Annotated in this window: 54 protein-coding genes (1 of these 54 cut by a window edge); 27 read left to right on the forward strand and 27 right to left on the reverse strand. The window is 66.2% G+C overall.

The window, feature by feature from the left end; translation table 11 throughout:
- Positions 1 to 532: ComF family protein (locus WBB14_RS34120; RefSeq protein WP_424243667.1), on the reverse strand; the 532-nt coding region annotated here is incomplete at its 3' end.
- Positions 533 to 621: 89 nt separating this feature from the next.
- Here WBB14_RS34120 and WBB14_RS34125 point away from each other — a divergent pair.
- Positions 622 to 1,554, forward strand: a complete 933-nt coding sequence (locus tag WBB14_RS34125; RefSeq protein WP_424243668.1) for a methyltransferase domain-containing protein — start codon at positions 622 to 624, stop codon at positions 1,552 to 1,554.
- Positions 1,555 to 1,617: 63 nt separating this feature from the next.
- Here WBB14_RS34125 and WBB14_RS34130 read toward each other — a convergent pair whose 3' ends face one another.
- From WBB14_RS34130 to rsmB, 7 genes are all read right to left on the reverse strand, one after another.
- On the reverse strand, positions 1,618 to 2,862 hold the full coding sequence (locus WBB14_RS34130; protein WP_424243669.1) for a YbdK family carboxylate-amine ligase: 1,245 nt from the start codon (positions 2,860 to 2,862) through the stop codon (positions 1,618 to 1,620).
- 375 nt (positions 2,863 to 3,237) lie between these two features.
- Positions 3,238 to 4,707, reverse strand: a complete 1,470-nt coding sequence (locus WBB14_RS34135; protein ID WP_424243670.1) for a TrkH family potassium uptake protein — start codon at positions 4,705 to 4,707, stop codon at positions 3,238 to 3,240.
- A 51-nt stretch (positions 4,708 to 4,758) separates the two neighbouring features.
- Positions 4,759 to 6,138: a Trk system potassium transporter TrkA gene (gene trkA / locus WBB14_RS34140; RefSeq protein WP_013396667.1), complete on the reverse strand. Its 1,380-nt coding sequence runs from the start codon at positions 6,136 to 6,138 to the stop codon at positions 4,759 to 4,761.
- Positions 6,135 to 6,827 (reverse strand): response regulator, encoded by a 693-nt coding sequence (locus WBB14_RS34145; protein WP_424243671.1) that lies wholly within the window; start codon positions 6,825 to 6,827, stop codon positions 6,135 to 6,137. The genes trkA and WBB14_RS34145 overlap by 4 nt, the downstream gene beginning before the upstream one ends.
- A gap of 11 nt (positions 6,828 to 6,838) precedes the next feature.
- Positions 6,839 to 9,154: an ATP-binding protein gene (locus WBB14_RS34150; protein ID WP_424243672.1), complete on the reverse strand. Its 2,316-nt coding sequence runs from the start codon at positions 9,152 to 9,154 to the stop codon at positions 6,839 to 6,841.
- Positions 9,151 to 9,741, reverse strand: coding sequence for a DUF4390 domain-containing protein (locus tag WBB14_RS34155; protein WP_424243673.1), 591 nt, complete (start codon positions 9,739 to 9,741; stop codon positions 9,151 to 9,153). The genes WBB14_RS34150 and WBB14_RS34155 overlap by 4 nt, the downstream gene beginning before the upstream one ends.
- 40 nt (positions 9,742 to 9,781) lie before the next feature.
- Positions 9,782 to 11,119, reverse strand: a complete 1,338-nt coding sequence (rsmB, locus tag WBB14_RS34160; RefSeq protein ID WP_424243674.1) for a 16S rRNA (cytosine(967)-C(5))-methyltransferase RsmB — start codon at positions 11,117 to 11,119, stop codon at positions 9,782 to 9,784.
- Positions 11,120 to 11,211: 92 nt separating this feature from the next.
- Here rsmB and WBB14_RS34165 point away from each other — a divergent pair, with 92 nt between their 5' ends.
- From WBB14_RS34165 to rimO, 5 genes are all read left to right on the forward strand, one after another.
- Positions 11,212 to 11,844, forward strand: coding sequence for a LysE family translocator (locus WBB14_RS34165; protein ID WP_424243675.1), 633 nt, complete (start codon positions 11,212 to 11,214; stop codon positions 11,842 to 11,844).
- Between the two features lie 96 nt (positions 11,845 to 11,940).
- Positions 11,941 to 12,630, forward strand: coding sequence for a HEAT repeat domain-containing protein (locus WBB14_RS34170; RefSeq protein WP_424243676.1), 690 nt, complete (start codon positions 11,941 to 11,943; stop codon positions 12,628 to 12,630).
- A gap of 77 nt (positions 12,631 to 12,707) precedes the next feature.
- A complete protein-coding gene (locus WBB14_RS34175; protein WP_424243677.1) occupies positions 12,708 to 13,724 on the forward strand; it encodes a HEAT repeat domain-containing protein in 1,017 nt (338 codons plus the stop codon).
- Between the two features lie 274 nt (positions 13,725 to 13,998).
- Positions 13,999 to 14,256 (forward strand): helix-turn-helix domain-containing protein, encoded by a 258-nt coding sequence (locus WBB14_RS34180; RefSeq protein WP_424243678.1) that lies wholly within the window; start codon positions 13,999 to 14,001, stop codon positions 14,254 to 14,256.
- A gap of 180 nt (positions 14,257 to 14,436) precedes the next feature.
- Positions 14,437 to 15,774, forward strand: coding sequence for a 30S ribosomal protein S12 methylthiotransferase RimO (rimO, locus tag WBB14_RS34185; RefSeq protein WP_424243715.1), 1,338 nt, complete (start codon positions 14,437 to 14,439; stop codon positions 15,772 to 15,774).
- 21 nt (positions 15,775 to 15,795) lie between these two features.
- On the opposite strand, the gene WBB14_RS34190 is transcribed toward rimO, so the two are convergent.
- Positions 15,796 to 16,113 carry a DMT family transporter gene (locus WBB14_RS34190; protein ID WP_013396691.1) on the reverse strand — a complete coding sequence of 106 codons (318 nt, stop codon included), beginning with the start codon at positions 16,111 to 16,113 and terminating at the stop codon, positions 15,796 to 15,798.
- Positions 16,114 to 16,194: 81 nt separating this feature from the next.
- Here WBB14_RS34190 and WBB14_RS34195 point away from each other — a divergent pair, with 81 nt between their 5' ends.
- Positions 16,195 to 16,596, forward strand: a complete 402-nt coding sequence (locus WBB14_RS34195) for a winged helix-turn-helix transcriptional regulator (RefSeq protein ID WP_424243679.1) — start codon at positions 16,195 to 16,197, stop codon at positions 16,594 to 16,596.
- Here WBB14_RS34195 and WBB14_RS34200 read toward each other — a convergent pair.
- The gene (locus WBB14_RS34200) at positions 16,593 to 17,153 is read right to left on the reverse strand and encodes a ferritin-like domain-containing protein (RefSeq protein WP_424243680.1); all 561 of its coding nucleotides are present in this window, start codon (positions 17,151 to 17,153) and stop codon (positions 16,593 to 16,595) included. The two genes, WBB14_RS34195 and WBB14_RS34200, sit on opposite strands and share 4 nt — an antisense overlap.
- A 222-nt stretch (positions 17,154 to 17,375) precedes the next feature.
- Here WBB14_RS34200 and WBB14_RS34205 point away from each other — a divergent pair, with 222 nt between their 5' ends.
- From WBB14_RS34205 to WBB14_RS34220, 4 genes are read left to right on the forward strand one after another with little or no spacing between them, the layout of a single operon-like run.
- Positions 17,376 to 17,963, forward strand: a complete 588-nt coding sequence (locus WBB14_RS34205) for a TIGR00730 family Rossman fold protein (RefSeq protein ID WP_424243681.1) — start codon at positions 17,376 to 17,378, stop codon at positions 17,961 to 17,963.
- A 37-nt stretch (positions 17,964 to 18,000) separates the two neighbouring features.
- Positions 18,001 to 18,567 carry a hypothetical protein gene (locus WBB14_RS34210; RefSeq protein WP_424243682.1) on the forward strand — a complete coding sequence of 189 codons (567 nt, stop codon included), beginning with the start codon at positions 18,001 to 18,003 and terminating at the stop codon, positions 18,565 to 18,567.
- A 52-nt stretch (positions 18,568 to 18,619) separates the two neighbouring features.
- Positions 18,620 to 19,246, forward strand: coding sequence for an HAD hydrolase-like protein (locus WBB14_RS34215; RefSeq protein ID WP_424243683.1), 627 nt, complete (start codon positions 18,620 to 18,622; stop codon positions 19,244 to 19,246).
- Between the two features lie 17 nt (positions 19,247 to 19,263).
- Positions 19,264 to 19,890, forward strand: coding sequence for a pyridoxamine 5'-phosphate oxidase family protein (locus WBB14_RS34220; RefSeq protein ID WP_424243684.1), 627 nt, complete (start codon positions 19,264 to 19,266; stop codon positions 19,888 to 19,890).
- Positions 19,891 to 19,924: 34 nt separating this feature from the next.
- On the opposite strand, the gene fmt is transcribed toward WBB14_RS34220, so the two are convergent.
- Together fmt and def are read right to left on the reverse strand one after the other, a co-directional pair.
- Positions 19,925 to 20,866 (reverse strand): methionyl-tRNA formyltransferase, encoded by a 942-nt coding sequence (fmt, locus tag WBB14_RS34225; RefSeq protein ID WP_424243685.1) that lies wholly within the window; start codon positions 20,864 to 20,866, stop codon positions 19,925 to 19,927.
- Positions 20,867 to 20,883: 17 nt separating this feature from the next.
- On the reverse strand, positions 20,884 to 21,396 hold the full coding sequence (gene def, locus WBB14_RS34230) for a peptide deformylase (protein WP_424243686.1): 513 nt from the start codon (positions 21,394 to 21,396) through the stop codon (positions 20,884 to 20,886).
- Positions 21,397 to 21,610: 214 nt separating this feature from the next.
- Between def and dprA the strand changes: the two genes are divergently transcribed.
- The 3 genes from dprA (at position 21,611) to WBB14_RS34245 (ending at position 24,236) form a co-directional block, all read left to right on the forward strand.
- Positions 21,611 to 22,717, forward strand: a complete 1,107-nt coding sequence (gene dprA, locus WBB14_RS34235; RefSeq protein WP_424243687.1) for a DNA-processing protein DprA — start codon at positions 21,611 to 21,613, stop codon at positions 22,715 to 22,717.
- A 128-nt stretch (positions 22,718 to 22,845) separates the two neighbouring features.
- The gene (locus WBB14_RS34240) at positions 22,846 to 23,754 is read left to right on the forward strand and encodes a hydroxymethylglutaryl-CoA lyase (protein ID WP_424243688.1); all 909 of its coding nucleotides are present in this window, start codon (positions 22,846 to 22,848) and stop codon (positions 23,752 to 23,754) included.
- An 8-nt stretch (positions 23,755 to 23,762) separates the two neighbouring features.
- The gene (locus WBB14_RS34245) at positions 23,763 to 24,236 is read left to right on the forward strand and encodes a hypothetical protein (protein WP_424243689.1); all 474 of its coding nucleotides are present in this window, start codon (positions 23,763 to 23,765) and stop codon (positions 24,234 to 24,236) included.
- Between the two features lie 57 nt (positions 24,237 to 24,293).
- On the opposite strand, the gene WBB14_RS34250 is transcribed toward WBB14_RS34245, so the two are convergent.
- Together WBB14_RS34250 and WBB14_RS34255 are read right to left on the reverse strand one after the other, a co-directional pair.
- Positions 24,294 to 25,310 carry an amino acid ABC transporter substrate-binding protein gene (locus WBB14_RS34250; RefSeq protein ID WP_424243690.1) on the reverse strand — a complete coding sequence of 339 codons (1,017 nt, stop codon included), beginning with the start codon at positions 25,308 to 25,310 and terminating at the stop codon, positions 24,294 to 24,296.
- A gap of 193 nt (positions 25,311 to 25,503) precedes the next feature.
- Entirely contained in the window at positions 25,504 to 26,745 is a 1,242-nt protein-coding gene (locus WBB14_RS34255) for a PLP-dependent aminotransferase family protein (protein ID WP_424243691.1), read from the reverse strand.
- Positions 26,746 to 26,944: 199 nt separating this feature from the next.
- Here WBB14_RS34255 and WBB14_RS34260 point away from each other — a divergent pair, with 199 nt between their 5' ends.
- Both WBB14_RS34260 and WBB14_RS34265 read left to right on the forward strand, forming a co-directional pair.
- Positions 26,945 to 27,664, forward strand: coding sequence for a YggS family pyridoxal phosphate-dependent enzyme (locus tag WBB14_RS34260; RefSeq protein ID WP_424243692.1), 720 nt, complete (start codon positions 26,945 to 26,947; stop codon positions 27,662 to 27,664).
- A gap of 128 nt (positions 27,665 to 27,792) precedes the next feature.
- Positions 27,793 to 28,761 carry a Bug family tripartite tricarboxylate transporter substrate binding protein gene (locus tag WBB14_RS34265; RefSeq protein WP_424243693.1) on the forward strand — a complete coding sequence of 323 codons (969 nt, stop codon included), beginning with the start codon at positions 27,793 to 27,795 and terminating at the stop codon, positions 28,759 to 28,761.
- A gap of 93 nt (positions 28,762 to 28,854) precedes the next feature.
- Here the strand turns inward: WBB14_RS34265 and WBB14_RS34270 are convergent, their stop codons facing one another.
- Positions 28,855 to 32,814, reverse strand: coding sequence for a DUF3683 domain-containing protein (locus WBB14_RS34270; protein WP_424243694.1), 3,960 nt, complete (start codon positions 32,812 to 32,814; stop codon positions 28,855 to 28,857).
- Positions 32,815 to 32,947: 133 nt separating this feature from the next.
- Positions 32,948 to 33,484: a YqaA family protein gene (locus tag WBB14_RS34275; protein WP_332010776.1), complete on the reverse strand. Its 537-nt coding sequence runs from the start codon at positions 33,482 to 33,484 to the stop codon at positions 32,948 to 32,950.
- A 34-nt stretch (positions 33,485 to 33,518) separates the two neighbouring features.
- Here WBB14_RS34275 and ilvA point away from each other — a divergent pair, with 34 nt between their 5' ends.
- Positions 33,519 to 35,066 (forward strand): threonine ammonia-lyase, biosynthetic, encoded by a 1,548-nt coding sequence (gene ilvA, locus WBB14_RS34280; RefSeq protein WP_424243716.1) that lies wholly within the window; start codon positions 33,519 to 33,521, stop codon positions 35,064 to 35,066.
- A 168-nt stretch (positions 35,067 to 35,234) separates the two neighbouring features.
- Here the strand turns inward: ilvA and WBB14_RS34285 are convergent, their stop codons facing one another.
- Both WBB14_RS34285 and WBB14_RS34290 read right to left on the reverse strand, forming a co-directional pair.
- A complete protein-coding gene (locus tag WBB14_RS34285) occupies positions 35,235 to 36,347 on the reverse strand; it encodes a porin (RefSeq protein WP_424243695.1) in 1,113 nt (370 codons plus the stop codon).
- 436 nt (positions 36,348 to 36,783) lie between these two features.
- Positions 36,784 to 37,167, reverse strand: a complete 384-nt coding sequence (locus WBB14_RS34290) for a DUF4148 domain-containing protein (RefSeq protein WP_424243696.1) — start codon at positions 37,165 to 37,167, stop codon at positions 36,784 to 36,786.
- Between the two features lie 383 nt (positions 37,168 to 37,550).
- Between WBB14_RS34290 and WBB14_RS34295 the strand changes: the two genes are divergently transcribed.
- On the forward strand, positions 37,551 to 38,441 hold the full coding sequence (locus WBB14_RS34295; protein ID WP_013396712.1) for a LysR family transcriptional regulator: 891 nt from the start codon (positions 37,551 to 37,553) through the stop codon (positions 38,439 to 38,441).
- A 3-nt stretch (positions 38,442 to 38,444) separates the two neighbouring features.
- Here WBB14_RS34295 and WBB14_RS34300 read toward each other — a convergent pair whose 3' ends face one another.
- The 8 genes from WBB14_RS34300 to purT all read right to left on the reverse strand — a co-directional run bounded on the left by WBB14_RS34300 (position 38,445) and on the right by purT (position 47,574).
- A complete protein-coding gene (locus WBB14_RS34300) occupies positions 38,445 to 38,999 on the reverse strand; it encodes an adenine phosphoribosyltransferase (protein WP_332013335.1) in 555 nt (184 codons plus the stop codon).
- A 54-nt stretch (positions 39,000 to 39,053) separates the two neighbouring features.
- Positions 39,054 to 40,757: a thiol reductant ABC exporter subunit CydC gene (cydC, locus tag WBB14_RS34305; protein WP_424243697.1), complete on the reverse strand. Its 1,704-nt coding sequence runs from the start codon at positions 40,755 to 40,757 to the stop codon at positions 39,054 to 39,056.
- The gene (gene cydD / locus WBB14_RS34310; RefSeq protein ID WP_424243698.1) at positions 40,754 to 42,556 is read right to left on the reverse strand and encodes a thiol reductant ABC exporter subunit CydD; all 1,803 of its coding nucleotides are present in this window, start codon (positions 42,554 to 42,556) and stop codon (positions 40,754 to 40,756) included. Before cydD ends, cydC begins: the two co-directional genes overlap by 4 nt.
- A complete protein-coding gene (gene cydX, locus WBB14_RS34315; RefSeq protein WP_424243699.1) occupies positions 42,553 to 42,678 on the reverse strand; it encodes a cytochrome bd-I oxidase subunit CydX in 126 nt (41 codons plus the stop codon). Before cydX ends, cydD begins: the two co-directional genes overlap by 4 nt.
- A 16-nt stretch (positions 42,679 to 42,694) precedes the next feature.
- Positions 42,695 to 43,849, reverse strand: a complete 1,155-nt coding sequence (gene cydB, locus WBB14_RS34320; protein ID WP_424243700.1) for a cytochrome d ubiquinol oxidase subunit II — start codon at positions 43,847 to 43,849, stop codon at positions 42,695 to 42,697.
- Between the two features lie 13 nt (positions 43,850 to 43,862).
- Positions 43,863 to 45,437, reverse strand: a complete 1,575-nt coding sequence (locus WBB14_RS34325) for a cytochrome ubiquinol oxidase subunit I (RefSeq protein ID WP_424243701.1) — start codon at positions 45,435 to 45,437, stop codon at positions 43,863 to 43,865.
- A gap of 127 nt (positions 45,438 to 45,564) precedes the next feature.
- Positions 45,565 to 46,110: a GbsR/MarR family transcriptional regulator gene (locus WBB14_RS34330; protein WP_424243702.1), complete on the reverse strand. Its 546-nt coding sequence runs from the start codon at positions 46,108 to 46,110 to the stop codon at positions 45,565 to 45,567.
- Positions 46,111 to 46,356: 246 nt separating this feature from the next.
- Entirely contained in the window at positions 46,357 to 47,574 is a 1,218-nt protein-coding gene (gene purT, locus WBB14_RS34335; RefSeq protein WP_424243703.1) for a formate-dependent phosphoribosylglycinamide formyltransferase, read from the reverse strand.
- Positions 47,575 to 47,677: 103 nt separating this feature from the next.
- Between purT and WBB14_RS34340 the strand changes: the two genes are divergently transcribed.
- The 9 genes from WBB14_RS34340 (at position 47,678) to WBB14_RS34380 (ending at position 55,165) form a co-directional block, all read left to right on the forward strand.
- A complete protein-coding gene (locus WBB14_RS34340; protein ID WP_424243704.1) occupies positions 47,678 to 48,667 on the forward strand; it encodes a KpsF/GutQ family sugar-phosphate isomerase in 990 nt (329 codons plus the stop codon).
- Positions 48,664 to 49,272 carry a KdsC family phosphatase gene (locus WBB14_RS34345; RefSeq protein WP_424243705.1) on the forward strand — a complete coding sequence of 203 codons (609 nt, stop codon included), beginning with the start codon at positions 48,664 to 48,666 and terminating at the stop codon, positions 49,270 to 49,272. The genes WBB14_RS34340 and WBB14_RS34345 overlap by 4 nt, the downstream gene beginning before the upstream one ends.
- Positions 49,273 to 49,309: 37 nt before the next feature.
- Positions 49,310 to 49,942, forward strand: a complete 633-nt coding sequence (gene lptC, locus WBB14_RS34350) for an LPS export ABC transporter periplasmic protein LptC (protein ID WP_424243706.1) — start codon at positions 49,310 to 49,312, stop codon at positions 49,940 to 49,942.
- A complete protein-coding gene (gene lptA / locus WBB14_RS34355; protein ID WP_424243707.1) occupies positions 49,939 to 50,568 on the forward strand; it encodes a lipopolysaccharide transport periplasmic protein LptA in 630 nt (209 codons plus the stop codon). Before lptC ends, lptA begins: the two co-directional genes overlap by 4 nt.
- Before the next feature lie 32 nt (positions 50,569 to 50,600).
- Positions 50,601 to 51,395 (forward strand): LPS export ABC transporter ATP-binding protein, encoded by a 795-nt coding sequence (gene lptB / locus WBB14_RS34360; protein WP_424243708.1) that lies wholly within the window; start codon positions 50,601 to 50,603, stop codon positions 51,393 to 51,395.
- Positions 51,396 to 51,617: 222 nt separating this feature from the next.
- Positions 51,618 to 51,956 (forward strand): ribosome hibernation-promoting factor, HPF/YfiA family, encoded by a 339-nt coding sequence (gene hpf / locus WBB14_RS34365; protein WP_013396726.1) that lies wholly within the window; start codon positions 51,618 to 51,620, stop codon positions 51,954 to 51,956.
- A gap of 349 nt (positions 51,957 to 52,305) precedes the next feature.
- Entirely contained in the window at positions 52,306 to 52,761 is a 456-nt protein-coding gene (locus WBB14_RS34370) for a PTS sugar transporter subunit IIA (protein ID WP_006389881.1), read from the forward strand.
- A 21-nt stretch (positions 52,762 to 52,782) separates the two neighbouring features.
- Positions 52,783 to 53,709 (forward strand): HPr(Ser) kinase/phosphatase, encoded by a 927-nt coding sequence (gene hprK, locus WBB14_RS34375; RefSeq protein ID WP_013396727.1) that lies wholly within the window; start codon positions 52,783 to 52,785, stop codon positions 53,707 to 53,709.
- Between the two features lie 22 nt (positions 53,710 to 53,731).
- The gene (locus WBB14_RS34380) at positions 53,732 to 55,165 is read left to right on the forward strand and encodes a PLP-dependent aminotransferase family protein (protein ID WP_424243709.1); all 1,434 of its coding nucleotides are present in this window, start codon (positions 53,732 to 53,734) and stop codon (positions 55,163 to 55,165) included.
- 36 nt (positions 55,166 to 55,201) lie between these two features.
- On the opposite strand, the gene WBB14_RS34385 is transcribed toward WBB14_RS34380, so the two are convergent.
- Positions 55,202 to 56,257: the 3' portion of a c-type cytochrome gene (locus WBB14_RS34385; RefSeq protein WP_424243710.1), read on the reverse strand. Its footprint extends 228 nt past the window's final position; the window shows 1,056 of its 1,284 coding nt (coding positions 229-1,284); its start codon lies beyond the right edge, outside the window; its stop codon occupies positions 55,202 to 55,204.

The raw sequence follows: 56,257 nt of genomic DNA on the forward strand, positions 1-56,257 counted from the left end.
GGCTGCGGGCGATCTCGGCGGCCGGGTTCATGCCGCGCTGGCGCAGCGATGCGCGGCTGGCCGGAATGGCCACCAGCAAGGCGCCATCAGCCAGGGGGCCATCGCGGCCCACGGCGGCCGCGATCAGCCGCGCCAACACCGGCGCCATGCTGAGCCGCAGCCGGGTCTTCAACATCAGGATCAAGGTATCGGCGGGCGGCGAGTAGTCGAACGCGGCGACCGTGCGCGAGAAAGCCCGGGGTGTGCCCAGGCAGCTGGCGCAGTGCGGCGCGCCCGGGTGCAGACGTAGCGCGCAACGGGGGCAGCGCGACGAGGCTTGCTGGCGCGCCGTGGAAGGAGCGCCGACGGCCGCCCCCAGGATGCCTGCATCGTGCATGCCGGTCTCATGGCTGCCGTGCTCCCGGCTGTCGGTCTCGCAGATGTCGGCTTCGCATCCCGCGCAGAGCCGCGCCCCCGCCACCCGGGCGCCACACAGGGGACACTCGCAGCCGACCCGCGACAGCAGCCACCGCCCCATGGCCCGTAGGGACAATCGGAAGCCACGGCCGGGATGGGCAATAATGGATGCCATCCCTCATGAAACCATGATCCGCCCGCGGCGTAGACGCGGGCGCGACCGAAATGTCCCTGCCAGAATCCGCAACACTCCCCTCCCTGCCCATCGTCAGCGCCGACGTGCCCAGGCAATTCGCCCGCCGCGGCGACCTGTCCGATGCCCAATTCCTGTACGGGGAAGTCGCCCGCCGCATGCTGGGGCGCCTGCAATACATCCGTGTGCAGCCCCAGGCGATGCTGGACGCCGGCTGCGGCGCGGGCGACAACCTGCCGCTGCTGCGCGAGCGCTACGCCGACGCCGCCTATACCGGCCTGGACAACTGCGAGCCGCTGCTGGAGCAGGCGCGCAAGCGCCACGCGCCCGCCGGCCTGTCGGCCTGGATCGGCAAGCTGGCGCGCCGCGGCCCGGCGGCCCCGGCCTTCGTCAAAGGCGACCTGGCAGCGACCGGCCTCGCGCCCGAATCGCTGGAACTGGTGTGGTCCAACCTGGCCATGCACTGGCACCGCGCCCCGCACGCCGTGCTGGCGGAATGGCGGCGCATCCTGAAAGTGGGCGGACTGGCGATGTTTTCCTGTCTGGGGCCCGCTACGCTGCGCGAGCTGCGCCAAGCCCTGGACGACGCGGGCCTGCGCACGGCCACGCCTTCCTTCGTCGACATGCATGACTTCGGCGACCTGCTGGTGGAAAACGGCTTCGCGGACCCGGTCATGGACCAGGAGATCCTGACCCTGACCTACCGCAGCCCGGAAAAGCTGCTGCAGGACGTCCGTGCGCTGGGCGGCAACCCCGCCGAAGGCCGGCGTGGCGGGCTGGTGGGTCGGGATTGGCGCGACCGCCTCTGCGCCGCGCTGGAAGCGCAGCGCCGGCCCGACGGCCTGATCGTCCTGAGTATTGAAGTCGCCTACGGCCACGCCTGGCGCGCCGCCGCGCATCGCACCATGGCCGGCGAAACCCGGCTGTCGGTCAGCGCGATCGGCGGCCGGCACCGCACGCCCTGAAATCGGGCCAGACGCGGCTGGCGGCACGGCCTGCACTCCTCTAGGAGCGCCCGGCCGTCCTGCCTAGTGCAAGCGTTCCGGCAACGGCACGCTGACGCCGGGCTCCGAAGCCGGCAACGCCGACATGGGCTCGGAGGTGGCGCGGATGCGGCGCCTCAGGACCGCGGTGGGTTCGGCCGGCGCAACGCCGGGCGCCGCAACACCGCGCCATGCGTTCGACATGGCCTCCACCACCAGCGGCAGGTCGCGCAGGCGATGGAACTGGCTGCGCAGCCAACGGGAATCGTTGCCGCTGCGCATGGATTCGTCGCGCAAGGCGGCGATCATGTCGCCCGTGCCCAGCTCTTCGGCCACCGGCATCAGGCGCTGGAACAGATTACGCAGGTGGTCCATCAGCCGCAGGCGCTGGCCGTCAGGCGTCACATAGCTGCCCTGCAGGCCGAAGCGGCAAGCCTGGAAGTGGTTGCTGCGGTAAGACAGCCAGGCGCCGTCGCCGGGATCGCCCTCGCGCATCAGCAGCACCGCCAGCGCCTGGGCGAAGGCCGCCAGCTGGCAAGCCCGCTCAACCGTCAGCGGCGTGTCGCAGACGCGGATTTCGACCGTGCCGAATTCCGGCTTGGGGCGGATGTCCCAATACAGGTCCTTGATGCTTTCGGCCAGGCCGTAGGCGCGCAGCTGTGCCAGATGCGCCTCGAACTGGTACCAGTCCTTCACTTCTGGCGGCATGTGGCCGGCCAGCGGGAAGCTGTTGACCGCATTCAGGCGCGAGCACGAGAACAGCGTATCCACACCCTCGCAATAGGGCGAGGAGGCCGACAGCGCGATGAAATGCGGCACGTAGGGCGACAGGCGGCGCAACAGTTTGATGGAATCGTCGCCACTTTTGACGCCCAGGTGGATGTGCTGGCCGAAAACCGTAAATTGACGCGCCAGGTAACCGTACATTTCGGCCAGGTACTGGAAGCGCGGGGTATCCGAAATGGAACGTTCCTGCCAGCGCATGAAGGGATGGGCGCCGCCGCCGGCCACCGACACGCCCACGGCGTCCGCCGCTTCGATCAGGGCGTCGCGCATTTCGCGCATCTCGGCCAAGAGGCCCATGGGGTGCTCGTGCACCGAGGAATTCAGTTCGATCATGGACCGCGTGATTTCCGGTTTAACGCGGTCGGCGATGGGGTGGTTGGCCATTTGGGCCAGCAGCTCGTCCGAGGCTGCGGTCAGGTCAAAACTGCGCGGGTCTATCAGTTGCAGCTCGAGCTCGATGCCCAGGGTGTTGGGGGCCGACGAAATGAACGGGATCTGTTCCATCTCGGACTCCTTTCTGAATGTTTGATGAGGGTGTGCGCCGTTCGACCTTGAAGCCCGGCAACATCCCGGGGGGCACTAGACGGCAGCTTGTGCACGCATGATAGCCGCTGTTTTGTGGCAAGAAGATGGAAAATCGTGACATTTATGTGCAACATCACGAAGCAATCGGTTTTCCCCTGTGAAGAAAAGTGAGCGAGCGCTCACGGCATAGAAACGGCGCGGGCTCCCGGCACGCGACGGCCGGATAGCAAGTCTGGAAGGGGCTTGCGAGAGGGGGTGGGACAACCCTTATTAGGGTTATCACCTAAAAATCGGCTGCTGAATTGGCCATGGAGGGCAGCAGGCGCGGGCAGAGCGCGCGCGGCGTAAGGCCTGCTACTTTCGCCAGAAAATAGGCGTGAACAGCACCAGCACCGTCAGCAGTTCCAGGCGCCCGATCAGCATCGCGAAGGTGCAGACCCAGATCTGGAAATCGGACAAGACGGCGAAGTTGCCCATGGGACCGACCGGGCCCAGGCCAGGCCCGGTGTTGTTGACGCTGGCGAAAACAGCCGAGAAGGCCGTGATCGGGTCCAGGCCTGACAGCAGCAGCAGGCTGGTGAACACGGCGATGGAAAGGCCATAGAACAGCATGAAGGCCAATACCGACGACATGGTGCGGGTCTCGACCGCCCGGCCATTGATGCGCACCGGGCTGACGGCGTGCGGGTGCAACATTGTGACCAACTCGTTGCGGGCCTGCTTGACCAGCAGGATCGCCCGGATCATCTTGATCCCGCCCCCGGTGGACCCGGCGGACGTGGCGAAACCCGACAGCAGCAGCATGGTCAGCGGGGCGAACAGCGGCCACTGCGCGAAGTCGGTATTGGCGTAGCCCGTGGTGGTGGCCATGGAAATCGTGTTGAACATGCCGTAGCGCAAGGCCTGCAGCGGATCGTCATAGACCCCTTTCAGGAACAGGAACACCGATATGACCAACCCGACTCCCAGCACCACCACCAGGTAGGGAATCGCTTCCGGACAGCGCAGATAGGCGCGCCCGCTGCGCTGGCGGAAGGCGTTGAAGTGGGTGGCGAAGTTGATGCCGGCGATCAGCATGAACACCATCGCCACCATTTCCACCGCCACGGAATCGAAGTGGGCAAAGCCGTCGTCCCAGGTCGAAAAACCGCCCAGGCCCATGGTGGTGGCCATGTGGCACCAGGCCTCGAACCACGACAGTCCGACCGCCCGGTAGGCCAGGAAACACAGGATGGAGAACACGAAATAGACCGCGTACAGCGCCTTGGCAGTGCTGGCGATGCGCGGCGTGAGCCGCTCGTCCTTCATCGGTCCGGGGGTTTCCGCCCGCACCACCTGGTGCCCGCCCACCCCGAGCAAGGGCAGGATGGCCACGGCCAGGACCAGGATGCCCATGCCGCCGATCCAGATCAGCGTGGCGCGCCACAGGTTGATCGACGCGGGCAGCGTGTCCAGGTTGGTCAGGACCGTGGCGCCGGTGGTGGTCAGGCCCGACATGGCCTCAAAGTACGCACCGGTAAAGGACAGCGGCAAGCCGGCGCCGTGGAAGTAGAGCAGCAGCGGAATGGCCGCCAGCAGGGGCAGCCCCGCCCACACGGCCGACACCAGCACAAAGCCGTCGCGCGCGCGCAGTTCGCAGCGGGCGCGGCGCGTCACCGCCGCCAGGCCCCCGCCTATGCCCACCGAAATCAGGAACCCGTCCAGGAAGGCCTCGCGCGCCGCATCGCCGCCCACGTAGGCGACGACCAGCGGGATCAACATGGTGAGCGCAAACATCACCATCGTCAGACCCAGGATGTAGAGGGTGCCCAGGACGCGCTTCATGGAGCTATCCGGCCGCGCGCGGCCCGCGGAAGAGGAAGGAAGCGGCGCCCATCAGAAGAAGGACGCCGAAACTTGGAACAGCTTTTCCACGCGCGGCATCTGCCGGCGCGACGGCACGAAGACGATGACGTGGTCGTCGGATTCGATCACGGTATCGGCGTCCGGCAGGATGATTTCGTCTTCCCGCACCAGGGCGCCAATGCTGGCGCCCTTGGGCAGGCTGATCTGCCCGACCGCGCGCCCCACCACTTTGGACGTCGAGCGGTCGCCATGGGCGATGGCCTCCAGCGCTTCCGCCACGCCCTGGCGCAGCCGGTGCACGGCGGCCACGTCGCCGCGGCGCACGTGGCGCAGCAGTTCGCTCATGGTGGCCTGGGACGGGGACACGGCGATGTCGATATGGCTGCCCTGCATCAGCTCGCCATAAGCCTGGCGGTTGATCAGGGCGATCACCTTGCGCGCCCCCAGGCGCTTGGCCAGCAACGAGGACATGATGTTGTCTTCGTCGTCGCTGGTCAGCGCCAGCCAGGTGTCCATGTCCTCGATGTTCTCGCGTTCCAGCAGCGCTTCGTCGGTGCCGCTGCCGTGCAGGACCAGCACGCTGTCGGGCAGCTGGGTCGCCAGGTATTCGCAGCGCTTCTGGTCGCGCTCGATGATGCGGACGCTGTATTTTTCCTCGGCCAGCTGGCGCGCCAGGCGCAGGCCGATATTGCCGCCGCCGGCGATCATCACCCGGCGCACGGCGCGCTCGGCCTCGCGCAACTGCCGCACCGCGCGGCGCGCATCGCGCGAATCGACCACCAGCACCACTTCGTCGCCCGGGGCGATGACGGTGCCGCTGCCGGCGCGCAGCGGCCGGCCGCCGCGCAGCACATCGATCACGCGCGCCTTCACGTCGGGCCAGACATCGCGCAGCTTGTCGACGGGGGAATGGGCCATCGGGCTGCCGGCCCCGACCCGCACGGTCACGACGCTGACCCGGCCTTCGGCGAACTCCACCACCTGCAGGGCCTCGGGAAATTCGATCAGGCTGTGCAGATAGGTGGTGACGCTGCGCTCGGGGCTGATCAGCGCGTCGATGCAAAAGCCCTCTTCGCTCATGAGTTCGGGATGTTCAGCGAACTCGACCGAACGGATGCGGGCGATGCGGCGGGGAATGTTGAATAGCTGGCGCGCGATCTTGCAGGCCACCATATTGGCCGAATCCGAGGCCGCGCAGGCGATCAGCAGGTCGGTGTCGGCGGCGCCGGCGGCCTCCAGCACCGACACCTGCGAGCCGTCGCCAAGGACGACGCGCAGGTCGAAGTGTTCTTGCAGGTATTGAAGCTGGACAGGATCCGAATCGATCACCGTGATGTCGTTCTCTTCCGACACCAGGTTCTCGGCCACGCTGGTGCCTACGCGACCAGCGCCCATGATCAGGATCTTCATGAGCTCCGCTTGCGGGCGGACTCGATGCCCAATTGCTTGAGCTTGCGGTACAGGTGGGTGCGTTCCAGCCCCGTGCGTTCCGATACCCGGGTCATGCTGTGGCTTTCGCGGACCAGGTGGTATTCGAAATAGATGCGCTCGAATTCGTCGCGCGCCTCGCGCAGCGGCTGGTCCAGCGAAATGCTGCCAAGCTGGCCGTTGGACGTGACCGGGACTTCGTTGGCTGGCGCGGCGGCCAGGACCGGGGGATCCAGCTCGTCTTCCAGCGCCACGGCGGCGCTGGCCGCGGCCGGATTCGACGCGGCAGGCGCCGGGTGCGGCGCACGGCCGCGGGCCAGGCCGGCGGCGACGGTCTTCAGCAGGCGCTGCAGCGTGATCGGCTTTTCGAGGAAGTCCATGGCGCCGATGCGCGTGGCTTCGACCGCCGTGTCGATGGTGGCATGGCCGCTCATCATGATCACCGGCATGTCCAGCAAGCCTTGCGAGCCCCATTCCTTGAGCAGGCTGACGCCGTCCGTGTCGGGCATCCAGATGTCCAGCAACACCAGATCAGGACGCATGCGCAAGCGTGCGGCGCGCGCTTGCGCCGCGTTTTCGGCCAGCTCGACCGTGTGTCCTTCGTCGTAAAGGATTTCCGACAAAAGCTCGCGTATACCGACTTCGTCGTCAACCACCAGAATTCTGGCCATAAAGCATCCACCTATTGCGTAGCCGCATTATCCTTTTCTTGCGCGGTCGCGTCCATTGTATCGGCCTCGGAAGCCAGCCGGGTCAACAAGATCGAGATCCGCGCGCCTCCTTCCTTGCGGTTGGCAAGGTCGATACGCCCACCGTGCTCTTCCACGATCTTGCGTACGATTGCCAATCCTAACCCAGTCCCGTGGGACTTGGTGGTTACGTAGGGCTCGAACGCGCGCTGCATGACCTGGGGCGGAAAGCCCGGCCCGGTATCGGCGACGGTAAACCTGAGGGCTTGCTGGTCCGCGCGGTCGGGCTGCTCGCTGCGCATGAGCTGCGTGGTCACGCTGACCCGCCCTTGCCCGCCCTGCTCGGCGATGGCGTCGCGAGCATTGGACATCAGGTTATGGATTACCTGGCGCAACTGGGTGGGGTCGCCTTCTATGGGAGGCAGGTCCGGCGCCAGCGTCACGTCCAGGTTCAGGGCCTTTTCCGCCAGACGCGACGAGCCGCCTTCGGGCTCCCAGCCGTACAGCGACAGTACGTCCGCCACCAGGGCGTTGAAGTCGATGCGCTGCATCACCGCCGGCGGCGTGCGGGCGTATTCGCGGAAGTCGTCCACCATCTGCTTGAGCGACGCCACCTGATTGACGATGGTGTTGGTGGAGCGCTCGACGATCTGGGCCTCGGCGGGGGGCAGCTTGCCCTCCAGCTTCATGGCCAGGCGCTCGGCGGACAGCTGGATCGGCGTCAGCGGATTCTTGATCTCGTGCGCCAGGCGGCGGGCGACCTCGCCCCAGGCCACGGTCCGGTTGGCCGAGATCACTTCGGTGATGTCGTCGAACACCACCAGATAGCCGTTGCCGCGCCCGTCCACGCGCAGATGCGTGCCGCGCGCCAGCAGGGTCAAGGGCTGCGCCCCGCCGGGCGCCTCGCCCTGGCCCGGGGCGATCTCGAATTGCTGCTGCCAGTGCTGGCGCTCGGACCCCACCGCGGCATGGGCGGAAAACGCCTGCCGGACGATGTTGGCGAACTCCAGCATGCCGGCCACCGTTTCCAGCGGACGGCCGATCACCGAGCGCAGATCCGCGCCAAGAATGGTCTGAGCGCCCTGGTTGACCGTGGTGACGCGGAACGACTCGTCGAACACCAGCACCCCGGAAGACAGGTTCGACAGCACGCTTTCCAGATAGACATTGGAGCGTTCCAGCTGTTGCCGGTTGCTTTCGACCATGCGACGGGCCTCGTCGAGCTGGCGCGTCATGGCGTTGAACGAGCGCGTGAGCTGGCCGACTTCGTCGCGCTCCGGCGGTTCGGGCAGGGGCCGGTAGTCGCCCACACCCACGGCCTGCGTGCCGCCCGCCAGGCTGAGCAGCGGACGCACCAGCCGCTTGGACAGGGACAGCGCCACGGCGATGGCGCCGAAGGCCGCCAGCAGCAAGGCCAGGGTCAGGGTAATGCCGTACAGCTTGCGCAGGCCCAGCCGCGACAGCGCCAGTTCCTGGTAGTCGCGAAAGCCCTGCTGCACCAGGTTGGCGTTGTGGGCGATCTGCTCGGGCACCGGCTGCAATAGCTGCAGCCAGCGGGGTTCGGACGCCGCCCCCAGCAGATTGTCGTAGCGGTCCGGCCCCGTGAGCGGAATCACCACCCGCAGGTGCAGCCCGCCTTCGGCGCCGGGCGTGACCGGATCGTCGGCTTCGGCGGCCGAGTAGCCGCGCGCCAGCCGCAACTGATTGATGACCGTGGACGGCGGCGTCGCCGGCAGCAGCTGGCCGTACTGGCTGGTGGAAAACGCGATCATGCGCCCGCTGCCGGTGAACACCATGGCTTCCTGCACGCCGTTGGCCTCGCGCAGCCGAGTCAAGGCCAGCGTCACGCCGCTGTCCGAATTGCGGTTCAGCTCCACGGCCATGGAGCGCGCGCGGGCGTCCAGGTCGGCCAGCAGCGAGTCCAGCGCGGCGCGGCCCAGGTTCAGGCCCGCTTCCAGGGCCGTGTCCACGCGCACGTTGAACCAGGATTCGATCGAGCGCGACATGAACTGCACCGACACGGTGTAGATCAGGGCGCCAGGCACCACGCCGATCAGGGCAAAGGCCAGGGAAAAGCGGGCCGTCAGCCGGGCGCCGAACTGGCGCCTGCGGATCTGCCGCGCCAGCCGCACGGTCAGCGCCACCACCCAGATGAACAGCGCCAGCGCAAAAATGCCGTTCAACACCAACAGCGTGTCGTAGTAGCGCGCAAAGCGCGAGGCATTGCCGGTGGACCACGCCAGCAGGCCCAGCAACGCCAGGCCGCTCACGGCGCCAACCATCAGGGCCAGCCGAAGCACAAGCCTCATGATGGGTCTTTCTCCTTGTCGCTGAGCACGAACGTGAAGTCCATCCAGGGCGTCGCCTGTACCCAGGAACTGCTGTTCAGGGCGTTGACCTGGAAGGGCCGCGGCAAGAGCGACGTATCCAGGCGCAGGCGCAATTGCCCACCGTACAGCACGTCCGCGTCGAACTCGCCGGCGTCGGCCACCGGCCAGTTGCGGATGTGGCGGATGACGCCCATGGCGTCGTCCAGCGACGCGACCGGGAAGGTCAGCTCACCCACGCCCACGCGCCATTGCCGGGTCAGGGCGTTGTAGATGACGCGCCAGGTGCGGGAGGTGTCGACCAGGGACTTGTCGAACCACCACCAGCGTTCGCGCGTGATGGTGAGGTCGGCCGTAAAGTACAGCGGAACCCCGCGCTGGGCTGCGTCCCGCAACTGCTGGTTCAGTTCGAACTCGATGTCGGCGTCGATTTCGAGCTTGCCCTCGCGCACCGCCTGGCGGACCTCGGCGACCCTGGGCTCGGCCCCATGCGCCTCGCCGCCCGGCAAAAAGGAAAGCAAGGCAGATGCGAGCAACAACCCGAGAAATAAGCGCGGAATAATGGACATACGGCACCGGAACTACGTCATGCCCCCTATTCTTGGCGATTCAGGACTGCTTGGCAAACAAGGCGTAGAAAAATCCGTCGCGCTGCTCCGCGGGTGTTGCATCGACCGCAACTGGCAGCAATTGCCCGGGCGCCTCCAGCCGCGTCGCCTCGGGATGGCGCTGCATGAACTCCAGCGCCTGGCGCGCGCCCTCGATCGGGAAGATCGAGCAGGTTACATAAAGCAGCCGCCCGCCGGGCGCCACCGTGCGCCACAATGCATCCAGGATGCTGGCCTGCAGGGTGGCCGTACGGCGTACGTCGTTCTCGCGCCGCAGCCAGCGGATGTCGGGGTGACGGCGCACGATGCCCGAGGCCGTGCAGGGCACGTCGGCCAGCACGGCGTCGAATGGCTTGCCGTCCCACCAGGCGTCCAAGTCGGCCGCATCAGCCGCTTTCAACTGGACACGCTTGCTTGCCAGGCCCAACCGGTCCAGGTTCTGCTCGACGCGGGCCAGCCGGTCGGCGTCGGCATCCAGGGCCAGCAGGTCGATATCGGCCAGCTCCAGCAGATGGGCGGTCTTGCCGCCCGGCGCCGAGCAGGCGTCCAGCACCCGCATGCCGTCCGCGGGGGCCAGCAATTCGGCCGCCAATTGCGCGCCGGCGTCCTGCACCGACCACCAGCCTTCGGCAAACCCAGGCAATTGGGTCACCGGCTTGGGCGTAGCCAGCACCAGGCCAGACTGGCCCACGGGCTCGGCCGCCAGGCCGGCAGCCTGGAAAGCGGCCAACACCTGCTCGCGGCTGGCGCGGCGGCGGTTGACGCGCAGGGTCAGGGGCGCGGGCAGGTTGGCCGAAGCCAGGATCTCGCGCCATTCATGCGGATAGGCCACGGTCAGCTGCTTGACCCACCAGCCGGGATGGTTCCATTGGGCCTCGGGGCTGTCGGCGACCGCGGCTTCGAGGGCCGCGCGTTCGCGCAGGAAGCGGCGCAGGCAGGCGTTGAGCATGCCCTTGAAGGAAGCCAGGCCGCGGGTGCGGGACGCGGCGGTCACCGCCTGGTCCACTACCGTGTGCGCCCCGTAGACCGGCATTCCCGGCAGGGCCGAGGCCGCCTCGCCCTCTTCTTTCAGCAAGGTCAGCGAGACCAGCAGCAGGGACTCGAACAGCACGCTCGGATAGCGCTGGACCAGCTCGCGGCCCACGGCATCGGCCCAGCCCAGATAGCGCATGGCATGGAACGACACGGCTTGCGTGGCCGGCCGCAGGGACGATTCCACGTCAGCCAGCGCGTCCGTCAGAGAGCGGCCGTCCAGCACGCCCTCGACCACCTCCGCGCTGGAAAGCAGGACGGAGGACAGCGGAGGGGCCAGATTGGGGGAGTCGGAACGCGTGGACATGGTGCAAATTCAGGGGATAAGACCGCTATGGTAGCCGGACCTGGACGAACCGCGCCCGCCACGGCACACTGGCCCCAGCCACGGAGCCCCTCATGACCCTTGCCACCCTGCTGCTGTTCATCCTGGCCTCGGCCGTCACCATCGTCACCCCAGGCCCTACCGTGCTGCTCGCCATGAGCAACGGTTCGCGCCACGGCGTGCGCGCCGCCTGTTGGGGCATGGCCGGCGCGGTGCTGGCCGACCTGGTCCTGATCGGCGCGGTGGCCTCGGGCCTGGGCGTGGTGCTGGCGGCGTCCGAAGTCGCCTTCCAGTTCATCAAATGGGTGGGCGCGGCCTATCTGGCCTACCTGGGCTGGAAGATGCTGCGCTCGGACGCGGCGCTGGTCATGCCTGCCGCCCAGACGGACGCCCGGCGTCCGGCAGGCCTGACGCTGGGCCTGCGCAGCTTCGCGGTGGCGCTGACCAACCCCAAGGCGCTGCTGTTCATGTCCGCCTTCCTGCCCCAGTTCATCAATCCAGCCGCGCCCTTGCCCGCGCAGTACGCCGTGCTGGCCGGCGTCATGGCGCTGATGAACATCGCCGTGATGCTGGCCTACGCGGCGCTGGGCGCGCAGATGGTGCGCGCCTTCCAGGGCGCGGGCCTGCGCTGGCTGAACCGCGTCTGCGGTGGTTTGCTGATCGGGCTGGCGGGGACGCTGGCGCTGTACCGGCGCGGCGCGCCTTGATACGCCTCGGATTTCAAGCCACGCGCTGAGCCGGTTGCCGTCTCCTTGACCTTCTCATAATGTGAAGGTGTTCACTGCCGGGCAAGGAGGCATTCCATGGCCCAGCACGACCCCGGCAATTCCCACTTCCGTTTGGCGACGGCGCTCAACAATCCGGACGCGTCAGTCCGCCTCGCGGCGGCGCTCCGCGCGGGGATAACTCCCGACCGTAACCACATCGCGTTATTGGTGATCCGCTGCTGCACTGAACCGGATTTCTTCGTGCGCGACATGCTCACCTGGGCGCTGACGCGGCACTCGCAGACAGACACCCTGCCCTTGCTGTTGGCAGAACTGAACTCGCCACGCGCCCAAGCGCGGAGCCAGGCGCTGCACACGCTCTCGAAAATCGGCGATCCCGCAACTTGGCCTGCGATCACACTCGCACATCTGCACGATCCGGATGCGGAGGTCGCACGAACCGCGTGGCGTACCGCTGCCGGGCTGGCACCGGCTACGCAGCGTGACGGTCTGGCGGGGGAACTGATACGCGAACTGGGGCGCGGTGATGCGGATCTCAAGCGCAGCCTCAGCCGCGCCTTGGCGATGCTTGGAGACGCAGCAATCGCACTGCTCCAAACCGCCGCAGAGCGCCAGTGCCCAGAGGTGCGTGTCCATGCTCGCGCCACTCTCAGGCTGATCGCCGATCCGGAAGGCCCGTTCGTACTCGACCCCGCGGACGCCCGGCCCTCGGCGCCGCTATTTCCACATGCGATCGATCGCTCGCGGCCTTCCGGGCAGCGATAATGTCCGAGCAGCGGCTGCAACCGTCACCGCAAGCGCGGAGGTTGACGGCGCGGCTCGGACCACTGGAGACGGCATTCATGCGCATCAGCGAACTGGCCAGGCGTGCGGGGATAAGCGCGCGCATGCTGCGGCACTACGACGCGCTCGGACTCGTCAAACCCTCGGGACGCACCATGGCGGGATACCGCGAGTATGCGGAAGCCGATGTCTGGCGCCTCTTCCAGGTGGAGAGCCTGCGCACGCTTGGCCTGGGGCTTGCCGAGGTAGGACGGGCACTGGGCCAGCAAGCTCCCCGTCCCGACACGCTCATCGATGAACTGATTTCCCGCAGCCAGCTGCGATTGGCCGCGGAGCAGGAACTGCTTGCCCGGCTAGGCGCGGTGCGCGCGGCGCTTCCAGCCGACTGGCCCAAGGTGCTGGAAATCGTCCAGTTGCTGAACAAGCTGGATTCGGCGGATGCGCCGGTACGGCAGCGCGCGGCGCTCGATGTGGCAATCAGCGGCGCGCCCGTGGCCGCGCGGGTCGCCCAGGCTTTGCTGCAGGAACAGGACCCGAACGTTGCAGGCGCCCTGCGCTGGGCATTGGGCCGGGCCGAAGGCGCAAGTATCGGCGTGCTGGCGGCCGCCCTGCGCCTGCCCGATGCCGAGGTGCGCGAGCGCGCCGTGGTGGCGCTTGCCTACGTCGGCAGCGCTGAGGCGTTCGACCTCTTGCGAGGCGCGTTCGCAGACTCCAGCGCAGCAATACGGTACCGGGCTGCCCGCGTACTAGGTGCACAGGGCGCACAAGATGCCATTCCGCTGCTGGTCGAACAGATCGCGATCGGCGATCACGATGTCGAGGCGGCCGACACCCTGGCCGAACTCGCGGAGGATCCGGCAGTCGCCCGGCGGATCGTGTCGCGATTCGAAGCCGCAATGGCCGGCAGCCACAACCAAGCCCGCGTCCGCATCTCCCAGGCGCTTGCCGAGATCCCCGGTGCAGCGGCGACGGCGCTGCTTGCCCGGCTGGCGACGGATCGGGAGCCGGCGGTTGCGCGCAGCGCTGCTTATGTCATCGGTGTACGCAGCGGCATGGCGGACGAATCACTGCGCTAGCGGCCGAATCGAGGAAAAGGAAGACCAACCGGGCTGCTCTATCCAAATTGGGGGGAAGCCCAACACCCGCTCGACGGGGATGCCGGGGAAGCGCTCGACCCAGCACTGCAGCTCGCCCTCCCAGACGCGGCCGCGAGATTGATACGTGCAACCCCAGCTCCCAATTCACCTACGGCAATGCCGTATAATTAAAAATTCGCCTTTGCCGCCATCATGGCGCGACGGCATGAACCCCAGGGACGCCACGCAGGCGCCACCCGACTTTTGAAGAGCCATGAAGAATGCTGCCCCGACGGCGCGCAGCGCACCATGGCAGGCATCGCATATCAGCGAAGCACGCAGCCGCGTGGGCCTGCCGCAGACGGATTTCGCTGAACTGCTGGGCGTGAGCGTACGCACTCTGCAAGATTGGGAGCAAGGACGGCGCACCCCCTCGGGCGCGGCCAAGACCCTGCTGCAGGTAGCAATGTTGCACCCCGAGACCCTGCGAGAACTGCCCCCGTGGCGCGCCAACGAACACGCTGAATCTTGAGGCCCGCCGCCGCGGCCTCGCCCGACATGAACAACACATCCGCCGCGCGACACGCTCGCCGCGCGGTTTTTTTGGTGAACTAGATTGGAAATTCTCGAAACCTCCCGGCCTGGCAAGGGCCCCGGCAAGGCCGACAGCGCTGACGCGAACGCGTCGGCTGCCACAACCCTGGCCAACAGCATCGCCGCCGTCAACGCCGAAGGCCGAACCCCGCGCGTGGGCTTCGTTTCCCTGGGCTGTCCCAAAGCCCTGGTCGACTCCGAACGCATCCTGACCCAACTGCGCACCGAAGGGTACGAAGTCACGCCCGAATACAACGACGCGGACGTGGTCGTCGTCAACACCTGTGGTTTCATCGACAGCGCCAAGGCGGAATCGCTTGAGGCCATCGGCGAAGCCCTGGCCGAGAACGGCAAGGTCATCGTGACCGGCTGCATGGGCGTCGAGGAATCGGTAATCCGCGACGTGCACCCCAGCGTGCTGGCCGTGACCGGTCCGCAGCAATATGAAGAGGTGGTGCGCGCGGTGCACCAGGCCGCCCCGCCCAAGAAGGACCACAACCCTTATCTGGACCTGGTGCCGCCGCAAGGCATCAAGCTCACGCCGCGCCACTACGCCTACCTGAAGATCTCGGAAGGCTGTAATCACCGCTGCAGCTTCTGCATCATCCCGTCGATGCGCGGCAATCTGGTCAGCCGGCCGGTGGGCGACGTGCTGAGCGAGGCCGAGCGCCTGGTCAAGGCCGGCGTCAAGGAACTGCTGGTGATCTCGCAGGACACCAGCGCCTATGGCGTGGACGTGAAGTACCGCAGCGGCTTCTGGAACGGCCGGCCGGTAAAGACCCGCATGACCGAGCTCTGTATGGCCTTGTCCGAGATGGGAGTGTGGACGCGCCTGCACTACGTGTATCCGTATCCGCACGTGGACGAGGTGATCCCGCTAATGGCCGAGGGCAAGATCCTGCCCTACCTGGACATTCCGTTCCAGCACGCCAGCCCGCGCATCCTGAAAGCCATGAAGCGCCCGGCCTTCGAAGACAAGACCCTGGCCCGCATCAAGCGCTGGCGCGAGATCTGCCCGGACCTGACGATACGCTCGACCTTCATCGTCGGCTTCCCCGGTGAAACCGAGGAAGACTTCCAGTACCTGCTGAATTGGATGCAGGAAGCGCAGCTGGACCGCGTCGGCTGTTTCCAGTATTCGCCGGTGGAAGGCGCGCCCGCGAACCTGCTGGACAATCCGGTGCCGGACGAGGTCAAGCAAGAGCGCTGGGAGCGCTTCATGGAACTGCAGCAATCGATCTCGACCGCTCGCCTGGCAAAGAAGGTGGGCCGCGAGATCGACGTGCTGATCGACGAAGTGGACGAAGACGGCGCCGTGGGCCGCAGCAGCGCCGACGCGCCCGAGATCGACGGCTGCGTCTACGTCAGTTCGGACAAGCCCCTGAAGGCGGGCGACATGGTGCGCGCCCGCGTCACCGATTCCGACGAGTACGACCTCTGGGCCGACGCGATCTGAACGCGGCCCCGCGCGCGGGGTTCAGGCTTCCAGCAGCTTGAGCCCCGCCACGCCGCCCACGATCAGCGCGATGCACAACAGGCGCGCGGCGGACGGCGAGTCCCCGAACAGCATGATTCCCAGCACCGTAATGCCCACGGAACCGATCCCGGTCCAGATGGCGTAAGCCGTGCCCGCAGGCAGCTGTTTCATGGCCAGCGTCAACAGGAACACGCTGCCCAGCGCAGCGGCAATGCCGATCACACTGGGCCAGAAACGGGTCCAGCCGTCCGCATACTTCAAGGCCAGCGCCATCACGATTTCCACCGCGCTCGCGGCGACCAGAATCAACCAGGCCATCTCGGCCTCCTGCCAGGACCAGGGAAGCGCCAGCGTAGAGGCTATAGTTACCCAAGGACAAGTACGCACCTTTTGGTAACCATGAAAAAACCTGCCGCCCTGTCGCCTGCTGGCGACGTATTCGACGCTGCGTGCCCCTCGCGCCGCGCCCTGGAACTGATCGCCGGCAAATGGGTGCCGCTGATCCTGCCAGCGCTGGAGCATGGTCCCTTGCGCAACAACGAACTGCTGCGCAGGCTGGACGGGATTTCGCAAAAGGTCATGACGCAGACGCTCAGGGAACTGGAACGCCATGGCCTGGTACTGCGCGAGGACCTGGGCACCGTGCCGCCGCACGTAAGTTACCGGCTGAGCGAACTGGGCAGCTCGCTGAATGTCGCGCTGGTCGCGCTGGACCGCTGGGCCGAGCAGCACCATGCGGCGCTGGATGCGGCGGCGCGCCTGCACGACGCGCGCGCCGCTGCCTCGCTGCCGGTCCGCTAGCTGCGCGCCAGGAAGTCCGACATGTCGTCGGCGTGCTCTTCTTCCACGGCCAATATCTCTTCCAGCATGCGGCGCGTGGTGGAGTCCTGCTCGCCGATGTAGTCGATCATCTGGCGATAGCTGTCGATGGCGATGCGTTCGGCGATCAGGTTCTCCTTGATCATGTCCTCCAGCGACGCGCCTTCGACGTACTCGGAATGGCTGCGCTCCAGCAGGTCCTTGGGCGACAGGTCGGGCTCGCCGCCCAGTTGCACGATGCGTTCCGACAGACGGTCCGCGTGCTCCTGTTCCTGCGTGGCGTGTTCGGCGAATTCCGCGGCCACGGGCTCGGCGTTCAGCCCGCGCGCCATGAAGTAATGGCGCTTGTAGCGCAGCACACAGACGATCTCGGTGGCCAGCGCTTCATTCAACAGCTTCAGCACGGTCTGCCGGTCGGCGCGATAGGTGTCGGTCACCGCGCCGGACTCGATGTCCTTGCGGGCCTTCGCACGTATCGCCTTGACGTCCATCTTGAACGGGCGGCTTGCCTGCGTTTGGGTACGGGTTGCTTGTTCCATATCGTGGCTCCTCTTGGTTAAGTGAAAGCACTGCGACACTGGGCTTCCAGTCTCTCCGAACAACCCAGTCTACCGATCGTGGCGGAACATACTGTGTCCAAACATTGCCCCTGCCCCGAAAACAGCGGCTACCGGGGCCGTTTTCCAACCTTGCGTAAACTATGGGCTTCCCTGAATCCCGTGACGCAATCTGTAACGGGAGCAGGCATTACTCGACTCTCTATGACTCTGAAGAACATCTGCGTGTATTGCGGCTCGAATCCGGGCGCCCGGCCGGATTACATCGACCAGGCCCGCGTGCTGGCCCGCGAACTGGTGCAGCGCGATCTGGGACTGGTCTATGGCGGTTCGGTCGTGGGCATCATGGGCGTGGTGGCCAATGAGGTGCTGGCCGCCGGCGGCCGCGTGATCGGCGTGATCCCGGAACTGCTGATGAAGAAGGAACAGGCGCACCGCGGCCTGACCGAGCTGCACCTGGTGCAGAACATGCACGAACGCAAAGCCATGATGATGGAAAAGGCCGACGGCTTCATCGCGCTGCCCGGCGGCGCGGGTACGCTGGAGGAGTTCTTCGAGGTCTGGACCTGGGCGCAGCTGAACATGCACCAGAAACCCTGCGGCCTGCTGAACATCGCCGGCTACTACGACGCGCTGGTCCAGTTCGTGGACCATGCGGTCGAGGAAGAATTCATCCGCCCCCAGCATCGCGACATGCTGGTGGTGGAAGAGGATCCTGCCCTGCTGCTGGACCGCTACGCCATGTACGAACCACCCAATGTCTCGAAGTGGTTCGAGCAGATCAAGGCCTGACGCCATCCATCAACCCGACCACAACGGAAGCCCCGCAATGCCCACCCATGCGTTGACTCCCGCCAGCACTGAGTCCGTACTGCGCGACTACTTTCACGCCAAGGACGAGAACCGCCCGCACCACATGGCGCGCGCGTTCGCCCCTGACGCGGTGCTGAAGATGGCTTTGCGCACGCAGGCCATCGCCTTCCCGCCCGAATCGCACGGCCTGGCCGCGATCACCGACACGCTGGTGCGCAAGTTCGGCCAGACCTACGAAAATGTCTACACGTACTACCTGGCGCGGCCCGAGCCGGGCGCGCGCCTGCCCGCTTACCAATGCGACTGGATCGTGGGCATGACGGAAAAGGCCAGCGGCAACGTGCGCGTGGGCTGTGGCCGGTATGAATGGGAATTCCAGCCGGAGCCGTATCGCGCCACCGGCCTGGTCATCACCATCGAAACCATGGTGACCTTGCCCGCGCACGACACCGAAGCCGTGTTCGGCTGGCTGCTGGGGCTGGACTACCCGTGGAGCAGCGCCGCCCGCGTCGTGGCCGGCGCGCCGCCGCTCGAAGGCCTGGCCCCCGTCGTGCACTACCTGCTGCATCCGAACGGCATCTAGGGCCGGCGCAAGGCTCTGCTTCCCGTATCAACAGGCTCTAGAGATTCACGACTTGAAATACGACATCGCCGCTTTTGATTTCGACGGAACCCTGGCGGACACCATGCCCTGGTTCAACTCCATTCTGAACACGGTGGCCGACAAGTACGGCTTCCGCAAGATCGACACTTCCGAACGCGAGCAGCTGCGGCACCGCGATGCCGCCGAGATCCTCAAGTTCCTCGGCATCCCGCTGTGGAAACTGCCCGCCATCATGGCGCACGTGCGCACGCTGATGCAGGAGATCGATCCCAGCGTGCACCTGTTCGATGGCATCCCCGACGCGCTGGCGCGCCTGAAGTCGGGCGGGCTGCGCCTGGCGGTGGTCAGCTCGAACTCCATCGAGAACGTGCAGCGCGTGCTGGGCGCGGAAACCGCCGCCCTGTTCGACGACTACGAATGCGGCACCGACCTGTTCGGCAAGTCCGCCAAGATCGACCGCCTGCTCAGGCAGCACGGCACCGCCCCCGAGCGCTTCCTGCTGGTGGGCGACGAAATGCGCGACATCGACGCCGCCCGCAAGGCCGGCGTGCGCGTCGGCTCCGTCGCCTGGGGTTATAACCATGTCGAGGCGTTGCGCGAGCGCGGCCCCGACGAGCTGTTCCTGACCGTTGCCGATCTGCCAGCCACGCTGGCCTGAACCTGGAAGCCCAAGCCATGCACATCGATCCCGCCCATCTGGTCACCGACGCAGACGCCTTGCAGGCGCTGTATGGCGCTTCCGGCGAAGCCTCGATCAAGAAGGAAGTGGATCACGTGCATCCGCACTACCGCGCCTTCATCGAGGCCGCGCCGTTCGCGGTGCTGGCGACGGCCGGCCCCGATGGACTGGACGCCTCGCCGCGCGGCGATCCCGCCGGCTTCGTGGTGGTGGAGGACGACAAGACCCTGCTGCTGCCGGATCGCCGCGGCAATAACCGCATCGACAGCCTGCGCAACATCCTGGCCGATCCGCGGGTCGCGTTGCTGTTCCTGGTGCCGGGCGTAGGCGAGACGCTGCGGGTCAATGGCGCGGGACGCATCAGCGTGGACCCTGCGCTGCTGGCGCGCTTCGAAATGGATGGCAAGCTGCCGCGCTCGGTGCTGGTCGTGGACGTGCACACCGTGTACTTCCAGTGCTCGCGGGCCTTGCTGCGCTCCAAGCTGTGGGATCCGGCCATGCAGGTGCCGCGCAGCGCGCTGCCCAGCGTGGGCCGCATGCTGTCGGATCTGACGGCGGGCACCTTCGACGGCGTCACCTACGACCGCGAACTGCCGGCCCGCGTGGCCAGCACCTTGTATTGAAGGGAAGTCCCGGGGCCGCCTGGCCCCGGCAGGTTCAGGCTGGCTGCCAGCCGCGCGCGAACACGTCCACGGGCTGGCGCTTGCCGCCCGCCTTCTGCAATTCCAGCAAACGCAGCACACCGCTGCCGGTGGCGATGTCGATGCCTGTGGCCTCGGCCCGCAGCACGCTGCCGGGCGCCGCTGTGGCGGCTTCATCCAGCGCCTGCGCGCGCCAGACCTTCACCGGGTCGGCCAGGCCGGGCAGGCGGATGCTGGCGCCGGGTACGGGATTGAAGGCGCGCACGCGGCGCGCCAGCAGTTCGGCGGGCTGGATGCAGTCGAGAGCGCCTTCGGCCTTGTCGAGCTTGGCGGCATAGGTCACGCCGGCTTCGGGCTGCTTGCGCGGCGTCAGGCCGCCCTGGGCCAGGGCGGCCAACGCTTCGACGATGGCCTCGCCGCCCGCCAGCGCCAACGCATCGTGCAGCTCGGCCGCAGTGGTATCGGCGCCGATCGGCACCACGCGTTCCAGCAGCATGTCGCCGGTATCCAGGCCCTGGTCCATCTGCATGATGGTCACGCCGGTCTGGGCGTCGCCCGCCTCGATGGCGCGCTGGATGGGCGCCGCGCCGCGCCAGCGCGGCAGCAGGCTGGCATGGATGTTCAGGCACCCCAGGCGCGGCAGGTCCAGTACCCACTGCGGCAGGATCAGGCCATAGGCCGCCACCACCATCACATCGGGCGCCACGCGCTGCAGCAAAGCCTGGGCCTCGCTCGCCTCTTCGGGATAACGGCCGTCCAGGCGCAGGCTGCGCGGCTGGGCGACTTCGATGCCGGCGTCCAGCGCCGCCTGCTTGACGGGGCTGGGGGTCAGCTTCAACCCGCGCCCGGCCGGGCGGTCGGGCTGGGTCATGACCAGCGGGATCTCATGGCCGGCGGCGCGCAGGGCGTCGAAAGCGATACGGGCGAATTCCGGCGTGCCGGCAAAGACTAGGCGCATGGGGATGGACTCTACCCTTAAGCTTTGAGCGCTTCGCGCTCGGCTTTTTTCAGCCTGGTCTTGATGCGGTTCTGCTTCAGACTGGACAGGTATTCCACGAATACCTTGCCTTCCAGATGGTCCAGCTCGTGCTGCACGCACACGGCCAGCAGGCCGTCGGCCTCGAACTCGAAGGGTTTGCCGTCGACGTCCAGCGCCTTGCAGCGGATGCGGGACGCGCGCTCGACGTCGTCGTAGACCCCGGGCACCGACAGGCAGCCTTCTTCGTAGATCTTGTAGTCGTCGCTATGCCAGGTGATCTCGGGATTGATCAGGACCAGCAGCTGGTTGCTGTCCTCGGACACGTCGATCACGACGACGCGCTCATGCACGTCGACCTGGGTCGCGGCCAAGCCCACGCCCGGCGCGTCGTACATGGTTTCGGCCATGTCGCGCACCAGTTTGCGGATGCGGTCGTCGACCTCGGCGACCGGCTTGGCCTTTTTGTGCAGGCGCGGGTCCGGATAGCGAAGAATAGGAAGTAAAGCCATTGCGGGGAAATGCCGGTAGTCAGGTTTACATAAGAGTTTAATTCATTAGACTCTTGATTTCTAATAGTTTTCGGCTAATCCCGGGATTGGCGGGATTGCCACCTCCCGCCGGATTGGCCCGCCGCGCCGCGCCGCAAATCAGTCCGCCCCGGTCCCGCGCCCGGGCGCCCCGCATGCGACACTCTCGCACCCTCGACGCTTACGCGCCCGCCCCATGCCGCTCACGCAATCCCCCTCCGAACTGGCCGCCTGGCTGCGCCTGTCCCTGGAGCCGAACATAGGCTCCGCCACCGCCTGCACGCTGCTGGGCGCGCTCGGCCTGCCGGAACAGATCTACGCCCAGCGCGCCACGGCCTTGTCGCGCCATCTGCCCGAGGCGCTGGCGCGGCAGCTTGCCGCCCCCATGCCGCAAGAGATGGCGGCGCAGGTTGAAAGCGCGCTGGAATGGGTCGCCGCGCCCGGGCGGCACATCCTGACGCTGGCCGATCCCACTTATCCGCAGAGCCTGCTCACCATCGCCGACCCGCCCATCCTGCTCTACGTCGCCGGCGATCCGGCCTTCCTGCAGGGGCCCTCGCTGGCGGTGGTAGGCGCGCGCAACGCAACGCCTGGCGGCCAGGAGAACGCCCGCGCCTTTGCACGCCATCTGGCCGGGCATGGCTGGCGCGTGGTCAGCGGGCTGGCCCTGGGCATCGACGGCGCGGCCCATGAAGGCGCGCTTGAGGCCGGCCCGGACGGCGCCGGCACGGTGGCCGTCATGGGTACGGGCATCGACCGCATCTACCCCGCCCGCCACCGCGACCTGGCGCACCGCATCGCGGCGCACGGCGCGCTGGTGTCCGAATTGCCGCTGGGGACGGGCGCGCTGCCGCAGCATTTTCCGAAGCGCAACCGCATCGTGGCGGGGCTGTCCCGGGGCGTGCTCGTGGTGGAAGCCGCCCGCCAGAGCGGATCGCTGATTACGGCCAGGCTGGCCGCCGAGGGCGGGCGCGAGGTCTTCGCCATTCCCGGATCCATCCATTCGCCGCTCTCGCGCGGTTGCCACGCGCTGATCCGCCAGGGCGCCAAGCTCGTCGAAACCGCCACGGACATCACCGACGAACTGGGCGGCGATCCCGCGCCCGCCGCGCGCGCGCAGCCTCCGGAAACCTTGCCTGACCACCCGGTGCTCGACGCGCTGGGCTACGATCCGCTGCATCTGGACGCAATCCAGGCCCGCAGCGGCATGGACACCGCCAAATTGCAAACGCAACTGCTCGAATTGGAGCTGCAAGGCCGTGTCGTCCGGCTGGACGACGGCCGTTACCAGCGGCTGAAATAGGGTTGGTCCCCCAGGGCGATTGCCCTTTGCCTTTCCTGCAAAACGGCGCCTGCCCTATGGCGCTAATATTGTGCGGATAGCGCCGCCGTGTTGCCGCGCCGCTCCCCCCTCCCGAGACAGGAAGAGACATGGCTTTGCCCTCCCACGTGAAGATCGTCGAGGTGTCGCCCCGCGATGGCCTGCAGAACGAAAAAGAATTCGTGCCCACCGACATCAAGGTGGAACTGGTCAACCGCCTGGCCGCCGCAGGTTTCCCCAATGTGGAAGCCACCTCGTTCGTATCGCCCAAATGGGTGCCTCAAATGGCCGATGGCGCCGAAGTCATGGCCCGCATCGCGCGCCGCCCCGGCACCATCTATTCCGTGCTCACGCCCAACATGAAGGGCTTCGAAGGTGCGCTGGCCGCCGGCGCCGACGAGATCGTGATCTTCGGCGCCGCCAGCGAGGCCTTCTCGCAAAAGAACATCAACTGTTCCATCGCCGAATCGATCGCGCGCTTCGAACCCGTGGTGCAAGCGGCGCGCGCCGCCGGCATCCGCGTGCGCGGCAGCATCAGCTGCGCGCTGGGCTGCCCGTACCAGGGTGAAGTGCCGGTGGAATCGGTGGTGGACGTGGTGCAACGCTACCTGGCGATGCAGGTCGACGAGATCGACGTGGCCGACACCATCGGCGTGGGCACGCCCAAGCGCGTGCGCGAAGTGATGACGGCAGTGACGCGCATTGCCGATCCAGCGCGCATTTCCGGCCATTTCCATGACACCTACGGGCAGGCGCTGGCGAATATCCTGGCGGCGCTGGAAACCGGCATCTCGATTTTCCACACCTCGGTGGCCGGCCTGGGGGGCTGCCCCTACGCCAAGGGCGCCACCGGCAACGTCGCCACCGAAGACGTGCTGTACATGCTGCGCGGCCTGGACATCGATACCGGCGTGGACTTCGACGCCGTGGTCGATATCGGCCAGTGGATGTCGGGCCACCTGAACCGCAAGGGTTCCAGCCGCGCCGGCAACGCCATCGCCGCCAAACGGGCGGCATGACGGACTCCATGAGCACTCCCGCCGGCACGCCCCCCGCCGAGGATCACGCGGCGCTGCTGCGGGCCATCGGCCCGCTGCCCTTGTCGGCCCAGGCCTGGCCCGACTGGGTCCGCATCCTGACCTGGGTCATCCTGGCGGTGCTGGGCGTGCAGGTGGTCACCACCGCCATCCGCGCGCCCTCGCAACCCTTCGACACCTTGCTGGCCGCAGTAGTGGCGCTGTGCTTCCTGGGACTGCTGTTCGTGTCCTGGCACATGCAGACGTCCATCACCACCATCGACGAACGCGGCCTGCGCCAGACCTGGTTCACGCGCCGCGAAGTCGCCTGGGAAGACGTGCGCTACGCGCGCTTCGTGCCGATGCTGTTTTCCAAGCGCCTGGTGGTATTCACGCACCGCGGCCGGCCGATGATCTTCCAGGGCGGCACGCGGGAATTGCGCGCCGCGTTCGTGAAGATCGCCGAGCTATACCGGCGCGGTTGACGCTCTGGGGTTCCGCGCGCTGGCAATCGATGGCCGGGCGCGCGAAATCCATCCTTGTCAGCGGATCGGCAACGCGTACATCAGCCCGCCCTGCGTCCATTGCGCATTCAGGCCGCGCTTGATCTTCAAGGGGCTGCCCTGGCCCACGTTGCGCTCGAAGCTCTCGCCGTAGTTGCCCACCTGCTTGACGATGTTGTAGGCCCATTTCTCGTCCAGCCCAAGGTTGGCGCCGCTGCCGGGCGTGACGCCGAGGATGCGCTTGATGTTGGGGTTGGCGCTCTTGGCCTGTTCGTCCACGTTGGCGGACGACACGCCGTACTCCTCGGCCTCGATCATGGCCGACAGCGACCAGCGCACGATGTTCAGCCAGGCATCATCGCCCTGGCGCACGAACGGGCCCAGCGGTTCCTTGGAGATGATCTCGGGCAGCACCACGTAATCGTCGGGGTTCTGCAGCTTGGAGATGCGGATCGAGGCCAGGCCCGAAGCGTCGGTGCTGAAGACGTCGCAACGGCCCGCGGCAAAGGCGTTGACCACCTCGTTGAAGGTCTCGATCACGACCGGCTTGTAGCTCACGTTGTTGGCGCGCGCCCAGTCGGCCAGCGTGTTTTCATTGGAGGTTCCGGTCTGCAGGCAGATGGTGGCCCCGTTGATTTCCTTGGCGCTCTTCACGCCCAGGGACTTGTGCACCAGGAAACCCTGGCCGTCATAGAAATTGATGCCGGCGTGGATGATGCCCAGCGCGGTGTCGCGCTGCTGCGTGACGGTGGTGTTGCGCGTCAGCACGTCCACCTCGCCGGATTGCAGGGCGGTGAAGCGCTGCTGCGAATTCAGCGGCACCACCTTGATCTTGTTGGCGTCGCCGAAGACCGCGGCGGCGATGGCGCGGCACACGTCCACGTCCAGCCCCTGCCACTTGCCTTGCGCGTCGGGCGCGGAAAAGCCCGCGAAGCCCGTGGTCGTGCCGCAAGCCACGGCGCCGCGCTGACGCACCACGTCCAGCGTGGCCGCTTGCGCGCCCTGCGCCGCTGCCGCCAACAACGCCGCGCCGATCAACCCTTTTGCAATGTTCATGACCTCGTTTCCTGTTCTGCTTTGCGGGCGCGGGGACGCGCCGAGGCAAGAAGCTTATAGACATGAAGCGCTCGAACCAAATAACAAGCGCTTATTTAGGTATGCGCGTCCCGGCGCGCTCGCGCCGGGACGGACAGGCAGAAAAGCATAGCAACAGGCAAGGCGGCGGCGGATGCGCGCCGTCAAGCCGGCATCAGGCAGCCAGCGAGATCGACACCGGCTCGTTGGCTTCGCACGCGTCCAGGGCGCGGCCCAGCCGCACCATGCCCTGGGCGATCTGGCTTTCGTTCATGGTGGCGAACGACATGCGCATGGCGTGCAGGTCGGCCTGCGCCGCGTCGGCATAGAACGCCTTCCCTGGCACGTAGACGACCTCTTGCTCGATGGCATAGGGCAACAGGCGCGTGGCGTCGATCTCGCCCGTCAGGCGGGCCCAGAAGAACATGCCGCCTTCGGGCTTGCTGAAGGTGACGCGGCCGTTGAGTTCGCGGGCCAGCGATTCGGCCATGGCGTCGCAGCGCAGGCCGTAGGCCGCGCGGATACGCGGCACATGTTCGCCGTAACGGCCGTTGGCCAGGTACTGGGCCACGACTTCCTGGATCCAGGCGGACGAGGCCATGTCGTCGGCCGCCTTGGCGCTGACGCAGCGCCGGCGGACCTCGGGCGGCGCCACCAGCCAGCCAATGCGCAGTGCAGGGGCCATGGTCTTGGACATGCTGGCCAGGTACACGGCCCAGTGGCGGGCCTCGCCTTCAGCCAGGGCGGCGATGGGCGGCACGGCCTCGCCGGCAAAGCGCAGCTCGCTGTAGGGATCGTCCTCGACGATCAGGAAACGATGCTTGACCGCCAGTTCCAGCAGCCGCAAACGGCGCTCGCGCGTCAGGGTCGCGCCACAGGGATTCGAGAACGATGCCACCACGCAGACCATCTTGGGCTTGATGCGCCCGGCCAGCTCGTCCAGCGCGTCCACGTCGATGCCCTCCGGGCCCGACTGCACCGTATGCACCGTTGCGCCGGTGTAACGCAGCGCCTGCACGGAGTTCGGAAACGCGGGCGATTCGATGATGGCGTGATCGCCGGGCTGCAGCATGACGCGGGTCAGCAAGGCCAAGGCCTGCTGCGAACCGCCTGTCACGACCAGCTCGGTATCGGCGTTGCAGTTCAAGCCGCGCTCCGCGGACAGGCGCGCCAGTTCGTGGCGCAGGCTGGCCTGGCCGTCGATGTTGGAATACTGCAGGCAGGCGCCCAGGCGGCCCAGCACCTGGGTCGATGCGATCGACAGGCCTTCCACGTCGAACAGTTCCTGCGCGGGATATCCGCCCGCCAGCGAAATGGTGCCGGGCCGCAAGGCATACGGCATGAGCGATCGGATGGGGGAAGCGGGGGGATTCAGGAATGGCGTGGCGAAAGCGTATTCAGGCGCTGCGGTGGACATGGCGGGAGACAGTGAAGGTGAGGAACCGTGTCGCCCGCTGGGGCGGCGCCGGATGGCATAGAACATTGAAATATAAACAAATATCTCTAAATTCTAAGCCTGCCGATTGCACAGGGTCAACGACGTGCGCGGGCACTGTGGCGAAACGATCCTGCGCAGTCCTACACTATGGGACATCCCGTTCCTACCAGAGAGCTGAATGACCGTCGTAGACACCATGGCCGGGCGCCTTGCCCTGATCCAGCAACGCATCGCCGACGCCTGCGCGCGCGCCGGCCGCAGCCCGGACAGCGTGACCCTGCTGCCCGTCAGCAAGACCTTCGGCGTGGATGCCATCCGCGAGGCCATGGCGCTGGGGCTGACCCGCTACGGCGAAAACAAGACGCAGGAGATCCGCCAAAAGGCCGCCGCACTGGCCGGCCTGGGCCTGCAATGGGTGCTGATCGGCCATCTGCAGACCAACAAGGCCCGCGACGCCGCCCGCGACGCGGCCGAGGTCCAGTCGCTGGACCGGGCGGAACTGGCCGAGGCCCTGCATCGCCGCCTGGCGAATGAAGGCCGGACCCTGGACGTGCTGGTACAGGTCAAGACCTCGCCCGAGCCGAGCAAGTACGGCATGGATCCCGCGGACGTGTCTGCCTTCCTGCGCCGTATCACCGCCGACTACCCCACCCTGCGCGTGCAGGGCCTGATGACGCTGGCGGTGAATTCGCCGGATGCCGCCGAAGTGCGCGCCTGCTTCCGCGCCCTGCGCGAGCTGCGCGACCGGCTGCGCCAGGAAAACCTGCCCGGCGTATCGCTGGACCGGCTGTCCATGGGCATGAGCGGCGACTTCGAGCTGGCGATCGAGGAAGGCTCCACCGAAGTGCGCATCGGCTCGGCGATCTTCGGCGCCCGCAGCTACCCGGATCCGCAATAAGCCGCTGAAAACGGGGTGCAAAACATCCGCCGATTGCCGGGGACGCAAGGCATAATAACGGCGCATAACAGGCCCCCGCGCACCCCGCGGCGCCGGCCCATACTTAATTCCGCACTTGGAGACACCCCATGCATAAGCACGCGAAGCGCCTGTTGGCGCTAGCCGCCCTGTCCCTGGCCGCCGGCGCGGCCTCCGCCCAATCCTGGCCCGCCCAGCCGATCCGCTGGATCGTGCCCTATCCCGCCGGCGGCGGCGCCGACGTCGTGGCGCGCACGGTCGCGGGCGGCATGGAAAAGCCGCTGGGCCAGACCATCGTGGTCGAGAACCGCCCCGGCGCCGCCACCATCATCGGCGCCACCGCTGTCTCGCAGGCGGAACCCACCGGCTACATGATCGGCACGGCTGACTCGGGCACCCTGGCATTCAACCCGTCGCTGTACGCCAAGCTGTCCTACGATCCGTCCAAGTTCACCTATATCGGCGGCATCGCCAAGTTCCCGCTGCTCCTGGCCGTGAACGTCAACTCGCCGTTCAAGACGGTGGACGACGTGATCCAGGCCGCCAAGAAAGAGCCGGGCAAGCTGTCGGCGGCCTCCGCCGGCGCGGGCTCGCCGCACCACCTGGCGCTGGAACTGTTCAAGCAGCGCACCGGCGCCAACCTGCTGCACGTGCCCTACAAGGGCGCCGCCCCCGCCATCCAGGACCTGCTGGGCGGACAGGTGGACGTGATGTTCATCGACCTGGCCGCCGGCCTGCCCAACGTCAAGGCCGGCAAGTTGCGCGTCCTGGCCGCGGCCACCCCGGAACGCGTCGCCGCGCTGCCGGACGCGCCCACCATGGCCGAGCAAGGCGTGCCCAACTTCACCGCCTATGCCTGGCAAGGCCTGATCGGCCCGGGCGGCCTGCCTGAGCCGGTCGTCAAGAAGCTGGCGGCCGAACTGGACGCCACGCTGAAGTCGCCCGCCGTGTCGCAGAAGATGCTGGACATGGGCGTGATCCCGATGCCGCTGTCGGCGCAGGAGTTCAAGGCCTATGCAGAACAGGAACGCACCGCCTGGGCGGACGTGATCAAGAAGGCCGGCATCAAGCTGGAGTAATCCCTCCGGCGCATTGCCACAGCTGAAAAAAAACCGCGGCCATTGCTGGCCGCGGTTTTTTTGTGCTCACGCGCAGCGGGGCGCGTCAGGGCGTCAGACCAGTACCCGCTCGATGCCGCCCGCGTTGGCGCGGCGCACGTACTCTTCCATCCAGCCTTCGCCCAGGATGTGGCGCGCCATCTCGACCACGATGTAGTCCGCGTCCATGCCGGTGTCGCCTTCATAGCGCGACAGGCCTTGCAGGCACGACGGGCACGAGGTCAGCACCTTCACATCGCCGGTGAAGCCGTCGCTGCGCAGCTCGGCATCGCCCTTGAGCAGTTCTTCCTGCTTGCGGAAGCGCACCTGCGTGGAGATGTCGGGGCGGCTGACGGCCAGCGTGCCCGATTCGCCGCAACAGCGGTCGCTCTTGATGGCGTCGTCGCCGACCAGGGCGCGCACGGTCTTCATGGGCTCCTGCAGCTTCATGGGCGTGTGGCAGGGGTCGTGGTACATGTAGCGCACGCCCTTGGCCCCTTCCAGCTTGATGCCCTTTTCCAGCAGGTACTCGTGGATGTCGATCAGGCGGCAGCCGGGGAAGATCTTGTCGAACTCGTAGCCTGCCAACTGGTCGTAGCAGGTGCCGCAGCTGACCACCACCGTCTTGATGTCCAGGTAGTTCAGCGTGTTGGCGACGCGGTGGAACAGCACCCGGTTGTCGGTGATGATCTGCTCGGCCTTGTCCGTCATGCCGTTGCCGCGCTGGGGATAGCCGCAGCACAGATAGCCCGGCGGCAGCACGGTCTGTACGCCCGCATGCCACAGCATGGCCTGCGTGGCCAGACCCACCTGCGAGAACAGCCGTTCCGAACCGCAGCCCGGGAAGTAGAACACCGCTTCCGTGTCGGCCGTGGTGGCCTTGGGATCGCGGATGATGGGTACGTAGTTCGCGTCCTCGATGTCCAGCAGCTTGCGGGCCGCCTGCTTGGGCAGCCCGCCGGGCATCTTCTTGTTCACGAAATGCACCACCTGCTCGCGCAGCGGCGGCTTGCCCACCGTCGCCGGCGGCGCGGCGGTCTGCTTCTTGACCAGGCCCGACAGCAGGTCGTGCGCGGCGCGCTGGACCTTGTAGCCCACGCCCACCATCGCCTTGCGGGTGGCGTTGATGGTGGCCGGGTCCTTGGCGTTCAGGAAGAACATGGCGCTGGCCGTGCCCGGATTGAACGACTTGCGACCCATGCGGCGCAGCACGGCACGCATGTTCATGGACACGTCGCCAAAGTCGATGTCGACCGGACAGGGGTTGTAGCACTTGTGGCAGACCGTGCAATGATCGGCCACGTCCTCGAACTCTTCCCAGTGCTTGAGGCTGACGCCGCGCCGGGTCTGTTCTTCGTACAGGAAGGCTTCCACCAGCAGCGAGGTGGCCAGGATCTTGTTGCGCGGCGAATACAGCAGGTTGGCGCGCGGCACGTGGGTCGCGCACACCGGCTTGCACTTGCCGCAGCGCAGGCAGTCCTTGATGGATTCCGAGATCGCGCCGATGTCGCTTTGCTGCATGATCAGCGACTCGTGGCCCATCAGGTTGAAGCTGGGCGTCCAGGCGTGCCGCAGGTCCGCGCCTGGCATGAGCTTGCCGGCGTTGAAGTGGCCATTCGGATCGACGCGGCGCTTGTAGTCCTGGAACGGCGCCAGTTCGGCTTCGGTCAGGAATTCGTACTTGGTCAGGCCGATGCCGTGCTCGCCGGAGATCACGCCGTCCAGGTCGCGGGCGATCTGCATGATGCGTTCGACGGCCTGGTGGGCCTCCTGCAGCATCTCGTAGTCGTCCGAGTTGACGGGGATGTTGGTGTGCACGTTGCCGTCGCCGGCGTGCATGTGCAGCGCCACGAAGACGCGGCTCTTGAGTACGCGGCCGTGGATGGCGACCAGTTCGTCGACGATCTTCTTGTAGGCCGCGCCCGAGAAGGTGCGCTGCAGGCCGGCCAGCACTTCGGTCTTCCAGGACAGGCGGATGGTGCGATCCTGCACCACGTCGAAGACGCACGCGCCCGGCTGCGCCGCGAGGCGGTCCGACAGCGCCGGCTGCAATTCGCCCAGGCCCAGGCCATGCAGCTCGGGCAGCGCCTGCATGAGCGGCAGGTCGAGGTTGTCCAGCAGCCACTGCCAGCGCTGCCTGACGGCGGCCAGCAGTTCCAGCGCCAGGCGCGTGCGCTCGGCCAGCATTTCGGCGCGGGTGGTCTCGACGTCGGTGTCGTCGATTTTGCCGACGGGCAGCGGCGTGCACAGGTAGGCGTCCAGCTCGCCCAGCAGCTTAAGCTTGTTGCGGGTCGAGAGCTCGATGTTGATGCGTTCGATGTGATCCGTGTATTCGCCCATGCGGGGCAGCGGGATCACCACGTCTTCGTTTATCTTGAAGGCGTTGGTGTGGCGCGCGATGGCGGCGGTGCGCGAGCGGTCCAGCCAGAACTTCTTGCGCGCCTCGGGGCTGACGGCCACGAAGCCTTCGCCATGGCGCGTGTTAGCCAGGCGCACCACTTCGCTCGACGCCGCGGCCACGGCGTCTTCGTCGTCGCCGACGATGTCGCCGATCAGGACCATCTTGGGCAGCACGCCGCGCTTGCTCTTGGTGGCGTAGCCCACCGCGCGCAGATAGCGTTCGTCCAGGTGCTCAAGCCCCGCCAGGATGGCGCCGCGGGCGCGGCCTTCGCCGTCCAGGTAGCCCTTGACCTCGACGATCGACGGAATCGCGTCGCGCGCCTGGCCGAAGAACTCCATACAGACCGTGCGCGTGTAGCGCGGCATGCGGTGCAGCACCCAGCGCGCCGACGTGATCAGGCCGTCGCAGCCTTCCTTCTGGATGCCGGGCAGGCCGGCCAGGAACTTGTCGGTGACGTCCTTGCCCAAGCCTTCCTTGCGGAATACGCGGCCCTGGATTTCCAACGTTTCGGTCTTCAGCAGGCGCTCGCCCGGCTTGCCGCGGCCGTCGAACCACTTGAGCTCGAAGCGGGCCAGTTCCACGTCATGGATCTTGCCCATGTTGTGGTCCAGGCGCGCCACTTCCAGCCAGTTGCCGTTGGGGTCGACCATGCGCCACCAGGCCAGGTTGTCCAGCGCGGTACCCCACAGCACGGCCTTCTTGCCGCCCGCGTTCATGGCGATGTTGCCGCCCACGCAGGACGCCTCGGCCGAGGTCGGGTCGACGGCGAACACGAAGCCGGCCGCCTCCGCGGCCTCGGACACGCGCTTGGTGACCACGCCGGCGCCGGCATGGATCACCGCCACGGGCTCGGTCAGCCCGGGCAGCAGACAGGACTCGACCTTGCCGAGCTTGTCGAATTTCTCGGTGTTGATCACCGCCGACTTCCAGGTCAGCGGAATGGCGCCGCCGGTATAGCCAGTGCCGCCGCCGCGCGGAATGATGGTCAGCCCCAGTTCGATACAGGCCGTGACCAGCGCCGCGATCTCGTCTTCCGAGTCCGGCGTCAGCACCACGAAGGGGTATTCCACGCGCCAGTCGGTGGCGTCGGTCACGTGCGACACGCGCGACAGGCCGTCGAACTTGATGTTGTCGCGAGCGGTGATGCGGCCCAGCACCTTCTGCGCCTGCTTGCGCATCATGGCGGTCTGGTCGAACTCGCCCTCGAACGCAGCGATGGCCGAACGCGCCCGCGCCAGCAGGCCGACGACCTTCTCGTCGCGGTGCGGATCATGGCCGGCCTCGGCGGGAACGTCGGGCTCGCGGCGGCGGTCGATTTCGCCCAGGCGGTGATGCAGGGCTTCGATGAGCTGCTTGCGGCGCTTGGGGTTGTCGAGCAGGTCGTCCTGCAGATAGGGATTGCGGCGCACCACCCAGATATCGCCCAGCACTTCGTACAGCATCCGGGCGGAACGGCCGGTGCGGCGCTCGCCGCGCAGGTCGCTCAACAGGCTCCAGGCGTCATCGCCCAACAGCCGGCCGACAATCTCGCGGTCGGAAAACGACGTGTAGTTGTACGGGATTTCGCGCAAGCGCGCGGGTGCTGCGGGCGGCATCGCCCCGTTCAAGATGTGGCTGGCGAGTGGGGCGTTCATGGCTGCGAGAGGGGGGCCCTTAAAAAATTATTTTATGCCATTGGCCGAGTCTGGCCCCTAATACCCCTAGGGAAGCGCTCGAAACCTGGAATTGGCGGGGATGCTATGTCCCTAATTAAATGAGATATCCGCGCTAGACCTGGCCGGGAAAAAACCAGAGCAGGCTGGCGGTCATGACCAGATAGCGCAGGAATTTGCCGATGGCCATGTAGAACACGCAGGGCCAGAAGGACAGCCGCAGCCACCCCGCCACCGCGCACAATGGATCACCCACGGCCGGCAGCCACGACAGCAACAGGGCGGGCGGCCCCATGCGGTGGATCCAGTCATGGGCCCGCTCGTTCCAGCGGCCGCGCATGCGTCCGCCTTCGGTCGCGTCGGGATGCGGATGAGGGTGCTTTTCTTTCCAGCGCTGCACGGCTCGTTCAGCGCCCAGGCCCATGGCGTAGCTGATGGCGCCGCCAACGGTATTGCCCAAGGTCGCCACCAGGATAGCCGGCCAGAACATGTCCGGCGCCAGCTTGATGTAGCCGAACACGGCCGGTTCCGAACCCAGCGGCAGCAAGGTGGCGGACACCAGCGAGACCGTGAAGATCGCGGACAGGCCGACCGAGGGCAACGCCAGCACCCCCAACATCCAATGCACAGCGGATAACAGACTTTCTTCCATAGTGGGGCGAGTGTAGCCGCGCGCGGGTGCAATAATCTGGTCCACCCCCCACTCTTGCCGCCCGCAGCAGTCCATGTCCACTGACTATCTGAAACGCATCCTGACCTCCAAGGTTTACGACGTCGCGGTCGAATCGCCGCTGGAGACGGCGCCGCTGCTGTCGCAGCGGCTCTCGAACACGGTGCTGCTCAAGCGCGAAGATACCCAGGCGGTGTTCAGCTTCAAGCTGCGCGGGGCCTACAACAAGATGGCCAACCTGAGCCCGGCCGCGCGCAACCGCGGCGTCATCGCGGCTTCGGCCGGCAACCATGCACAGGGCGTCGCGCTGGCGGCCAGCCGGTTGGGCTGCCGCGCCGTCATCGTCATGCCCACCACCAGCCCGCAGGTCAAGATCGATGCGGTGCGCCGCCTGGGCGGTGAAGTGGTGCTGGCGGGCGAAAGCTTTTCCGACGCCTACGCGCATGCGCAGATCCTGGAAAAGAAGGAAAAGCTGACCTTCGTCCACCCCTTCGACGACCCCGACGTCATCGCCGGCCAAGGCACGGTGGGCATGGAGATCCTGCGCCAGCACCCCGGCCCGATCGACGCCATCTTCGTCGCCATCGGCGGCGGCGGCCTGATCGCGGGCGTGGCTACCTACATCAAGCAGCTGCGCCCGGAAATCAAGGTCATCGGCGTGCAGACCGAAGACTCCGACGCCATGCTGCGCAGCGTGCGCGCGGGCCGCCGCGTGCAGCTCACCGACGTCGGCCTGTTCTCCGACGGCACGGCGGTCAAGATGGTGGGCGCGGAAACCTTCAAGCTCACGCGCCAGTATGTGGACGACTTCGTGGTGGTCAACACCGACGCGATCTGCGCGGCCATCAAGGACGTGTTCCAGGACACGCGCAGCGTGCTTGAGCCGGCTGGCGCGATGGCGGTTGCGGGCGCCAAGCAGTATGCGGCCGAACACAATCTGAAGGGCAAGACGCTGGTGGCGATCGCCTGCGGCGCCAACATGAATTTCGACCGCCTGCGCTTCGTGGCCGAACGCGCGGAGGTCGGTGAAATGCGCGAAGCCGTGTTCGCCGTCACCTTGCCCGAACAGCGCGGCAGCTTCCGCCGCTTCTGTGAATTGGTGGGCGAACGCAGCGTCACCGAATTCAACTACCGCATCTCCGACGCGGACCGCGCACATGTCTTCGTCGGCATCCAGGTGTCGTCGGCATCCGAGCCCGACAAGATCGCCGCGAACTTCCGCCGCCATGGCTTTGACACGCTGGACCTGACCCACGACGAAATGGCCAAGACCCACCTGCGCCATATGGTGGGCGGGCGCTCGGCGCTGGCGCGCAACGAACTGCTGTACCGCTTCGAATTCCCGGAACGCCCTGGCGCGCTGATGCGTTTCCTGAACGCCATGAATCCGGACTGGAACATCAGCCTGTTCCACTACCGCAACCAGGGCGCGGACTACGGCCGCATCCTGATCGGCATCCAGGTGCCGCCCGCGGACAAGAAGCAGTTCCGCAGCTTCGTGGCGGAACTGGGCTATCCGCACTGGAACGAAACCGACAATCCGGCCTACAAGCTGTTCCTGTAGCGCGCCGCCGCTGCGCCGCCCCAAAAACGAGAGGGCCTCCTTGCGGAGGCCCTTCCCTTCCCTGCTTTAGATACGTCCGGCGGCAACCAGTCGCGGGGGTTCGCTGTCACTCGGCGGCCCACGGAGATGAGCCGCGCATTCAGCAAGGTCTGCCGGACGTCCTATCGCTTAGAAACGGTGACGCACGCCGACGGCGACAGCCGTGTCGGTCGCATCGCGCTGGAATGCGTAGTTGTCGCCATAGGAGGCGTACGCGTACAGGTTGGTGCGCTTGGTGAAGTCGTAGGTGTAGCCCAGGCTGTAGACGTTGAACGTCGCGTCGTCGCCCGTCAGCTTGTCGTTGCTGGCGGTAGCGCGCTGCCACGAACCGAAGACCGCGTGGCGGCCCAGCGGCACGGTGGCGCCGATCATGTACGAATTGGCGCGGAAGCCGTCGGCCAGCTTGAACGTGCCAAGGTTCTGCATGCCGTCGGGCGTGGTGCCCATGTTCTGACCCACGAACCAGCCATCGCGCGTCTGGCCAAACGCAGCCGCCACCTTCACGACTTCGAAGTCATACGAACCGCCCAGGATGTATTCCTGGATGCGGCCCTCGGACTTGCCGCCGGTTTGATTGTTGGAAGGGTTGAAGCGGTCGTACGACGCGGCCAGGTTCAGGGGGCCGTTGACGTACTGCACGCCGGCGGTCAGCACGCGGTTGTTGTTGCCGGTTGCGAAACCAGTCTGCGAGGTGTCGCTGACCGTGTCATCGGCGCTGAACGAGTAGCCGATGCCCGCCTTGAAGCCGCCCATGCTGGGGGTTTGGTACAGGACCATGTTGTCCAGGCGCATCGTGTTGGCGCTGCCGAACGTGGTACCCATGTTGGCGGTGTTGTAGCTGATCGAGAACGGATCGATCGAGCCGAAGTACTTGGAAGCCAGGTTGGTCTGGCGGCCGAATTCCAGGCGGCCCCAGGAATCGCTGTCCAGGCCCACGGTAGCTTGGCGGCCGAACAGGCGGCCGTTTTGCAGCGACTTGCCGTTCATGGGGCCGAAACCGCCTTCCAGGGTGAACACGGCGCGCAGGCCGTCGCCCAAGTCTTCAGTGCCGCGCAGGCCGAAACGCGAGCCGCTGCTCACACCCTGAACGCCGCCGAAGCGGCTTTGCGAATTGCCGCCGAACTTCACTTTCTCGTAGCCAACACCGGCGTCGATCAAGCCGTACAGCGTCACGGAGTCTGCGGCTTGCGCAACGCTGGCAAAGCCAGCCAGCAGCGCGACAGCCAATAGCGTCTTCTTCATATAAGTCCCCAAAATGGCGAGATGAAAGGCAAACCGCAAACCCCCCGCACACAGGGGCGGGAATCTGCGTGCCGCTGCGAACAAGTTAGCGGCGCATGCACTGAAGCCAGTGTCCAGCCTGCGCCAATTCGAAGTAACCCGGATTTCGAAGAACTACTTTCCATGGTTGGGATAATGCCGGGCCTATTACCAACTTCTCTCTTTGGAAACCTGCGCTAACGTGTTGATATCAAATGCGAATTAAGGCTCGCAAAATATCGGACGGGCCAGGGATATTCTCCTGCCGCGCTTGAAAGACCAACAAGTGTTGTTGCTTGGCCCGCACAATTCTGATGCGGAAACGCGACACTATCTCCTGCTGGATTCCTGACAATCCGGGCTTGCCCCGAAAAAAAACCCCTCTGCGACGGGAGGGGTTTTTTGCGGTCCGACGTGCTTACTTGCCGCGGGGCGGATAGTCCAGTTCACCAAAGGTGTACTCGCCGCGGGCCTTGGCATCGGCCAGTTCCTGGCGGACTTGTTCGCGGGTCTTGCCGGCGGTTTGCGACACGGCGGCCTTGGGCGGATAGTCCAATTCAGCCGAGGTTACCTGGCCGGCGGCCTTGGCGCTTTGCAGTTCCTGCTGGACTTGTTCACGCGACAGGCTGGTGCGTTCGACGGCGGCAGGCGGGTAGTCCAGTTCACCAAACGTGACCTGGCCGGCGGCCTTGGCGGCTTGCAGTTCCTGTTGGACCTGTTCACGCGTCTTGCCATCGGCGTGAGCGGCGGACATACCCACCAACGTTGCGGTAACCATGAGTGCGGTAGCTAGGGCTTTCATTGCGATGACTCCATCCTAAACCTTGCACATCGTCTTCTGCCAGGCTGGCAGGTGCGATATGACAATTTGATTGCTGGGACGAAGTATCTGGCGATTGGATGTTAGTAAAAACCCTTATTTTGGGGAACATATTTGCACAGATGGGACAATTAGAGGTCGCCATCCTCAGAATCTGCGCATTTTCTGCACACTACAAGACGCGATCGCGCAACGGCAAGCCTTGCCAGCATTCAGCCGCAAGCAAGCTGGGTAACGGAAGATGTGCACTTGACCTGGTAGATGCACCGTTCAGCGCAGGGAAATAGACATTTCTACTGGCGGGACAATGATTCCATTTATCATACAAATCTGCCAGAAATGGAATTTTGAACTTCGAGGGTCCCATGGATATCCAGCTTAACGACATCGCTCTGTTTGTCGAAGTCGCCAAGCGCAAGAACTTCAGCCACGCCGCCGAAGCCTTGAATATTCCGACATCCACGCTCTCGCGCCGCGTCAGTGAACTGGAGCGCAGCATCGGCATGCGCCTGCTCAACCGCAGCACGCGCAAGATCGACCTGACCGAGGCCGGCGCCATCTATTTCGAGCGCTGCCGGCATATCGTGGAGGAAGCGCGCATCGCGCACGACCAACTGCTGGACATGGCGGTACAGCCCAAGGGACGCCTGCGCATCTCGTTGCCCACCAGCCTGGCGCAACTGTTCCTGCCCGCCGTCATCAGCGAATTCCGCGAACAGCATCCGGACATCGAATGCGACTTCGATCTGAGCATGCGTCCGATCGACCCCATCAGCAATCCGTTCGACCTGATCCTGCGCTTCGGCCAGCAGCCGGACTCCAGCCTCATCTCGCGCAAGATCGTGCTGATGGCCCACCAGCTATATGCCTCGCCCGAGTATCTGGCTCGCCACGGCGAGCCCCGCGTACCCGCGGATCTCAGCCACCACGAATGCCTGCGTCCCACCATGCGCGAGGAGTCATCCTTCTGGATGCTGCATTCGGGCGACAAGGTTGAACGCGTGCAGGTGTCGGGGCGCCTGTCGGCCAACAACGTCGGCATGCTCGGGCGGCTGGCTGGACAAGGCCTGGGCATCACGCCGCTGCTGGTCTTCGACGCGATGGAACGCGCCATCAAGCAGGCGGGCCTGGTGCGGGTGCTGCCGGAGTGGAGCCTGACTCCCCTGCCGCTCTTTGCCCTGCTGCCTTCGCGCATGCTGCCGGCCAAGACCAAGGCGTTCCTGGACTTCATCCAGCCGCGCCTTTCGGACGCGTAAATCCTACGCGGTGGCGTCAGTGCCGTATTGACAGACGGTATAGAGCGGCGTGCCGGTGGCGGCGACCTTCGCGGAGCCGCCCAGATCGGGCAGGTCGATGATGGCTGCCGCCTCGACCACATTGGCGCCCAGGCGCTGCAGCAGCTTGATGGCGGCCAGCATGGTGCCGCCCGTGGCGATCAGGTCGTCCACCAGCAGGACGCGCTGGCCGGTGCGCACGGAATCCGTGTGCATTTCGACTGAGGCGTTACCGTACTCCAGCGAGTATTCCTCGGCCACGGTGCGGAATGGCAGCTTGCCCTTCTTGCGCACCGGCACGAAACCCAGGTTGAGCTCGTAAGCCAGCACGCTGCCCACGATGAAGCCGCGCGCGTCCACGCCGGCCACCAGATCCAGGCGCTGGCGCATGTAGCGGTAGACGAAGAGATCGATAAGCACCCGGAACGCGCGCGGATCCTGCAGCACGGGCGTGATGTCGCGAAATATGACGCCGGGTTGGGGCCAGTCTGGAACGCTGCGGATGGTGCGCCGGATGTACTCGGCGTTGTCGGTCTGCATGGAAGACGGCCCTGAAGAATTGAAGCAAGGCGAACTATAACCTCGCAACCGCGCTTAAGCCAGGATTGCCGTCCCCGATGACAATTCACATTCCTGTAGCCGGCCGCCTTGCAAGACATAGCGGCGATCGACCGCCCCGGGCGGCAAGGCCGCGTGGGTGGCAAGCACCACGGCACGCCCGCCCACGGCGCCTGCCAGGTCGCTGAAGAATGCCGTTTCTGCCTCGCCATCCAGCCCTGCGGTCGGTTCGTCCAGCACGATAACCGCGGCGGGTGACAGCAGCGCCCGCGCCAGGCACAGGCGGCGCGCCTGCCCGGCCGACAGCAGCGAACCTGTCTCGCCCGCCCAGGTATCCAAGCCATCGGGCAGGCTGCGCACGAAATCGCCCAGCCGCGCAGCATCCAGCGCGCGCCACAAGGCGGCGTCATCCGCGTCGGGATCGCCGATGAGCAGGTTGGTGCGCAAGGTCCCCAGGAATACTGGAGCGTCCTGCGACAGCAACGCGATGCGCCGGTGCCAATCGGCTTGCGCACAGGCGCGCGCATCGCAGCCGCCGAAACGCACCTGTCCCGCCTGCGGATCTTCCAGGCGCAAGAACAGGTGCAACAAGGTCGACTTGCCCGCGCCGCTCGGCCCCACGATGGCGATCCGCTCACCGGGCGCGACACGCAGGCTGACGCCGTCCAGCACCAGCGGGCTGGCGTCAGCCCCTCGGGCCGGATAGGCAAAGCGCACGCCATCCAGCTCCAGGGCGCCGCTGTCGGGCAAGGCGCGAGGCGCGGACGGATCCTGCATGTCCGGCTCGCATTGCGTGACTTCGCGGATGCGCGCCGCCGCCGAGATGGCCGAGCCCATGCGCGACGCCCCGCGCATGATGGGACCGGCCACTTCGAAGACTCCTATGACCGCCAGCAACAATCCGGCGAGCACGGGACCTTCTATCCGCCCCGCTTCCAGCGTATCCAGGCCAAACCAGAGCAAGGCCAGCACCGAAGCGCCAGCGGCGGCCTGCAAGAAGAACTGTCCCCTTGCGGCCACCCGCGCCTGGCTGCGGCGCGCCAACGCGTTGGCCTCGCACAGGCGCTCGAAATGCGCAGCCGTCTGCGCCTGCGCATGCAGGGCCACCATGTCCGCATGGCCGTCCACTGCGTCCAGCGTCGCGGCGCGCAATCCCGCCGCGCTTTCCTGAGCCGCCACGCCCGGCTTGCGCGCCGCGCGCAACAGCCACAAGGGCACCAGCACGCAGGCAACCAGCAAGGCCAACGCCAGGGCCAACGCTGCGGCGGGCACCCAAAGCCCCAGCACCGCCGTCAGCACCGCCCCCGCCAGGACGGCGGTGGTCAGGGGCGCCAGCACGAAAAGGAAGACCGTATCGAGCGCGTCGACATCGCCCGTCATGCGCGCCACCAGGTCGCCGTCGCGGTAACGCGCCAACTGCCTCGGGGTGAGCCGGATCAGCGCCGAGAACACTTTCTCGCGCAGGTCTGCCAGCAGGCGCAGCGTGGCGGAATGGCCAACCACCCGGTCAGCGTAGCGCGCCACGATGCGCAGGAACGACAGCCCGCGCACCAGCGCCGACGGCGCAAACAGATTGAATGCGCCACCCGCCCCCGCCAGCGCCGCGCCGGTCAGGAACCAGCCCGACACGCCCAAGAGGCCCACGCCCGCAGCCACGGTGGCCAGTGCGCAGAATAATGCGAGCAAAAGCCCGCTTTTACGGCGCGCATACAGCGGCAGGAGCAACAACAGGTTCTTCATGCGTCTTCCACTTTTCCGCCCGCCACACGCAAGGTCCGGCCCAGCCGGGCCGCCACCGTGGGCGCATGCGTCGCCAGCAGCAAGGTGCGGCCGGCGGCGAATTCCAGGATCTCGTCCAGCACGCGCGCCTGCGTGGCCTCGTCCAGATGCGCCGTGGGTTCATCCAGCAGGATCAGCCCTGGATCGCGCAGGAACAGGCGCGCCAGCGCGACGCGCTGCGCCTGCCCGCCGGACAGGCCATGCCCACGGCCGCCCAATGGCGTCGCCAACCCTTGCGGCAAGGCCTCGCTGAACTCCAGCACACAGGCGCGGCGCGCGGCGGCCTGCACCTCTGCGTCGGTAGCGTCGGGGCGGCCCAGGCGGATGTTGTCGGCGATGGAGCCGGTCAGCAGTTGTGGCTTTTGTCCGATCAGCGCCACGCGCTGGCGCAGCGCCGCCTCGTCCCATTCGGGCAGAGGCACGCCGTCGATGCGGATGTCCCCCTGGAACGGACGCAGGCGCGCAATCGCCTCGACCAGCGTGGATTTGCCGATGCCGCTGGGTCCCATCAGCGCGGCATGCTCGCCTGGCGCCAGCGTCAGTACGGCGTCCGACAGCACCATCCGGCTGCGACCTGGCGCATCCAGGCTCAAACCCGCGATCGCAAGGGCAGCCCCTGCGCCACCGCGCTCGGGAACAGGCCCGCGGGCAGCCCCGTCACGTCCTGAAGCGCCAGGGCCTGACGCGCCATCGTCCGAGGCAACTGCGGACGAGGTATCTCCCTCTTGCGGCAAGCCATCGAACAGCACGGAGATCTGCGTGACCGCCGCCAGCGCGGCCGCGCGGTCGTGATAGTGCGCCGCGAACTGGCGCAGCGGCGCGTAAACCTCCGGCGCCATCAGCAGACAGAACAATCCCGCCTGCAAGGTCAGCGGCGACCAGCGCAAGTCCAGGAATCCCAGATAGGTCAATCCGATATAGACCGCCACCCCCGCCACGCCCAGCGCCGCGAAGAACTCCAGCACCGCCGACGAAAGAAAGGCAATGCGCAGCACCGACATCGTGCGCTGGCGCAGCGCGTCGCTGGCCGCCACGACGGAAGCGGCTTCGGCCTCGGCGCGGCCGTATAGCTTCAGAGTGGACAGGCCGCGCAGCCGGTCGGCGAAAAAGCCCGACAAGCGGGCGAAGGCGCGCAGGTGCCTGCGGCTGGCGCCCTGGGCGCCCCAGCCCACCAGCGCCATGAACAGCGGAATCAGCGGCGCAGTGATCAGCAGCACCAGCCCGGCGATCACGTCCATCGGCAACAGCACGACGGAAAAAGCGACCGGCAGCATGGCGGCCGCAGCCGTGGCGGGCAGGTACTTGGCGAAAAATCCATCCAGGGCCTCGACCTGGTCCACCACCGCGCTGGCCAGCTCCCCGGACGCCTGGCCCCGGCTCCAGTACGGTCCCTTCTGCACAAGACGCTTGAATAGCGCTTGGCGCACGTGGCGCTTGATGCGCTCGGCGGCATCCGCACCCGCGCGCTCGCCGGCCCAGGTGATGCAGGCCCGCAGCAGCATCAGTCCGGCAATGCTCAGGATGTCGCCCAGCAGCTCCTGCCGGGGCGCCTGCCTGACGATGGCCGCGTCGAGCACGCTGGCCAGCAACCAGGCCTGCACGACCAGCAAGGCGCCGCTCACCAGGGGCGCGGCGCCCGCCAGCATCAGCGGCAGCCTGGCCGCCTTGGCAAGCGCCATCAACCACCGCGACTGCGCGCGCGGCGGTTTGTTCAGGGTTGCCGAAGGATCGTGCTCGAGGCTGCTAGTGCCGCCGCTCACTCGACGTTGCGGCTGGCGCGCGGGTCATGCGTATGCCCCTCGCGCAGCTCGAACCACATTGCATTGAGGATGGCGAAGGCGCACGCCAAGCCCAGACCGAGTATCCACGAGAAATACCACATGGTGGAGGCTCCTATTTCAGTATGAGTTGGGCGTGTCGCCCACCGATTCGTGGGTGACCTTGCCGCGCATGACGCGGTACACCCAGGAGGTGTAGACCGTGATGAGCGGCAGGAAGATGGCGACCGCGATCACCATGATCCACAACGTCAAGTGACTGGACGAACCGTCCCAGATGGTCAGGCCGGCCTGCGGCTTCGTCGACGAAGGCATGATGAACGGGAACAGCGAAAAGCCCACCGTCAGAATCACGCCGGCGATCGAGATCGCGGATGCCAGGAACGACAGCACATTGGCGCGCACGGTCAGCAGCAGCGCCACCAGCAAGGCGCCGCCCACCCCCAGCGCGGGCGCGATCCACATCAGCGGCCATTTCGCGTAATTGGCCATCCAGGCGCCGTTCTGCACCGTCACGGTCTTGAGCATCGGATCCGACGGACCAGCCATGTCCACCGCACTGGTGATGACATGGCCGGGAATGCCGCCCGCCACCCAGAAGCCGCCCGCCGCGAACAGCGCCGCGGTCAGCAAGGCGCACAGCCTGCCCCAGTTGCGGGCCCGCGACGAGATCGGGTCTTCCGTGCGCCAGGCCAGCAGCACGGCGCCATGCATGGCCAGCATCACCACGCTAAGCACGCCAGCCAAGAGCGCGAACGGCATGAATAGCTGGTAGAAATGCCCTTCATAGATCGGACGCAGGGTCACGGGATCGAAGGTGAACGGCACGCCCAGGATGATGTTGCCCATGGCCACGCCGAACACCAGCGAAGCCACTACGCCGGAGAAACAGAGCACGCCGTCCCAGCGGTTGCGCCAGCTCGTGCCTTCCATCTTGCTGCGGTACTTGAAACCGACAGGCCGCAGGATCAGCGCGATCAGCGCCAGCATCATCGCCAGGTAGAAGCCGGAGAACGAGGCCGCGTACAACAAGGGCCAGGCGGCGAAAATGGCGCCGCCCGCCGTGATGAGCCAGACCTGGTTGCCTTCCCAGACCGGCCCCACCACGTTGATCACCACCCGGCGCTCGATGTCGGTCTTGGCGACCACGGGCAGCAGCGCGGCCACGCCCAGGTCGAAGCCATCCATGACGGCAAAGCCGATGAGCAGGGCGCCCAGCAGCACCCACCAGACCACGCGCAGCGTGCCGTAGTCGAAAGGAATAAGAGTATCCATCGCTGTCTCTCCCTCAGGCCCGCACGGCGGCGCGCACAGGATCGGCGGCGGCAGTGCCGGGCGCCGGCCCATCGGATTTCGGTCCCGCCTTCACGGCGTGCAGCATCACCTTCACGCCGATGATCAGCAGCACCGTGTACAGCACCAGGAATATCGTCAGGCTGATGGCCAGGTCGACGATGGTCAGGCCCGAAGCCGCGTAGTAAGTCGGCAGCACGCCTTCGATCACCCAGGGCTGGCGGCCATATTCGGCCACGAACCAGCCGCTTTCAATGGCCACCCAGGGCAGCGGCAAACTCCACAGCGCCACCTTGAGCAGGCCGCGCCGGCTGTCCAGCCGCCCGCGCGAGGCCAGCCAGAACGCCACGCCGAAGAACAGGATCAGGTACATGCCCACCGCCACCATGATGCGGAACGCCCAGAACAGCGGCGCGACGTTGGGCACGGTATCGACTGCGGCCTTCTTGATGTCGTCTTCGGTGACCTTGCTCATGTCAGGCTGGTAGCGCTTGACCAGCAGCGCATAGCCCAGGTCGGGCCAGGTCTTGTCGAAGACCATGCGCGCCTCCACGTCCTTGGGATTGGCGCGGATCTTCTGCAGCGCCTCATAGGCCACCATGCCGTCGCGGATGCGGTTTTCGGCGCGCCGGATCAGATCGTCGATGCCCAGCAGCGGCGTGGTGAGCGAACGCGTGCCGATGATGCCCATGACGTAGGGGATCTCGATCGCGAAGTCATTCTTGCGCTCGGCCTGGTTGGGAATGGCGATCAGGTTGAAGGACGCGGGGGCCGGCTCGGTGTGCCACATGGACTCGATGGCCGCGATCTTCATCTTCTGGTGTTCGGTGGTGAGGTAGCCGCTTTCGTCCCCCAGCACCACGACCGACAGCGCCGAGGCCAGGCCGAAGCTGGCGGCGACCGCCATCGAGCGCTTGGCCAAGTCGATATGGCGGCCCTTCAGCAGGTACCAGGCGCTGATCGACATGACGAACATGGCGCCGGCGACATAACCTGCGCTGACCGTGTGCACGAATTTGGCCTGCGCCACCGGGTTGAAGATCACCGCGGCGAAGTCGGTCATCTCCATGCGCATGGTGTCGGGGTTGAAGATCGAGCCCACCGGATTCTGCATCCAGCCGTTGGCGATCAGGATCCACAGCGCCGAGAAGTTGGTGCCGAATGCCACCAGCCAGGTCACCACCAGGTGGCTGACCTTGGACATGCGGTTCCAGCCGAAGAAGAACAGGCCGACGAAGGTGGCTTCCAGGAAGAAGGCCATCAGCCCTTCGAGCGCCAGCGGCGCGCCGAAGATGTCGCCCACGTAATGGCTGTAGTAGGACCAGTTCATGCCGAACTGGAATTCCATCACGACGCCCGTGGCGACGCCCAATGCGAAGTTGATGCCGAAGAGCGTGCCCCAGAACATGGTCATCCGCTTCCAGATGGGGCGGCCGGTCATGACGTACACGCTTTCCATGATGGCCAGGATGAACGACAGGCCGAGCGTGAGGGGGACGAAGAGGAAGTGGTAAAGCGCGGTCGCGGCAAACTGGAATCGCGACAGATTTACGACGTCGAGATCAATCATTGGGTCGCTCCCAAGCAGTTGAGGTGCCGCGGCAACCGGCATGGTTCCCAGGCCGTCTCTCGCGCCATGTTACGAGCGTTGCATACAACTTCATAGAGGTTTCCTGAAAAATCGGGGCGGATCACGGTCAGCCCTTGCCCCGCAATTTGCCGGCGAAACCCAGCACCTTCTGCACTTTCGAACCGAGCTTCATCAGGTTCTGCAGGGTTTCTGGCGGCAGACGTTGAACCTCATCGAACCATCCGGTGGACAGTTCGATGAGCTCCAGCATTTCGTTCATGCGTTGTTGCGCGTAGGCCTCATCGGGACCCGCAGGGCGTTCCAGCAAGGTGTCCCGCAGCAGGGTGAGCGTGGGATCGACTTCGCGCTTGCGCTTTTCTTCCATCAGGATGCGGAAGATCTCCCAGACGTCCTTGGGAGTTTCGAAATAGTCGCGGCGGTCACCGACCTGATGGATGAGCTTGACCAAGCGCCAGGACTGCAGCTCCTTCAGGCCCAGGCTGACGTTGGAGCGCGAAAAGCCGAGCGCCTCGGCGATGTCGTCGGCATTCAACGGCTGGGGCGACAGGAACAACAGGGCGTAGATCTGGCCGACCGTGCGGTTCACGCCCCACCGGCTGCCCATTTCACCGAAATGCAGGACGAAACGTTCGTTTTGTGGGGACAGAGCCATGGATCGAGCTACACCGGCAGAGTCAGGACCGTGGCCCTGGAAGATAAAAACAGTTACACCGTTTTCAGAACTTTCTGAAATTATCGAACAAACCATGCGAAAGCGCAAACCACACAGGGCGCAGGGGCATGGGCGCAAGACTTCGCATCGCAGCGGCGGCAGCCAAGCTCCCGGATTGCCGCGCCCAAACGAAAGCGGCCACCAGCGCGTGGGCTGGTGGCCGCTTGAAAAGGGGAAAAAGAGCGGTCAGCCGGCCTTGACGGACACCGCCGCCGACACCCGCTTGGCCTTGGCCCGAGCCGCCGCCACGTCCCCGGCCACGGCCAGGCCCACGCCCATGCGGCGCTTGACGAAGGATTCGGGCTTGCCGAAGAGGCGGATATCGGTACCGGGCTCGGCCAGCGCTTCGGCCACGTTGTGGAACGAGACCGCGGCGGCCTCGACGCCGCCATAGATGACGCTGCTGGCGCCAGGCTGGCGCAGGCTGGTGTCCACAGGCAGCCCCAAGAGCGCCCGAGCGTGCAGTTCGAATTCGTTCTGGACCTGCGTGATCATGGTGACCATGCCGGTGTCGTGCGGGCGCGGGCTGACTTCCGAGAACCAGACCTGGTCGCCGGCCACGAACAATTCCACGCCGAAAATGCCCAGGCCGCCCAGGTTGGACGTGACCGCCAGCGCGATTTCCCGGGAGCGCTCCAGCGCGGCGGGAGACATCGGGTGCGGTTGCCAGCTTTCCACGTAGTCGCCGTCAACCTGCTTGTGGCCGATGGGTTCGCAGTAGCGGGTTTCGACTTGGCCGTTGGCGCCGCGGGCGCGCACGGTCAGCAGGGTGATTTCATAGTCGAAGCGGATGAAGCCTTCGACGATGGCGCGCCCGCCGCCCACCCGGCCGCCCTCCTGGGCGTAGCGCCAGGCGGATTCGACGTCGTCGACGCTCTTGATCACGGACTGGCCCTTGCCCGAGGAGGACATGACCGGCTTGATGACGCAGGGGTAGCCGATGCCGCCGTCGATGGCGGCGCGCAGTTCGGCCTCCGTATCGACGAAGCGGTAGGGCGAGGTCGGCAGCCCCAGGGTCTCGGCCGCCAGGCGGCGGATGCCCTCGCGGTTCATGGTCAATTGGGCCGCGCGCGCGGTCGGGGTGACCCTGGCCACGCCCGCCGCCTCCAGTTCCACCAGCAAATTGGTGGCAATGGCTTCGATTTCGGGGACAATAACGTGGGGCCGTTCCTGTTCGATGACCTTACGCAGGGCCTGCGGGTCCGTCATCGAGACCACATGCGCCCGGTGCGCCACCTGGTGGCCCGGAGCGTCGGCATACCGATCCACGGCAATGACTTCCACGCCCAGCCGCTGCAGGGCAATGATGACCTCTTTGCCCAATTCGCCGGACCCGAGCAGCATGACGCGGGTGGCCAGGGGGGACAGGGGCGTGCCAAGAACGGGGCTGGAAATGCTGGACATGGGGCGAGCCTGGAAAAAAGTTGGAAAGCCGTTGAAATGACCCGCCAGCATGCCATACGCCCTTTCCGGGGGCAAACCCGCATACTGATATTAAAATCCACGTATGACTGACCATCCCACAACATCGTCCGAGACCGCGCTGGCATCTGCGCGCAGAACGCTGCAGATTGAATGCCAGGGCCTGATGGACCTGTCGGCCCGGCTGGACGACAGCTTCACGCAGACCGTCGCGATGCTGCTGGCCTGCCGCGGCCGGGTGGTCGTCAGCGGCATCGGCAAGACTGGCCACGTCGCCCGCAAGATCGCGGCGACCCTGGCCTCGACCGGCACGCCGGCCTTTTTCGTGCACGCCGCCGAGGCCGTCCACGGCGACCTGGGCATGATCACCCAGGAAGATGTGCTCATCGCGATTTCCTATTCGGGCTCCGGCCAGGAATTGCTGACGATACTTCCGGTCGCCCGCCGCATGGGCGCCAAGCTCGTCGCCATTACCGGCAATCCGCAGTCCGAACTGGCCAGGCTGGCCGATGTCCACCTGGACGCCAGCGTGGCCCAGGAAGCCTGCCCCCTGAATCTGGCGCCCACGGCCAGCACCACCGCGGCGCTGGCCTTGGGCGATGCCCTGGCCGTCGCCTGCCTGGAAGCGCGCGGCTTCGGCCCGCAGGATTTTGCCCGCTCGCACCCGGGCGGCGCCCTTGGCCGCCGCCTGCTGACCCACGTGCGCGACGTCATGCGCCAAGGCGACGCCCTGCCCATCGTCCAGGCCGGCACCCCGGTCTCGCAGGCGCTCGAGGTCATGTCCGCCAAGGGCATGGGCATGACCGTCGTGACCGACGCGCAGCACCACCCCCTGGGCATCTTTACCGACGGCGACCTGCGCCGCCTGATTGCGCGCCACGGCGATATCCGCAGCCTGGCCGTCGACGCCGGCATGACCCGCTCGCCGCGCAGCATCACTCCCGACGCGCTGGCCGTAGAAGCGGCCCAGCAAATGGACAAACAACGGCTCAACCACATGCTCGTGCTGGACAGCGACGGCGTTCTGCTCGGCGCCCTGCACATGCATGACCTGATGGCCGCCAAAGTGGTATGACTATGACTCTTTCTGTTCCCGTAACGCATCCGGCCGAAGCGCTGGTCCTGGCCCGCATCCCCGCAGGCGTGCGCGAACGCGCCGCCGCCGTGCGTCTGATGGTGTTCGACGTGGATGGCGTGCTGACCGACGGCAGCCTCTATTACGGCGAAAACGGCGAGCTGCAAAAGCGCTTCAACGCGCTGGACGGCCACGGACTGCGCCTGCTGATGGAAGGCGGCCTGAAGGTCGCCCTGATGACCGGACGCTCCGGCCCCATCGTGGCGCGCCGCGCCGCCGAACTGGGCATCGCCGAGGTCATCCAGGGCGTCCGGGACAAGGGCGGCGCCCTGGCCGAACTTGCGCAACGCTCCAGTGTCCAACTGAACCAGACCGGCTACATGGGCGATGACGTTATCGACCTGCCGGCCCTGCAGCGCGCCGGCTTTGCCGCCAGCGTGCCGAACGCGCCGGGTTATGTCAGCCAGGCCGCCCACTGGGTATCCACGCATACCGGCGGCAACGGCGCCGTGCGCGAATGCTGCGACCTGCTGCTGGCGGCCCAGGGACGCCTCGGCGCATTCCTGGCGGCGCCTGGCCTGCTCGGCCCCGGCGCCATCCAATGATTGCCAGGACAACCCATACGCCCTTGCGGCAGACCCGATGAAAGAACGTTTTCCCTCCCTGATCGCGCTGTTCCTGCTGCTGGTGCTGGTCGCCGGCTCGTGGTGGGCGGCGGATTACGCGCAGCGAGCCATCCAGACGGACCCGCCGCGCCGCATCACCCACGAAATGGACGCCTGGTCGCGCGACTTCGTCATGTTGCGCACCGACCCCAACGGCCGCCCCATCAACCGGCTGGAAGGCGAATATGCGGAACATTTCCCCGATGACGACTCCTACCACGTGACCTCGCCGCGCGCGGTGGGCCAGCGCGAAGCCAACCCCGTCACCGTGGCCATCTCGAAGACCGCGGTGATGGAGCAAGGCGGCAAGCGCATCGTCATGAACGGCGACGCCCACGTGCGCCGCCAGCCGGACGCCAACAATGATCTGCTGGACGTGCGCAGCCAGCAGCTGATCATCCTGCCCGACGACGACGTGGTCTACACCGACCTGCCGGCGGAAGTCATCAAGGGCCGTTCGCGCATGAACGGTACGGGTATGCACTACAACAACAAGACGCGCCAACTGCAGGTTTCGGCATCGACCGATGTGGAAATTGCCGGTTCCGAAGGCAAGCAGCAACGCCGGACCGAAATTCCCGCCAACAACACTGACCAGAAAAAACCATGACCGACCTCCGGATTCTCCTTGCCCCGACGACCCGCTTGCTCGGCGCCATCCTGCTGACGGCTTCAGCGCTGGCCCCGGCCCATGCCGCGGATCCGACGCCCAAGGCAGCGACGCCGGCTGAGGAACCCAGCACGCTGATCCTGTCGGATACCCTGCATTACGACGATGTGAAGAAGAAGAGCGTCTTCACGGGCAACGTCAACATGACGCGCGGCCTCATGACCCTGACGTCCGACGTGCTGGAAATGAACGAAGACGCGCAAGGCAACCAGTTCGGCACGGCCACTGCCAACAAGGGCAAGATCGTCACCATCCGCCAGGAACGCCCGGACACCTTCGAACTCATCGAAGGCACCGGCCTGCGCGCCGAGTACGACGGCACCAAGAACACCTTCGACCTGATCGGCCAGGCGGTCGTGACTCGCTATGTCTGTGGAAAACCGTTCGACACGATTCGCGGCGAACGGGTACGCTACAACGAGAAGACCGGCACCTACGAAGCCCAGGGCGGCCCCAACTCCGCCGCAGCCGGCGGCCGGGTCCGTTCGGTGGCTGAACCGCGCGCCAAGTCGGATGCCGCCATCGCCGAATGCCGCAAGCAGCAGGCCGCCAAGAAGGGGCGTTGAACGCCTCCCATGCAACACCACTCGCAGCCACGATGAACCAACCTTCAGTGCCGACTCCGGTAACCTCCGCCCCCTCGGGCGTCAAGCAGGGCAGCCTGCGCGCAACCGGTTTGCGCAAAACCTATAACGGCCGGACCGTGGTGCAGGACGTATCCCTGTCCGTGGTCAGCGGCGAAGTGGTCGGCCTGCTGGGCCCCAACGGCGCCGGCAAGACCACCAGCTTCTACATGATCGTGGGCCTGGTCCCCGCGGACGCGGGCCGCATCGAAATCGACGGCTCCGTCATCACCGCGATGCCGATCCACAAACGCGCACACATGGGCCTGTCGTACCTGCCCCAGGACGCTTCCGTGTTCCGCCGCCTGACGGTGGAACAGAACATCCGTGCCGTGCTGGAACTGCAAACAGGGCCGGATGGACGTCCATTGTCCACGCCCAGGATCAACGAGCAGATGGAATCGCTGCTGGAAGAGCTGCAGATCGGCCACATCCGCAGCAACGCCGCCATTTCCCTGTCGGGCGGCGAACGCCGTCGCGTGGAAATCGCGCGCGCGCTGGCCACCAGCCCGCGCTTCATCCTGCTGGACGAGCCCTTTGCCGGCGTGGACCCCATCGCCGTCATCGAGATCCAGCGCATCGTTCGGTTCCTGAAGGGGCGCGGCATCGGCGTGTTGATCACCGACCACAACGTGCGCGAAACCCTGGGCATCTGCGACCGCGCCTACATCATCAGCGAAGGCAAGGTTCTGACCGACGGTCACCCTGATGAAATCGTGGGCGACCCGGCCGTGCGCCGGGTCTATCTGGGAGAGCATTTCCGCATGTAATGCGGCCCTGGGGAAGACCCCTAGGCACCGCCTGCGCCACGGCGCATGCTCCCTGGGGGCTCAGCCATAAAAATGCCATGAACTTGCGCTAGGTCAGCTTGTTTTATCGGCCCGAGTCTATACACTAGTACTAAACGAACCCGCTCAATCAAGGAGAACGCCTAACGAATCAACCGCGCTTTTCGCGCACCCTTTTTTCCTCTTTTAGAAGGAGAGCACACTATGAACCTGAGCATCTGCGGTCGTCACCTCGACGTCACCCCGGCCATCCGGGAATATGTCATGAACAAACTGGCGCGAGTGCTGCGGCATTTCGATCACGTCATCGATACCCAGGTCATGCTCTCGGTAGAGCCCCTGCGGCATAGAGCCGAAATCACCATGCGTCTAAGCGGTAAGGACATTCATTGTGAAGCAACCGATGAAAACCTCTATGCAGCCATAGACCTTCTTGCTGACAAAGTCGACCGTCAGGTCATCAAGCACAAGGACAAGGTACGAAGTCACACGGCGGAGTCCGTGAAGCGGCAAGCGGCGAATCTCACGCCACCCCAGCAGTAACGCGCTTCATGACCACTCGCACTGCGAGACTAGCTAAACAGCGATTTTAGAAATCCTGCCTAAGTCCCGGTGTCCCGCTAGACGTAACGTCCAGCCGGGGCATCGGCAAACTGCCCTCCCGTAGCCTCCCCCGTCTTTGTCCCCCATTCCCGGTTCCGCCGGCGATTCCGTTTTCCCCCGATTTCCGACGTTTCCCATGGCGCAGCCCTGCCGCCAGGCGCAAGAATGCCCACAATCCGCCGCTATCGGTCTATGCTGTCGCTCTTGCCGCCCCATGATGCGACCGTGCCGGGCACGGCGTCGCAGAGGCCGATTATTGCAGTGCATCATATAACCATATAATGATCCGATGAATCATTTGTCGCGCATCCTACCCGCCGGCAACGTCGTGCTCGATATGCTCGCAACGAGCAAGAAACGTGCGTTCGAACAGGCCGGCCTTCTCTTTGAAAACAACCATGGCCTGGCGCGCGCGCTCGTGTTCGACAGCCTGTTCGCCCGGGAACGCCTGGGCTCCACCGCGCTCGGTCAGGGCGTGGCGGTTCCGCATGGCCGGGTGAAGGGCCTGGAGCAGGCCCTGGCGGCCTTCATCCGCCTGGCCCAGCCCATCACTTTCGATGCGCCGGACGGGCAGCCTGTCTCGATGCTGCTCTGTTTGCTGGTGCCGGAAACGGCCACGCAACAGCACTTGGACATCCTGGCCGAACTGGCGCAGCTCATGTCGAACAAGGCCTTGCGCGAAGCCCTGGCCACAGAGCCCGATCCGGCTGTCGTCCACAAGATGCTGACGACCGGCCAACTCTGAACTCCTCGCGGAAACGCTGCCATGCTCACGGTGCAGGAACTCGTCGACGACAACGCCGACAAAATCCCCTTTAACTGGATTTCCGGCCAAGGGGCCGCGGACCGCGCGATACCCGACGACGGCATGTCGGCCGCGGACCTCGTCGGCCACTTGAACCTGATCCACCCGTCCCGCATCCAGGTGTTCGGGCAGGAAGAGCTGGCGTACTACACCCGCTTCGATCTGCGCCGCCGCATGCACCACATGGACGAGCTGCTGATCGGCGGCGTGCCCGCCATCTTGCTGGCCGACGGCCTGACCCCGCCGCAAGACCTCATCGACCAGTGCGACCAGCATCAGGTGCCGCTGCTTTCCACGCCGGTGGCGGCCGCACAGCTGATCGACCTGCTGCGCATCTACCTGGGCAAGAAGCTGGCGCCCACCACCACCGTACACGGCGTGTTCCTGGACGTGCTGGGACTGGGCGTGCTGATCACCGGCGAATCCGGCCTGGGCAAGAGCGAACTGGCGCTGGAGCTGATCTCACGCGGACACGGCCTGGTGGCCGACGATGCGGTGGAGTTCTCGCGCACCGCGCCCAACATGATCGAAGGCCACTGTCCGCAACTGCTGCAGAACCTGCTGGAAGTGCGCGGCCTGGGCCTGCTCGACATCCGCACCATCTTCGGCGAGACCTCCGTGCGCCGCAAGATGCGCCTCAAGCTCATCGTGCATCTGGTGCGCGCCACCGCGCAGGACAAGTTCGAGCGCCTGCCGCTGCAGGACATCACACAGGACATGCTGGGCCTGCCGGTGCGCAAGGTCATGCTGCAAGTGGCCGCCGGCCGCAATTTGGCAGTGCTTGTAGAGGCTGCCGTGCGCAACACGATACTGAAGCTGCGCGGCATCGACACGCTGGGCGAGTTCATGGAACGCCAGGCGATGGCGATCCTGCAAAGCAGCAAGTAGGCGCGCGGCGTCCGGCGACACCTTGAGCCTGTATGAGAACCTGGCCGCCGAGATCGCCAAGTCGATCCGCGACGGCGTGCTGCGCGCGGGCGACAAGCTGCCCTCCGTGCGGGACGCATGCGCGGCGCGCGGGCTCAGCCCGTCGACAGTATTCCAGGCGTACTACCTGCTGGAAGCGCGCGGCCTGATCCGGGCGCAACCGCGTTCCGGTTATTACGTCAACGCCCCCGCCGCTTCGCTGCCGCCGGAACCCGGCGCCTCCAGCCCCGACGGCGAATCGACGGAACTCGCGATCAGCGAGCGCATCTTCGACATCCTCGGCTCGGTGCGCAACCGCGACGTGACCCCGCTGGGCTCCGCCTTTCCTTCCCCGCTGCTGTTTCCGTTGCCGCGCCTAGCCCAGGCGATGGCCGCGCACCTCAAGCGCCAGGATCCGCTGGACACGGTGGAAGACCTGGCGCCAGGCAATCCCGGGCTGCGCCGCCAGATTGCGCTGCGCTACCTGATCGGCGGCATCAACGTGCCGGCCAGCGACATCGTCGTCACCAATGGTGCGCTGGAAGCGCTGAACCTGTGCCTGCAAGCGGTCACGCAGCCTGGCGACACGGTCATGGTCGAAGCGCCCACCTTCTACGGCGCGCTGCAGGCGCTCGAACGCCAGGGGCTGAAGGCGCTGGAAATACCGACCCATCCGCGCACCGGCATCGACCTGGACGCGATGGAGGCCGCCATCCAGCGCCACGCGCCCAAGGCCTGCTGGCTGATGACACAGTTCCAGAATCCCCTGGGCAGCCTGATGCCGGATGAAAAAAAGCGGCAGCTGGTCCAGCTGCTGGCGCGCCACGGCATTCCGCTGATCGAAGACGATGTGTACGGCGAGCTGTACTTCGGGCCGGTGCGGCCGGTACCCGCCAAGGCCTATGACACGCACGGGTTGGTGCTGCATTGCTCGTCGTTTTCGAAGTGCCTGGCGCCGGGCTACCGCATCGGCTGGGCCAGCGCCGGCCGCTACACGCAACGCGTGCAGCGCCTGAAGCTGTCGTCGACGCTGTCGGCGTCCGGCCCAGCCCAGGGCGCGATCGCCGAGTACCTGGAACAAGGCGGCTATGACCGCCACCTGCGCCGCCTGCGCGAAACGCTGCAGACGCAGCAACAGCGCATGGCCGAGGCGATCGCCCAGGAATTCCCCGCCGGCACGCGCGTGACACGGCCGCAAGGCGGATTCTTCCTGTGGCTGGAGCTGCCGGCCGCCGTCGATGCGCTGGCGCTGCACCGGCAAGCCCTGGCGCGCGGCATCAGCGTGGCGCCGGGCCCGATCTTTTCGGCCAGCGGGCAGTTCGGCAGCGCGCTGCGCCTGAACTATGGGCATCCTTGGGATGCGGCCGCGCAGGCCGCCATCCGCGTGCTGGGCGAGTTGGCGCGCGCGGCCTGCTCGCTGGCCTTGAAGGCGCGCTAGCGCGCCTGTGCAAGGCTTCTTTTAGCGTGAACAGGCCTAGTTCAGCGTCGACGCGGCGCGCGCCCGCTTGACCTCCAGCGGCGTCACGCCGCCCGCCTCGTTGCCCCAGCTATTGCGGATGTATGTCACCAGCATGGCGATATCGCTGTCATTGAGCAGTTGCCCGAACGGCGGCATGCCATGGGGCCGCGGGTTCGCTGCCGTGGCCGGGGCGTAGCCGCCGTCCAGCACCATGCGGATGGCATTGACGGGCGACGGCGCCGTCACGGTCGGATTGCCGGCCAGTGCGGGCCATGCCGTGCCGCTGCCTTCGCCTCCCGGCTGATGGCATTGCGCGCATTGCTGGCGGTAGATCTTGCCACCCAGCTCCATGGCCGCCGGCGCGACAGCCGCGCGCGAGCGCTCCGTCGAGGCCGGCGTGGCCGGCAGGGTCTTGATGTAGACGCCTATGGCCAGCGCGTCCGCGTCGGTCAGGTGCTGCGTACTGCCCAGCACCACTTCGGCCATGGGTCCGCTGGCGCTGGAATGCTTCGAAACACCGGTCTTGAGCAAGGCCGCGATGTCCTCGGCCGACCAGCGCCCCATGCCGGTTTCCATGTCGTTGGTCAACGGCGGCGCATACCAGTCCAGCACCGGGATCACGCCGCCGGCCAATGGGTCCGCCGCACGCAGCCCCCCCAGGCTGTTGCGCGGCGTATGGCAGGCGGCGCAATGCCCCAGCCCTTCAACCAGGTAACGGCCACGATTCCACTGCACCGACTGGCCCGCATCGGCTTCCTGCACGCCCGGTTTGAAGTACAGCGCGCGCCAGCCGGCCAGCAGCGTCCGCTGGTCGTAGGGGAATTCCATCTCGGCGGGCCGGCTGGGCTGGTTCACCGGCGCCACAGTGCGCAGATAGGCGTACAGCGCATCGGAATCGGCGCGGGTCACGCGCGTGTATTCGGTGTAGGGGAAGGCGGGATACAGCAGCGTGCCGTCGCGCGACTTGCCGTTGTGCAACGCCTGCCAGAAATCATCGCCCGTCCACGCGCCTATGCCAGTCTGCTCGTCGGGAGTGATGTTCGGGCCGTACACCGTGCCGAATGGCGTGGG

Source organism: Achromobacter sp. (assembly GCF_049647645.1).
In the GTDB taxonomy this organism is placed as follows: domain Bacteria; phylum Pseudomonadota; class Gammaproteobacteria; order Burkholderiales; family Burkholderiaceae_B; genus Achromobacter.

Coding starts and splice junctions, on each gene's coding strand:
- WBB14_RS34125 (WP_424243668.1), top strand. CDS start 622: ATGTCCCTGCCAGAATCCGCAACACTCCCCTCCCTGCCCATCGTCAGC.
- WBB14_RS34130 (WP_424243669.1), bottom strand. CDS start 2,862: ATGGAACAGATCCCGTTCATTTCGTCGGCCCCCAACACCCTGGGCATC.
- WBB14_RS34135 (WP_424243670.1), bottom strand. CDS start 4,707: ATGAAGCGCGTCCTGGGCACCCTCTACATCCTGGGTCTGACGATGGTG.
- trkA (WP_013396667.1), bottom strand. CDS start 6,138: ATGAAGATCCTGATCATGGGCGCTGGTCGCGTAGGCACCAGCGTGGCC.
- WBB14_RS34145 (WP_424243671.1), bottom strand. CDS start 6,827: ATGGCCAGAATTCTGGTGGTTGACGACGAAGTCGGTATACGCGAGCTT.
- WBB14_RS34150 (WP_424243672.1), bottom strand. CDS start 9,154: ATGAGGCTTGTGCTTCGGCTGGCCCTGATGGTTGGCGCCGTGAGCGGC.
- WBB14_RS34155 (WP_424243673.1), bottom strand. CDS start 9,741: ATGTCCATTATTCCGCGCTTATTTCTCGGGTTGTTGCTCGCATCTGCC.
- rsmB (WP_424243674.1), bottom strand. CDS start 11,119: ATGTCCACGCGTTCCGACTCCCCCAATCTGGCCCCTCCGCTGTCCTCC.
- WBB14_RS34165 (WP_424243675.1), top strand. CDS start 11,212: ATGACCCTTGCCACCCTGCTGCTGTTCATCCTGGCCTCGGCCGTCACC.
- WBB14_RS34170 (WP_424243676.1), top strand. CDS start 11,941: ATGGCCCAGCACGACCCCGGCAATTCCCACTTCCGTTTGGCGACGGCG.
- WBB14_RS34175 (WP_424243677.1), top strand. CDS start 12,708: ATGCGCATCAGCGAACTGGCCAGGCGTGCGGGGATAAGCGCGCGCATG.
- WBB14_RS34180 (WP_424243678.1), top strand. CDS start 13,999: ATGAAGAATGCTGCCCCGACGGCGCGCAGCGCACCATGGCAGGCATCG.
- WBB14_RS34190 (WP_013396691.1), bottom strand. CDS start 16,113: ATGGCCTGGTTGATTCTGGTCGCCGCGAGCGCGGTGGAAATCGTGATG.
- WBB14_RS34195 (WP_424243679.1), top strand. CDS start 16,195: ATGAAAAAACCTGCCGCCCTGTCGCCTGCTGGCGACGTATTCGACGCT.
- WBB14_RS34200 (WP_424243680.1), bottom strand. CDS start 17,153: ATGGAACAAGCAACCCGTACCCAAACGCAGGCAAGCCGCCCGTTCAAG.
- WBB14_RS34205 (WP_424243681.1), top strand. CDS start 17,376: ATGACTCTGAAGAACATCTGCGTGTATTGCGGCTCGAATCCGGGCGCC.
- WBB14_RS34210 (WP_424243682.1), top strand. CDS start 18,001: ATGCCCACCCATGCGTTGACTCCCGCCAGCACTGAGTCCGTACTGCGC.
- WBB14_RS34220 (WP_424243684.1), top strand. CDS start 19,264: ATGCACATCGATCCCGCCCATCTGGTCACCGACGCAGACGCCTTGCAG.
- fmt (WP_424243685.1), bottom strand. CDS start 20,866: ATGCGCCTAGTCTTTGCCGGCACGCCGGAATTCGCCCGTATCGCTTTC.
- def (WP_424243686.1), bottom strand. CDS start 21,396: ATGGCTTTACTTCCTATTCTTCGCTATCCGGACCCGCGCCTGCACAAA.
- dprA (WP_424243687.1), top strand. CDS start 21,611: ATGCCGCTCACGCAATCCCCCTCCGAACTGGCCGCCTGGCTGCGCCTG.
- WBB14_RS34240 (WP_424243688.1), top strand. CDS start 22,846: ATGGCTTTGCCCTCCCACGTGAAGATCGTCGAGGTGTCGCCCCGCGAT.
- WBB14_RS34245 (WP_424243689.1), top strand. CDS start 23,763: ATGAGCACTCCCGCCGGCACGCCCCCCGCCGAGGATCACGCGGCGCTG.
- WBB14_RS34250 (WP_424243690.1), bottom strand. CDS start 25,310: ATGAACATTGCAAAAGGGTTGATCGGCGCGGCGTTGTTGGCGGCAGCG.
- WBB14_RS34255 (WP_424243691.1), bottom strand. CDS start 26,745: ATGTCCACCGCAGCGCCTGAATACGCTTTCGCCACGCCATTCCTGAAT.
- WBB14_RS34260 (WP_424243692.1), top strand. CDS start 26,945: ATGACCGTCGTAGACACCATGGCCGGGCGCCTTGCCCTGATCCAGCAA.
- WBB14_RS34265 (WP_424243693.1), top strand. CDS start 27,793: ATGCATAAGCACGCGAAGCGCCTGTTGGCGCTAGCCGCCCTGTCCCTG.
- WBB14_RS34270 (WP_424243694.1), bottom strand. CDS start 32,814: ATGAACGCCCCACTCGCCAGCCACATCTTGAACGGGGCGATGCCGCCC.
- WBB14_RS34275 (WP_332010776.1), bottom strand. CDS start 33,484: ATGGAAGAAAGTCTGTTATCCGCTGTGCATTGGATGTTGGGGGTGCTG.
- WBB14_RS34285 (WP_424243695.1), bottom strand. CDS start 36,347: ATGAAGAAGACGCTATTGGCTGTCGCGCTGCTGGCTGGCTTTGCCAGC.
- WBB14_RS34290 (WP_424243696.1), bottom strand. CDS start 37,167: ATGAAAGCCCTAGCTACCGCACTCATGGTTACCGCAACGTTGGTGGGT.
- WBB14_RS34295 (WP_013396712.1), top strand. CDS start 37,551: ATGGATATCCAGCTTAACGACATCGCTCTGTTTGTCGAAGTCGCCAAG.
- WBB14_RS34300 (WP_332013335.1), bottom strand. CDS start 38,999: ATGCAGACCGACAACGCCGAGTACATCCGGCGCACCATCCGCAGCGTT.
- cydC (WP_424243697.1), bottom strand. CDS start 40,757: ATGAAGAACCTGTTGTTGCTCCTGCCGCTGTATGCGCGCCGTAAAAGC.
- cydX (WP_424243699.1), bottom strand. CDS start 42,678: ATGTGGTATTTCTCGTGGATACTCGGTCTGGGCTTGGCGTGCGCCTTC.
- cydB (WP_424243700.1), bottom strand. CDS start 43,849: ATGGATACTCTTATTCCTTTCGACTACGGCACGCTGCGCGTGGTCTGG.
- WBB14_RS34325 (WP_424243701.1), bottom strand. CDS start 45,437: ATGATTGATCTCGACGTCGTAAATCTGTCGCGATTCCAGTTTGCCGCG.
- WBB14_RS34330 (WP_424243702.1), bottom strand. CDS start 46,110: ATGGCTCTGTCCCCACAAAACGAACGTTTCGTCCTGCATTTCGGTGAA.
- purT (WP_424243703.1), bottom strand. CDS start 47,574: ATGTCCAGCATTTCCAGCCCCGTTCTTGGCACGCCCCTGTCCCCCCTG.
- WBB14_RS34340 (WP_424243704.1), top strand. CDS start 47,678: ATGACTGACCATCCCACAACATCGTCCGAGACCGCGCTGGCATCTGCG.
- WBB14_RS34345 (WP_424243705.1), top strand. CDS start 48,664: ATGACTATGACTCTTTCTGTTCCCGTAACGCATCCGGCCGAAGCGCTG.
- lptC (WP_424243706.1), top strand. CDS start 49,310: ATGAAAGAACGTTTTCCCTCCCTGATCGCGCTGTTCCTGCTGCTGGTG.
- lptA (WP_424243707.1), top strand. CDS start 49,939: ATGACCGACCTCCGGATTCTCCTTGCCCCGACGACCCGCTTGCTCGGC.
- lptB (WP_424243708.1), top strand. CDS start 50,601: ATGAACCAACCTTCAGTGCCGACTCCGGTAACCTCCGCCCCCTCGGGC.
- hpf (WP_013396726.1), top strand. CDS start 51,618: ATGAACCTGAGCATCTGCGGTCGTCACCTCGACGTCACCCCGGCCATC.
- WBB14_RS34370 (WP_006389881.1), top strand. CDS start 52,306: ATGAATCATTTGTCGCGCATCCTACCCGCCGGCAACGTCGTGCTCGAT.
- hprK (WP_013396727.1), top strand. CDS start 52,783: ATGCTCACGGTGCAGGAACTCGTCGACGACAACGCCGACAAAATCCCC.